Origin of the sequence: Saccharococcus sp. Marseille-Q5394, assembly GCF_946901335.1 — a bacterium.
In the GTDB taxonomy this organism is placed as follows: Bacteria; Bacillota; Bacilli; order Bacillales_A; family Planococcaceae; genus Sporosarcina; species Sporosarcina luteola_C.
Genome location: NZ_CAMPPQ010000001.1, coordinates 1,498,814 through 1,556,484, shown reverse-complemented (window position 1 = coordinate 1,556,484; position 57,671 = coordinate 1,498,814). Strand labels below are relative to the sequence as shown.

The following is a 57,671-nucleotide window of genomic DNA, read 5'->3' as shown; positions in this document are numbered from 1 at the left end:
TTTCCATTCTTTAACGTTCTTGCGATACAGTTGTTCAGAAAGCCGATAGATGTCGGCATCCATTTTTAAGGCTTCCTCATATGTCGCAGCAATTTGCTCTTTCACAATTTCTTTCAATAACTTCTCAATTTCTGCCGGTTTAATCGTTTCGGTAATGATGTCGATTATCCCGTCGGCGTATATATCAATGTCGAACTTTGCTTCTCCTTTTATCATGACAGGATTGATTTTCACTTTGATATTTTCCAAGACGACGGAGATGAAATTGCCATTTTCCGTTCGGACTGTTAGATTGGACCTCTTCGTGTCGTTCGTCATCCATCGGATTCCCCTTGCTTTCTCTCCAGTGATGAACCCTTTGAAATCATCCGGGGAAACGATGGCTGCACCGGAAATGACGGGGGCTTTGATCGTTTCTTTTATTGATTTCCAGTTTTCCGCAATTGTTATGAACGGGATCAGCGTTTCATGATTCGGTTCATTCATATTGATCACTACTTCACGAATGCTTGCCGGTTTAATAAATGATTCTTGTTCGTAGGAGTTGCGTGGATCCCCTAGCTTTGACAAGATAATGGCTTTATTAACAACGGGTCTTATTAAGAGCACTTCCTCCACTGGGTCTTTTGTGGCGTATAACCAGATTTGATAACGCGTTTCCCTGTAACGTATGAAAATATCGAGGACCGGGCTCAACTTCACCTGTTGCAGTGCTTCTTCTGAGAAGACCAAGTAGGATAAATGGCCCCAATTCACTTTTTGATCGACGGAATGGTATAACTCGAAGACAGCTTCATCTAGCGACATCCCCGAGGCATGACCGACTTCTGCTTGTGAAGTTTCATCGCTTGTAGGCTGTTCGGATTTTGCGGTGTTGGCGAAATTGATGATTTGGGCGTACAGTTCATACCGGCCATCCTTGTAGTCGATGCCGATTCCATTGAGATATAACATCCTCTCAGGTTCATTATTATCCCAGCAGCCTGATAAGGGGAGCATCGCAAGCAATAGCAGCAGGAGGGCGACGATCTTTTTATTCATCCTGATCTCTCTCCTTCGTGCGTGTTGGGTCTGTCGGATTCAACATATTCGGCCGCTCTTTGTATGATTTATGAGGAAGCCGGAAGAGCGATTGCATGACTGTCTTAAAACTTAAGTCAGCTGCAATGTTCATGTAAGGAACGCCGAACGTCCGGATGCTGGATAAGTAAACAAGTGTAATGAAGACGGACATGAGAAGACCGAACAAACCTAAAATTGCTGTGAGGAGGATGAAACAAACACGCAATACACTAATTGCGTTCACTACCGATTGGTTGACCAATGTGAATGTCGCGATTGTTGAAATGGCGATGACGACAATCATTGCGGGACTTGTAATCCCTGCCCGAATGGCGGCATCTCCGATGATCAATCCGCCAACAACGCCGATTGTCCCGCCTAAAGCAGTCGGCAGTCGCAAGCCGGCTTCGCGAAACAGTTCAAACATGAGCAGCATAAGCAGCATCTCAATGACTGAAGGGAATGGAAGCCCTGTATTCGCTTGGACAACGGTCGCTAATAAATGGACCGGCAGCTGATCTTGGTGATAGGTCGTCAATGCAAGCCAAAATGCGGGCAGCGTCAAGCCGATGGACAATCCGAAGACGCGCAGCAAACGCTCGATTGAGCCGTAAATGACGGGTGTATCATTATCCTCCCCCGTCTTTACGAGCAGAAACAAGTTGACTGGCAAGATGACGCAATACGCCGCTCCATCAACAAAAATGAGGAAACGGCCTCTTACAAGCGACTGGATGGCGGTATCAGGTCGTCCCGTGTAATCGACCCTCGGAAAGAGCTTTGAGCTTTTATTCGCACTTTCCATCAGAAGGGTAGGGTTGAAAACGATATCGGTATCTGTTTCATTCAGTTGTCTTCTAATGCCGTCCAGTATCTCTTTGCTCGCAATGTCATCGAAATACAAAAGAGCTACAGTCGTTTTGGAGCGTTTCCCTAATTCGAATTTCTCGACGCATAATGAGTTTGTCGGCAGCCTTTTGCGAATCAATGCGATATTAACGGACACGTCTTCGATGAAGTTGTCACGAGGTCCTTTCACAGGCACCTCTAACCGTGTTTCCTCGGGGTTTCGGTTCGGTTTTTTAGTGATATTGCTCGTGTAAATAAATCCGGATTCCTCAAAAAACAATAAGACATGCCCGGAATAGACGAGGTGAATGACTGTTTCCAAATCATTTCCCGCTTTCAAATCGGGGATGTGCAACTGCGATTCAATCGCCGTTTCCAGTGGCTCGTTCTCCAAAGTGCCGACGAAGTGACGAATACGGGGCACGATGACTTCATTCAACAGTTGTTGGTCAATCATTGCATCGCATGTGACAAACGTGACGGCATGACCATTGAACATATAACTTTGAAACTGAACGTCTGCAGACTTCTGAAATAACGCCCGTAAAGATGTGATGTCCATCTCGTGATCAGACGATTGCATTGCACTTCACCATCTTCTGTGTAAGTTTTACATTTCTTTTGCCGCACTTCTTTTGATTAATGCAGAGATTGTTAGAAATAACGTCAGCAAGAGCAGGAAGATGAACGTAGCAATTAAGAAATAGTCCCCTTTAAGTTTCAGGAAAATATGATCTTCCATTAGAAATAACGACAAGGACATGAAGAAGAACGCTGGTCCGATGATTTTCCAAATACGTTTGCGGTCGCCTCTCAGCTGCAATAAATCCGAGACGACATACAAAATGAAGGACACACGTACGAAGGTGCCAGTAAGCCATTGGTATATGGAGAAAAAGTCTAGATGCTCAATGAAACGTCCTATGGAAACGAGCCCCCACTCCTCATAAGCGGGGTACCTTTGCTTTGCCGCTTCGTCAGGACCGAACTCTGTAATGGCACCAATGAGCGGACCCATCGTCAAACTGTGCAGTATAAAGAGCATGATTGCAAAATGATACCAGCGAAATCGACCTTTCACATTTTGTTGGATGAACAGGAACAACAGAAGTTCAATATAACCGGATGCCGGGTAGACCAATGTTGAAATGACAGGTTCAAATCCGTGCTCAATGAACGGTCTCAGTAACGAATAATTTTTCACTTGTATATTCGTGAAAGCGACAAAAAAGCCGAGGATAACGACCCAAAATAGAACAACCACGTTGACCATGACAATCGTCTGCAAATTTGTAGACGCAAGGAAGATGCATAGGATTGAGTAGATGAGAATCATGAGGACTAACGGCGACTCGGGTAAAAACGTCGATTTGATCCACTGCAAAGTCTCTGCCATCGTAAAGACGGCCATTAACAGAAGAAAAAATGCTGTGACATACCGAAAAATGGCGGTCGGGACTTTGCCGATCTTCGGAAGCAGCCAATCGCCGAGGGAAGCCTGCTGCGAACTGCGATGAATGTAGACGAGCAGAAATAGCCAAGGCACCATTGCAACTGCGGCAATGAACACGGAAATCCATCCATCACGTCCCGCATGGATCAATAACGGCGGCAAAATGGTCACATGATTCTTCAGTCCAATGACCGTCATTGACAATAAAATTACATGCAAAATACTAATCGACCCGACCCTCTCCATACCCAAAACTCCCACCCTCATAATATTGCCCAGTCTTGACACGAATGAAGACGATTATAAGCAAGTGACCCTCAAATCCGGTGCCATATGCGGTGCCTAAATACGGTACCTGTGCACGAAACAATTCAGTTTATTCACTACAATTGCATATATCTAGAAGAGGAAGCTTGTTGCATCAATGTTTACCTGACTACCTTTCGTATTTACATAACTTTTGTTGAATTGTCATAAATGTACCACGCACAGGCACCGACACAATTTTGTCTATTCACTACAATTGCATATTGAGTTATCGGGAAGTCTGTAGCTAACGAGTTTGGTTGACGCTCCATTGTATATTTATTGCTTCTATTGAGTTGTCATAATTGCACCATACACAGGCACCGCAAAAGGCACCGCAAAAAGGTGGACACAATTCATTCGTTTCTCTGTGAACAATGTGTGAATATTGTTGGAGGGGCTTTCAAACTAGTGGATGATGGCCTATGATAGTAGTGGAATAATTGATAACAGTTCTCACTAGTGGGAGAGGAATTTGCATGAGAAGACGGGTGGCGCCTTTGTTTGGTGCTGTTTTGCTGTTATGGGCGATTGCGTCTGCATCTGTAGTTGCGGAATCGTTGTCTGACGGCGTATATGCAGTGGAGTACGAGCTGCTGCAAGGTGATTCTGACTCGGTGTCGATTGCGAATGATTATTTTGAAAAGCCAGGGCTACTGAAGGTGGATGGCGGCAAGCAAGTTTTGCAGTTGACGTTGAATCATAGCAATTGGGTTAAAGAGTTACAGATACCTAGCGACGGTGGTTTTGCGGATGCGCAGGTCGTTGCGGAGGATGAAGAGGCGGATACGCGTGTCATTGAACTGAATGTGGACGGCAAGCTAGCCGAGCCGTTTCCAGTGAAGATGCATGTGGTGATCGACGAGTTGGAGATTCCGTATGATCATGCGTACACCGTGCGTGTTGCGGTAGATGCAGACTCCTTGGAGGAGACGGACCAGGAGTGGATCGATTCTGTCAGCACAGGAAGTACAATTTGGTTTTGGATGGCGACTGTATTCGTTACTGCAGCGGGAATCTTTGCTGCTATGCGGATGTTCCGATCGAACCGGTCGAAAAAGTAGAAGAGGAGAATACTAGAATGAAGAAGAGTTTACTGGTTTTATTCACAGCAATGTTGCTGATCTTTACGGCAATGCCATCACTTCCAGCAGCAGCTGCTGAAGTGACTGCAACGCAAGAGGTATCTTATGAGCTTCCGTTCAACGTGTTGCAAGAAGATAAAGACGAAGTTTCTACGGCGGGCGATTTTGTGAAAAGCCCTGCGGAAGTTAAAGTGGAAGACGGCAAGGCGTTCGTTTACATGACGCTCTTGGAAAGCCAGTATTGGCAGTCATTGAAAATTCAAGATGGCGACAAATTTGTCGACGCTCAAGTTGTGAGCGAAAACGCTGAAAAAAGGACACGTCTTGTGAAGTTTGAATTAAAAGATGTTGCAAAAATAATGAATGCAAAAGCTCATATTATCGTTACAGGCATTCCTGGACTTGGTGAATATGATCAAACACACCAAATTCGTTTCCAATTTGATGGAAGCAAAGCTCCAGCGGTAGAAGAGAAACCAACAACGCCGACAACTCCTGAAGCACCAAAGGCAATTAAAGACGGCGAATACGCAATCGGCTTCAAAGTGTTGCATGCGACAGAGGAAAAGGAATCCCCTGGCATGGCGCGCTTTATCGAAACGCCAGCAGCTTTGTCCGTGAAAGACGCTAAGCAAGTCGTGACACTCACATTGACGAACAACGAGCAAATCACCGAGTTCCAAGTTGAGCAAAACGGTAAATTCGTTGATGCAACAGTTGTACGTGTAGATGAAGAAGCAAACCACCGCGTCGTTTCATTCGAAGTGGCGGATCTCTCGAAAATCATGAACGCAAAAGTGACGGTTTTCGTTGCAGCAATGAACCATACTGGAAATCACACGATTCGGCTAGCGTTCGATCAAGATAGCATTAAACCTTTGGCAGAAGAAGTGAAAGTCCTATTCAAAGATATCGCCAATTCGTTTGCAAAACCTTACATCGAAGCACTGGCTGCTAAGCAAATTGTAAAAGGTAAAACGTCTGAAACATTCGCACCGAACGATAAAATGACAAGAGCGGAATTTGCGCTGCTAATTTCTCGTGCATTGAATCTTGAAAAACAGGAATACAAAGGAACATTTTCAGACTTGACGAAGGAAATGGAAGTCTTCGTGTACGAAGTAGAAGCAGCAAACCGCGCCGGAATCATTCTAGGTGATGCGGGGAAATTCAAACCGAATGCAGCGATCACTCGTCAGGAAATGGTAGCGATGATTGTTCGTTCAATTGAATATAAAGACGCTACACTATTAAAAGACGTTGAGACAACTGTTGTGTTTGCAGATGCGGCTAACATTAGCAGCTACGCGAAAGACGCTGTTCAGTTGGCAGTCGGCCTTGGCATCATTGACGGCGATGTTGTGAAAGGCCAAAAAGTGTTTGCCCCTAAAGCGAACGCAACTCGTGCACATGCAGCGAAAATGGTTTACAACATGCTTGAAACTATCAAATAAATAATCTTCGCACGGATGCCGGCGTCACGCTTTATGTGACAGCCGGCGTTGTGTGTGGAGCGAAGGAGTCTAACATGAAAAGAATTTTTACTGTTGCTATGGCGGTTGCATTGGTCACGGCGCTATTCATTCCAATCATGCCGATGAAAGCGGAGGCTTCAACGTTTGCTGATGGGGAATATTCCGTGCCGTTCACAGTATTGAAGGATTCAAGCAACGAGCAGTCGACGACGGCGGATTATATGGTCAGCCCAGCGAAGGTGCAGTTGGTGAACGATAAAGCGACGGTGACGGTCACATTGAAAAACAGCTCGTGGTGGCAATATTTCAAAGTCCAAAATGGCGGAAGCTACTCAGACGTTCAAGTGGTGAGTCAATCAGGCGATCAGCGTGTTGTGCGGTTCACCGTTACTGATCTGAAGCAGCTCGTCAATGCCAAAATCCATATCATCGTGACGGGCATCCCAGGCTTTGATTACGACAATAAATATGATATCCGCTTTAATTTCAACACATCTTCCATCCCGGCCCCTCCTGTGGCAAAGCCGGTAGCGACACCGCCTCCTGCGAAAGAAACGAAACCTGCAGCGCCGAAGAAGACAGAAGTCACGCCGGTTCAAAAGACTGAACAAAAACCTGCTCAACATCCTGTCGTGAATAAAACCGAGACGGCCAAAACGACTGAGAGTGTAACGAAAAAAGAAGAGAAGTTGACTGTGAATGAAACAGGAAAAGATGAAGCGGAGAAATCCCATACGGAATCTGATAATGGGAATGAAGTGAGCAAGGAAGATGAAGATGTTGAAGAGGATGCTGCATCTGAGGAAACCGGTGCTGTAAATGAAGAACATGACGAAGAAGAAGACGCTGTCGAAGAGGTTGCAGTCGCAGAGGTCAAGGATGAAAAAGAAAAGTCCTCGAATACATTTTTGATTGTCATCATTGTGATTGGTGCAGTCATTGGCGCTGCAGTCGTATTTGCGATTGCAAGGAAACGAGCTCGAAAATAAGGGAGTTGTGCTTGAATGAAAAAAGCGATCGGCCTTTTCGGTTTATTGGCTAGTGTCATGCTTGCCGGCTGTTCAGCGATTGCCGGGGATAATGCGAATGAACAAATCGGTGAGCAGGACGGCGATCGGGTAGTTGCAACGACTGTCGCGCTGACGGAAATCATGGACGCACTTGATATCGATTTGGTCGGCGTTCCTTCAAGTTATAAGGAGTTGCCGGAACGCTACGCGGATGCGAAAGAAGTCGGCAACCCGATGAGTCCCGACATGGAGATGCTGCTGTCGTTGAAGCCGACGGAAGTTTTTTCGGTGACAACGTTGAAATATGACTTGCAAGAAATGTTTGATGACCGCGGGATCGATATGACGTATGCAAACCTCGAAAGCATTGACGCGATGCACGAAGAAATCTTGAAGATCGGTGAAAAATACGATTCTGTGGAGCAGGCGGAAGCGATTGTAGCGCGGTTCGAGGAGAAGGCGGCTGCAATCGAGAAGGCGATTGAAGGGAAAGAGAAGCCTTCCGTGCTCATTCTTATGGGGATTCCGGGGAGCTATTTGGTGGCGACGGAGCATTCGTACATCGGGGATCTTGTAAAGCGGGCTGGCGGCGTCAATGTCATTACGGGCGAGGATGTCGAGTTCATTTCATCCAATACGGAATACTTGCAGCAGACGAATCCTGACGTCATTTTGCGGGCGGCACACGGTATGCCTGAGCAGGTAATTCAGATGTTCGATGAGGAATTCCGTTCGAATGATGTGTGGAAGCATTTTGATGCGGTGAAGAACGGGCGCGTCTATGATTTGGAAGAGACGCTGTTCGGCACGACGGGCAATTTGGCCGCGGCGGAAGCGCTGGATGAGTTATTGAAGATGTTGCATGAAGTGAAATGAAGGCAGGTAAAATCATGTCGGGAATCAATCGGAAGACCATCAGTTTCATAGTCGTAGCGCTATTGTTGGCAATCGTTTTTGTCCAATCTGCATTGACGGGCAGCATTTCGGTGACGCCTTTCGAGTTGATTCATGGACTGTTGACAGGAACGAACGACGATGTCGCCATCATTAAAGACTTGCGGCTGCCGCGGGTTTTAATTGCGGTATTCGCGGGAGCTGCTTTGTCGGTGGCGGGCGTTTTGCTGCAGGCGGTTATGCGTAACCCGTTGGCGGATCCCGGAATTATCGGGGTTTCGGCGGGTGCGAGTTTCATGTCTGTTTTGGTGATTGCGATGTTCCCGACGTTGTTCTTTTTCGTGCCGCTGTTTGCGTTTATCGGCGGTGCACTGGCGTTTTTCCTGGTTTATTCATTATCGTGGAAGTCGGGCTTGGATCCGTTGCGGATGATTCTTATCGGGATTGCGGTCAACGCGCTATTCACTGGACTCGGGCAGGCGATCGGGTTCAGCGGAGGCGGTTTGACGCAGTCGATGAGCCAAGTGACGACTTCGACGCTGACGATGAAAAAATGGAGCGAAGTGGAAGTGGTCGGGCTTTACGGATCGATCGGATTGGTGCTGTCGTTTTTCGTAACTAGATGGTGCAATTATTTATCGCTAGAAGACCGTACGGCGAAAAGCCTTGGCGTCAATGTCAACTTGGCGAGGTTTGTCATTTCGATCATTGCGGTATTGTTAGCTTCTATTGCGACGACAGTGGCGGGCATGTTCGCGTTCGTCGGGCTGTTAGTGCCACATATCGGAAGGACGCTTGTCGGCAATGATCATAAAGTGTTGATCCCGTTTTCCGCGTTGGCAGGTGCGCTGTTGATTTTAGTGGCGGATACGCTTGGAAGGACTTTGATCGCGCCGAATGAAATTCCTGCTTCTATCATCATGGCAGTGATCGGCGGGCCGTTCCTCATATTCTTGCTGAGAAAGAGTGATCGAATTTATGGACATTAAGGAAGTCGCATTTTCATATGACAAGAAGAGGGATACGCTGCGAGGAATCGATAGCACGATTGACATCGGCAAGGTAACGACGATAATCGGGCCGAATGGATGCGGGAAATCAACGTTGCTCGGCGTCATGTCAAATCATTATCAGCCGCAAAATGGGGATGTGTTGCTGGATGGGAAATCTTTGGCGGAGTTTAAGCCGAAGGAACTTGCACGGAAACTTGCCGTCGTCCATCAGCAAAACAATGCGCCTTCTGATATGACGGTCGAGAAGTTGACAGCGTATGGCCGGATTCCGTATAAAAGTCTATTTGCTTCGAGTACGAAGGAAGATGAAGAAGCGATTGAATGGGCGCTGTCAAGCACGAATCTGCTCGACAGGCGGCATATGCCGATCGACAGCCTATCCGGCGGCCAAATGCAGCGCGTCTGGATCGCCATGGCACTAACACAGAAGACGCCGTATCTGTTTCTGGACGAACCGACAACGTACTTGGATATCTTCTATCAATATGAGTTGCTGGAGCTCATTCGCAGTTTGAATAAAGAGCACGGTATCTCCATCGTCATGGTGCTCCACGACATCAACCAAGCTATCAAATACAGCGACGTCATCATCGTCATGAAAGACGGCCGGATCGCCGCCAAAGGCAAACCGGAAGACATCATCACAGCCGAACTGATCCGCGACATCTACGGCGTCAATGTCGTCGTGAAACACGACAAGGATGCGGGGACGTACATTGTACCGGTGGGGATTTGAATCCCCAAACCGGTGCCTGTGCAGCACACGATTCTGGTTATTCACTACAATTGCATAATGAAAACCAGGAAGCCAACCATATCAACATCTGGTTGGTTTCCTTTAGTATTTATACACGTAAAGATGAATAGTCATAAATGTTTCTTACACAGGCACCGAAACAATTCAGTTAATACACTACAATTGTATAATTACAAAAGAGAAAGCTGGCCATTCCAATTAGTGGTCAGCTTTCTCATGAATTTATATACCTACTATTGAATTGTCATAAATGTGCCATGCACAGGCACCACTCAATCCCTGCACACAACTTCAGCGACTGCTTTTGCGGCGACGAGCAATGCGTCTTCGTCGATGTCCCATTTTGGGTGATGGTTGAAATACGCTTTTTCCACGCCCTTTGGTTTGCAACCGATGTAGAAGAAGCAGGACGGGAACTTCGCTGCATAGTAGGCGAAGTCTTCCGAACCGGAGAACATAGGGAATTCCGCCACTGACTTGATTTCCGGCTCCGTGGAGCTTTGAAGGGCGGCGACAACCTCTGCCGTTATTTCCGGGTCGTTAAATAGCGGCGGATAATCCGGCACATATTCAAGTTCGCACTTCACCCCAAATTCCTCTTCAATCCCTTTGGTGATTCGGTGGACTTCCTTACTGATCAACTCTTGGACCTCCGTTGTCATATACCGCACATCACCCTCCAATTCGACACTATCCTTAATGACGTTGAATTGCCCTTTACCGTCAAACGAACCGATCGTAATAACACCCATCTCAAAAGGATTCAACCGGCGGCTAACGACTGTTTGAATCGCCGTAACAAAATGGGCTCCTGCGACAATGGCATCGTTAGCTAGGTGCGGAGATGATCCGTGCCCACCGACACCTTGAATTTTCAATTTGAAGTACGTCCGACCAGCCATGGAATAGCCGCTATGGTACCCGACAACTCCCGCTGGATCTGTTGGGAATAAATGAATACCATAGACGGCATCCACGTCATCGAGCAAACCTGATTCCACAATGCTCTTCGCTCCGCCCGGAGGAACTTCCTCCGCATGTTGGTGAATGATTTTAATCGTCCCTGTAAGCTCATCCTTCAGTTGAATCAAACAGTCCGCGAGCACGAGCAAATAGGCAGTATGCGCATCATGGCCACAAGCGTGCATGACTCCCTCGTTTTTCGATTTGAACGGCACATCAGTCTCTTCTTGGATAGGCAATGCATCAAAATCCGCACGAAGCCCAATCGTCTTTCCTGGTTTACCGCCTTTAATCGTCACAATGATGCCGTATCCATTTCCGATATTTGTTTGAATTTCGACATCTTTTCCTTTATAAAAATCGGCAATGTACTGGGCAGTCTTTTCCTCTTGGAACGATAGCTCGGGATTTTCATGCAAATGACGCCTTATCTGAATCATTTCATCTTTGCGTTGTTCCAACATTTTCATCAGTTGCTGCTTCATCGGGCGACCATTCCTTTCTCTTCATCATATCTTTAACTATTCCGCTGAGTTTATCACATCAAACATCGAAAAAGGTACCGAAACATCTTCAACTGGCATCTTCTCGTACACGGTCTCGAGGTCCTGCTTGTACGCTAAACAATATAGATAGTATGCTTTATTTGTCGTGTCGAATGGCTTTGGCAGAAATGTCCGCACAAGATCCGTATGTAAGAAACGGGGCGGTTCTTTTTTATCATCGGCATAGTATGAGAACGAGCTATGTGGATAATCCTCCAACAAATTCACCATCTCGACGGTCGTTTCAATCGGATTCCGATGGATGTAACTGCTAATATCCAGTATGGCTCTTGGCCCATTTGCAAGTTTTGAAAAATACCTCTTTTCGTAAATACGTCCGACATGATCATAGCGTTTGGCATAATAGTCACTGTATCTCCGGTTAATACAAGCCATAATCTTACTTAATTCCACCTCGGATTGGATCAGCAAGTGATAGTGATTGGACATGATGCAATAGGCAACCACGTTATATGAATATTTGTCGTACGCATATTCAAAGGCCCGCATCAGATTCCACTTATCTTCATCGGTTTGAAAGATTGCTTGCCGATTATTGCCTCGCATCGTCACATGGAAATAGCCATATGGATTCCAATATCGTGTCCGTCTTGCCATGTCATTCTCCCACCAATATAGGTGAATTATATGCCGCCGATTTCCATTTGATTGATTCCTCTAATGCACTCTCAGAAATCCGTTCCGAACCTTCCAAATCCGCGATTGTCCTTGCGATTCGCATCAATTTAGTTTGTGTCCGATTGCTCCATTTCCTTTCAAAACAGACTTCCTGGATGAAATCTTTTTGCGCCTTTGACAGTCCGCATGTTTTATCCAATAATTGAAACGGTACAAAACCGTTCAACCAGTCTTTACCGAATCGCGAACGTTGCATTTCACGGGCACGGGTTGTCCTTCCGCGTATTGTTTTAGATACTTCGACCACGCCATCCTCCTGCAACCCGACACTCATAATTACCGATGCGATTGCACGTCACCTCTTTCATTTTCTCCAACCATATCGCTAGTCAAGTAGACTGACAACTGTCCGAATTCAACAGAAAACGAAAAAATGAATTTTAACTGCAGAAAAGCAGGGAAAACTCATTTTCAAACTGGCATATCCCAGGAAAATAATATTTTCAGTGTATTTTCAGTGCCTGTGCACCAAACAATTCTGATTATGCACTACAATTGTATAATGAAAAATTACAAGACTTTCATCTCAACATCCTATACTCATTTGAGCGTATTTATATACCCAAGCCTGAATAGTCATAAATGCACCTTACACAGGCACCGACACAATTCCGATAATACACTTCAATTGCATAATGAAAAACAGGAAGCCTGCCATATCGATATTTAGTCGAATTCTTTCTGCATTTATATACTTATAAGCGAATAGTCATAAATGTTCCGTGCACAGGCACCTCTGAAGGCACCTCTGAGAAGATTCCCTAGGTTTCAAGACCTGAATCCTTCTGCGCATTTTTGGATTTACTTCAAGTTTCGAAGTAAATCGCTATCTAACTGTCTGTTGCTTTGATATAGTCGGACTATTGTAGCCTATTAATCTACAATACAAAGCGTAGAGGGGATGAGATGTTGAAACGGTTTTTAGTTGGGTTTTTAGCGTTGTTCATGGTGTTTGCGACAGCGGTGCCATTATCTGCGCAAGCTGTTCAATCGGTTGAGACTATCCAAGTTGCCGATACGGTCGAACTGGATGTCAGCCGGTCGGTATTGTCGCTGACAGAAATCAGGGATGTGACAATTGAAGCGGACTTTGGTCGGCAGGTTGATTTGGAGAAACTAGAACTGTATTTCGGCGGGAAAGCGCTCGATGAATGGAAGCAATGGAATGCGGCAGCGAAATCCTATTCCGGGAAGCCATTCATCCTCGTGAAAAAAGAGCCCCATTATGTAGACGGCACGACGAAAATCGCAGCGGAGCTTGAATTCGGGTTACCGTTCGGTACGGCTGATCTATCGCCGCGCTCAATCCGCGTCATCTACAAGGAATTGCTAGGGGATTATGAGCTTGCGTTAGTTGATTCGGAGAATGAAGCGAAAGCCGCGACAACGGTCGAGCTGAATGTGTATGACGAATTCCTTGAATGGGATGAAATCAAGCCTGAGATCGACCAAATTTTCAAAGAGGCTAATGAATTGAATGATCGTTATTTGCATTATGAAAGTCCAGGGAAGAGCGTGGAAGGAAGAGATTTGCACCTTGTCGTTCTAGCGAAAAATGAGGGCGCGGTGAACAACTATTTAGAGAACACTTTGCCGGCTGCGCTTGAAACGCCTGAAGATTTATTAGCGAAGCTGAGAGATGGAACTATGGGTGATTACCAGATTCCGATCTGGTTCAATAATATCCACCCAGACGAAGTAGAAGGGATTGATTTCCAGACGGGGTTATTAAAGCAATTCGCATTGGAATCGGAAGTCTCCTTCACGACTACGAATGAAAACGGAGAAGATGAAGAGGTTGTGTTGAACGTCGACGAAGTGCTTGACCATCTCATTTTCATTTTCAACTTCTCACATAACCCGGACGGCCGTGTCCATAACACGCGGGCGAACGTGAACGGGTTTGACTTGAACCGGGATAATGCTTATCAGACACAAGTCGAAACGATCCAGTTGAATCAAGTCATTGCCAAGTGGACGCCGCTTGCGATGATGGAAGGGCACGGGTATGTGAAAGGGTTCCTGATCGAGCCGGCGACACCGCCGCATAATCCGAATTTCGAATATGATTTATTAATGGAAGGAATGATTCCGCAGGCGCATGCGATGGGACAGGCCGGGATCGGCAGCTCCGGGCTGACGTCGTATTTCTTGGCGTCCGAAGAATATGAAGACGGCTGGGATGATATGGGCCCTTCCTATACACCGATTTTCTCGATGCTGCATGGCACGCTTGGTCATACTGTCGAAGTGCCGACGCTCAGCCAAGATGCCTATGATGCGATGGTTGGCGCAGGCTTCGGGATGATCAATTATGTGTTTGAGAATAAAGATGATCTGTATGCACGGCAGGTTGAAATCTTCGACCGGGGCGTCAAAGGGGAAGATAATCGCGCTGTCGATCCGCTGTTGACGAATGCGGCGGGTGAATCAATCGGGCGCGTCCGTGGAGAGCATGAAAACTTCTTCCCGGATTATTATGTGCTCCCGACTGACTCATTGAATCAGAAAAACGTGTCGGAAGTATACAATATGGTAGACTATTTGATCCGCAACGGCGTGAAAGTCGAGCGGACGACTGAAACTGTCAAAATTGGACCGACGACGTACCCGAAAGGGGCTTATGTCGTTCCGATGAAGCAGGCGAAACGTGGTTTGGCAAACGCGATGCTGTATAAAGGTGATGACGTCTCCGACTGGAAGGCGATGTATGATCCGGTCGTAGCCAACTTCCCGGCGCTCAGAGGATTCAATGTCGTCGATGTGCGCATGGGAGAAGAGGACGTGCTAGAAGGGTTGACTGAGCAAGTGAAGGAAATGACGGTACCTGCTAGCGAATTGGATGAAAGAAAAGCGATGCAAGTATTGAAAAATGTTAATAACGATACAATTAGATTGGTGAATGAACTGCTTAAGGACGGCAAGCATGTCGGACTTGTCCAAGAAGAAAAATTCGGATTCAAGGTTGGCGATTTCGTCGTCAGAACGGAAGACATTGCTTCGTTTAAGGACAAGTACGTGTTCGAAGCGGACGTATTGCCTGCCTATCAAGCTATTGATTTGAAATGGATTGCCGAGCCGAAAGTGGCGAGCAATGGATCCGGCCAATTGATTTTTTCATTGAAGGAATTAGGATTCAACTTGATGGACGAGGAACAGGCTGATGTCGTTATTTCCGATTCGAATTTGCCGAAGGAGCTTGCCGGTAAAACATTTGTCGGCATTGGCAACAGCGTGTTGAAGGCGGTCCATGATGCTGGATTGCTGGAAGGTTTTGAGTATAAAACGACTAGAGGCGGACACGAAGGATTAATCAAAGGGACGGTCAACGTGAAGCACCCATTAATGGCTGGTTATCGTCTAGATGAACTTTTCTATACGACGCGAGGTTCATGGATTACAGCAGTTCCTGAAGGAGCGGAAGTGTTGGCGACAGTGAAAGGGACTGACGATTTCTACGTCGCGGGTTGGTGGCCTGGCCATGAAGGTGCGAAAGCGCAAACGCTTGCCTTCACACAGCAATTGGACGATGCAACCATCACTCTATTCGCTAACGATCTCGCATTCCGAGCACATACGAAACACTACTACCGCATGCTAGCGAACAGCATCTACGCTGCAGCGGAAGAAGTACCCGCACCTAAGCCAGGAGCGAGTAAAAACTGAAACACAAACGGCCCTGTAGAAAAAACTGCAGGGCTTTTTATTCTGGAGTTTTGTGGTGCCTGTGCAGCACATTATTCAGATTATGAACTACAATTGCATAACGAAAAATAGAAATCCACTACTATCAATGAAGGTTAGCGCCAATAGTGGATTTTTACTCTTATAGTTGAATAGTCATAAATGCGTCTTGCACAGGTACCGGAACAATTCAGACAATACACTACAATTGTATAATTAAAAAACAGGAAGTCGACCGAGTTCATACTTGGTTGGCTTCTTGTTGCATTAATATACCTATCATTGAATAGTCATAAATGCACCTTGCACAGGCACCAACAAAGTGGCACTACTACAAAAGTTGCACACAAAAAAGGATGCCGCCCATAAGGCAGCATCCTCATTTCCATTATCACTCTTCTACGAACTGAACGTCTTTCAACTTATAGATTCCGTCCGTGCCGATGGAGAAGCCTCTGATTTTATTGCTAACGCCCGTAAGGTATTCCGTATGGATCAAGTATGCCATCGGAGCGTCTTCGATTAAGTGCTCTTGTACTTTGTTGTAGATTTTAATGCGCTCATCGGGATTGGATTCACGGCGGCCTTGTTCGAGAAGCTTGTCGACTTCCGGATTTTCATAGAACGAACGGTTTCCTGGGTCACCCTTTTGGGATGAATGGAACAATGCGTATAATCCGTAGTCGGCGTCGCCTGTAGGGTTGGACCAGCCAAGTATGAACATGTCATGCTCGCCGTTTGCCGTTTTGTCGAGGTACGCGCCGAATTCCATGACTTCAATGCTTACTTCGACATTGACTTTCTTCAATTCATCTTGCAAAAGGACTGCAATTTGTTGACGTTGTGGGTTGTCGTTCGTCCAGATGGAAGATTTGAAGCCGTTCTCATAGCCGGCTTCCTTCAGAAGCTTCTTCGCTTCTTCCACATTGTATTCAATCGGTTTTGCATCTTCGTTATAACCGAAGATTCCTGGGGCAAGTGGTCCTTTTGCAGCCACTCCAAAACCGTCGTACACACCTTGGCTAATGTCATCTTTATTCACAAGCATGGATATTGCTCTACGAACTTTTGGATCATTGAATGGTTCTTTCTCGGTATTGAAACCTAAATATGCAAGGCTGGACGATGCTTTTTGGTTGATTTTCGCGAAACTGCCGTCATTGATGCCTGCAACTTCATTCGGTTGGACTGGATCCGCGATATGAACGTAGCCTGTTTCAAGGTCTGCGTTCCGGACCGCACTTTCAGGAACAACTTTGAACGTCACAGTGTCTACATGAGCTTTGTCGCCCCAGTAGTCTTCGTTTTTGGAGAGTTTGATTTCAGCTCCAGGCGTCCAGCTTTCGAATTTAAAAAAACCTGTTCCAACAGGGTTTGTCGCAATGACGGAACCTGCTGCTTCACCAGCTTTCATAGCCGCATAATCCTCTTCGATCGACTTCGGACTAACCATGCTGCCGCCGTTATGTGAAAGGTGGGCGAGCAAAGGAGCAAATGGATATTCCGTTTTGATTTGTACGGTATGCTCGTCTTTTACAGTAATGTCAGTGATCATTTCATATAGGAAATAACGTGGTGATGCAACGTCTGGATCGAGGACCCGCTCAAGGTTCATTTTCACGACTTCCGCGTTGAAAGGCTCGCCATCATGGAATGTAACGCCTTTACGGAGTGTGAATTCATACGTTGTATCATCGATGGCTTCCCATTTTTCTGCAAGACCTTCGATAATTTTATTGGTGTCATCCCGTTTCACAAGCGTTTCATAAATGTTCGCTTGTATTACGGAAGACGGTACATCATTGGAACCAGCCGGATCCAATGAAGATGCATCTGATAGAACCGCGAGCACCAAGTCGCCGCCTTCAATCCCTTTCCCTTTGCCTTCGTCAATATCAGTCCCAGATCCACTTTCTGAAGAAGGTGAACCACCCCCAGAACATGCAGCAAGAATCATTGACAAAGCGAAAGCTAGAACAAACAGCCATTTAACATTGCCATTTCTCTTCATGTGCGTTCCCCCCGTTTGTTTTTAACAGATTACAATTCAGGCAGATAACTAGGAATTGTAATAGTCAGATGCAATATAGCACACAATAATAGAATAGACAATATAATTTCAGAATAATTGGTATTATTGAATTTTTAAATGAAAAATAGCGGAATTTTACTAAATTAGCTATTTGCGAATTCTATGGATGTCAAACAGTTATCTCGTCGGCCTCTCACTTTAAAATTATACTATTTAAAATAAATTGAAAACAATGATAAAAAGGATTCCTCAAAACGAGTATTCGTGATATGCTACTGTCAATATACTGATTTTTCATAGAAAACAAAATGGGGGAAGGTGTTCAAACATGGTTCAACATACACCTGCTGCACAAATCGGACAGAAACGGTCGAGTCCTAGAGTTGAAGCATACAAAGCTTTTTGGCGCAGGCTCCGTAAAAATAAGGCGGCGGTTGTCGGAGGTGCCCTTGTCTTATTTTTCATTTTGACGGGGATATTCGGTCCATTCCTGACATCGTTTGATCCAAATACGACGCAAATCGCGAATAAACTGAAACCGCCTTCCGGGGAGCATTGGTTCGGCACGGACAATTACGGGCGTGACATTTTTACGCGGATCATTCATGGTATGGGAATTACGATGAAGGTCGGCTTCTTTTCGGTTGCACTCGGCGGAGTAATCGGAGTTTTTCTCGGCATCATTTCAGGCTATTATGGCGGGAAGCTGGATACGGTCATTATGCGGATCATGGACATCCTTCTTGCATTTCCAGGCATCCTTCTGGCACTTGCCATCGTTTCGGTACTTGGCGGCAGTTTGCAGAACGTCATCATAGCAGTCGGGATTTTCTCCGTTCCGGCATTCGCAAGAATCGTGCGCGGGTCTACATTATCGGTAAGGAAGCTGGAATACATCGACGCGATTAAAGCGCTGGGGGCGAACGACGGACGAATCATTTTCAAGCATATTTTGCCGAATGTCCTGTCGCCGATCATTGTTCAATTGACGCTGCGTATTGCGACTGCTGTCCTGACGGCGAGCGGACTAGCATTTCTCGGGCTTGGTGCAAAGCCGCCCACTCCGGAATGGGGGGCGATGCTCAGTGAAGGACGGACTTTTTTGAGAGAGGCGCCGCATCTTGTTTTATTTCCGGGAATCATGATCGTCATCGTCGTGTTGGCATTCAATATCTTTGGGGATGGGCTGCGCGATGCGCTTGATCCGAAGATGAATAAATGATGGAGGGGGCACATTCATGTCGAAATTCATTATAAGGCGCCTGCTCCAGACGGTTCCGGTTTTGCTTGGCGTTACGATTCTCGTTTTTTCAATGATGTATTTGATCCCGGGGGACCCGGCGCAGATTATGGCGGGGGAGGGAGCATCTCCGAAAACGGTGGAACAGATCCGGGAGAAGCTCGGGTTGAATGAACCTGCACCCGTGCAATATCTCAGTTACATGAAGAATGTCCTCAAAGGAGATCTTGGAAACTCGGTGCGCAGCGGGCGTGCGGTCACGGATGAAATTAAGGCTCGGTTTTGGACGACGGTGGAGTTATCCTTTTATGCAACGCTCCTCGCCGTGTTCCTTGGGCTGATCGCTGGCATCATCTCGGCTGTCCGCCACTACACATGGTCCGATATTTCAATAATGATTGTCGCGCTTTTCGGCTTATCCATGCCGAATTTCTGGTTCGGGCTCATGCTTATTCAATGGTTCGCGATTGGTCCGGACTGGATGCCGGAATTCATGAAAATGCGGGCGTCCGGCTGGGGGGACGATTGGAGGCAAATGCTTCTGCCCGTCATCACGCTTGGTACAGGGGGAGCGGCGATTATTGCGCGCATGACACGTTCATCGATGCTTGAAGTGATCGGGCAAGATTACATCCGGACGGCAAGGGCGAAAGGGATGGGCGAGCGCGTCGTTATTTATCGCCATGCCCTTAAGAACGCCTTGATTCCCGTCATTACGGTTGTCGGTCTTGAGTTCGGAGGATTTCTGGGAGGAGCTGTGCTGACGGAAACAATTTTTGCAATTAACGGCATGGGACGCTTGACAATCGACGCAATCCGGACGCGGGACTTCCCGATTGTACAAGGGACTGTTCTCGTCATTTCATTCCTGTTCGTATTTGTGAATTTGCTCGTGGACATATCGTACCGCGTCTTGAATAAACGGATCGATTTGAACTGATACATGTCTGATAGGGGGTGCGGTGAATGGAAATGAATTTATTGGAAGTACGGGATCTCCGTACGTCCTTTTATACGGATGATGGGGAAATAAAGGCGGTCGATGGCGTCAGTTTCACGCTTCCGCAGGGGAAAACGTTAGGGATTGTCGGTGAGTCGGGGTCGGGAAAGAGCATTACGGCGCTTTCGATATTGAGACTTCTTGCAAACAACGGCAAGATTATCGGTGGAGAAGTCAATTTTAAAGGGAAGGATCTTCTCTCCTTCTCCGACAAGCAAATGCGGGATATCCGAGGGAATGCGATTTCGATGATATTTCAGGAGCCGATGACGTCGTTGAACCCAGTCTTCACTGTCGGCCAGCAGATCGGCGAGTCGCTAATGAAACACCAGGATTTGTCGAAGAAGGCGGCCCATTTGAAATCAGTTGAGCTGCTGAAACTCGTCGGGATTCCTTCGCCGGAAAAACGAGTAAAACAATATCCATACGAATTATCAGGAGGCATGCGGCAGCGGGTCATGATTGCGATGGCACTTGCTTGTAATCCGGAAATTTTAATAGCCGATGAACCGACAACTGCGCTCGACGTGACAATCCAAGCACAGATTCTCATGCTCATCCGCGATTTGCAGAAGCGGCTTGGCATGTCGGTCATCATGATTACGCATGATCTAGGGGTTGTCGCGGAAACATGCGAATATGTCGCCGTCATGTATGCGGGGCAAGTTGTGGAATATTCGGATGTCGTGACGCTGTTCCAGAAGCCGAAGCATCCATATACGATTGGTTTGATCAATTCATTGCCAAGGCACGATGTAGAGCTTGAAAGGTTGGAGTCAATCAGTGGAAATGTGCCGAATCCGAAAGAGATGCCTACTGGTTGTAGATTTGCTCCAAGATGCCCGGCCGCGATCGATCTATGCAGGAACGTCATGCCGGATCTATTGAAAGATAATGAAGGAAATGATGTGAGATGCTGGATTTATTCAGAAACATGGGAAGGCGAAGCGGAGGTGATCGTCTATGGCGAAAAAAGAATTGCTCAAAGTCGAGGGGCTGAAACAATACTTTCCGATTAAAGGTGGAATGATGGGCCGCACGGTCAACCATGTGAAAGCGGTTGATGATATCAGTTTTACGATCTACGAAGGTGAGACGGTCAGCATAGTCGGGGAGTCGGGCTGTGGAAAATCCACCACGGGCCGCGCCATTCTCCGGTTGGAAGAACCAACGGAAGGCGTCGTCACATTCAATGGGCTTGAACTGACATCATTGTCGAAACGGGAGATGAGGAAGCAACGAAAGGATTTGCAGATCATTTTCCAAGATCCATACGCATCCATCAACCCGCGTCAAACTGTTTCGGATGTTCTAGATGAAGCTATGACGATTCAAAAAGTACTGCCTGCGAAGGAGCGGAGGGCGCGGATCATCGAGTTGCTGGAAACTGTCGGTTTGAATGAATACCAGGCTGACCGGTATCCGCATGAATTTTCTGGCGGGCAGCGTCAGCGGATTGGCATTGCCCGGGCATTATCGGTCAATCCAAAACTCATCATATGCGATGAGGCCGTATCCGCATTGGATGTCTCCATTCAAGCGCAAGTGCTGAACTTATTGAAGGATTTGCAAAGGGAATTCAAATTGACGTATTTATTCATATCACATGACTTAGGTGTCGTCCGTCATATTTCGGACAGAGTCATTGTCATGTATTTAGGGAAGATCGTCGAAATCGGTGATAAGTATTCGATATTTGAAAATCCGAAGCACCCATACACGCGAGCCTTGCTATCCGCTATTCCGGTCCCGGATCCAACATATGAGAAAAAGCATATCGTCCTGACGGGAGACGTCCCTTCGCCGATCGATCCGCCGGAAGGGTGCCGTTTCCATACTCGTTGTCCATTCGCGCAAGAAAAATGCAAAGTAGACATGCCAGTATTGCGCACGCATGCGTCAATGATCAACGGCCATAAAGCCGCATGCCATTTTGTGGAGCATATTGCAAATGGCGAGTTGCAAGTGAAAGGATTTGAGGAAGCGGTGTTTTAGGAGGGGGAAACTGGCGAGGAGGAAACATCGGGAGGAACTTGTTGGTTTCATTAAATCAAAAGAAAAAACACCGCTCATCAATTGATAGGCGGTGTTGCTTTATTAAATAGATTGTTCTTCCTTTACCGATTCTTCTTCACTTAGAATTTCACGTTCCTCTTCTATCTGGGTTTCCTCGATTAGCACTTCTTCATCCACTTTGAATTTACTAATTTCCGTTTTCAATTCATTCGCGAGGTCGTGCAATGTATCTGTTGTTGCGACCATCTCTTCCATCGAGGCAAGCTGTTCTTCCATGGATGCAGCGATGTTTTGCGTATGGTCGGATGATACACCTAATGACTGTACGGTATCATGGGTCGATGCCAGAATCTGTTCGGAGCCTGCGGAAATTTCCTGGACTGTAGCCGAAACGGACTGGACATTATCTGAGATGTTCGCGATTTTCTTCATTATGCTGCCGAATGTTTTGCCGGCATCGTTGACGATGACTGTTTCGCGTTCAACATCTGAATAGACTTGTGCCATTGCTTCGACAGATTGACGGGAACCGTTTTGCATTTCAGTGATAAGTCCACGGATCTGCTTCGCCGAAGCAGCAGATTGCTCCGCCAAGTTGCGCACTTCACTCGCTACAACACTGAAACCTTTTCCTGCGTCACCCGCACGAGCCGCTTCGATGGCTGCGTTCAACGCAAGGAGGTTGATTTGACCGGAAATGTCGGTAATCATACCGATGATCTTCTCGATTTCAGATGAACGGATATGCATCGTTTCCGTAATCTTCATCGATGCTTGTACAGATTGATTGATCGTATGAATGCCTTCGATTGAATCGTTGATGAGCTGGCTGCCTTGCTCCGCCGCTTCCGAAACTTCCGACGTCTCTTCCGCCACTTTCGAAGTGGAGTCCGCAATGTCTTGGATGCCCGCCGTAATCTGCTCGAGTGCCGTCAGATTTTGATTGGCAGCTACGGAAAGCGATTCGCTTGCTGTGGATACTTCCTGCGTCGCAACTGTCGACTGGTTCACGACTTCACTCATCTGCTCCGCGCTGTATGCCAATTCACTGGACGAATTTACGACATTGTCAGCCGCCAAATTCACATGTTTGATCATGCCGCTTAGTTCATTTTTCATATGATTGAAGCTGTGCGCAAGCCGGCCGATTTCATCCTGGCTTTTCAATTGGACCGTTTGCGTCAAGTCGCCTTGCGCAATGACATCGGTGAAACGGACCAATTCCTGAAGCGGTTTCGTAATCTTTCTAGATATAATCGAAGGAATTGCGACACCCAGGATGCTGCCGAGTACAATAAGGGCAATGCTCACAATGATAATTGTCCGTTGCAGATCAGTGATTGACGAAGCGTCCTGGCTCACAACGAGAACCGTATCCGACTCGGGAATCGGGTAATATAGAGACTTATGAACCCCGTAGTCATCTTTATATACGCCGCTGAACAACGGCTTGGCCTTATCCAGTGCCCGGTTGTGATCAGCATTGAATGTCTGCTGTACTAAATAATCCGTGGAATCGGAGAAGGCAAGCAGCATGTCCTGTCCGTCCACTTTGCTATGTATCGAAATGTTCTCAACGCCGTTCTTTTTCTTCACGCCATTGATGATATGCATAAGCTGGTTATGTGCATTCTTATCTTTCAACGCGCGATTGACGAGCCGCCCCGTAACTTTCTCCTTTACGTCATCCATCGTTGAGTTCAGCGATTTCTCAAACTCCGGCATGACATTCACTTCCACAATGCGCATCGACGTGTAATAAAATACAAAGCCGAACAGCATCGTAAGAAGATAAATAGGAATCAATGTCCCTAGAATAATTTTCTTCCGAACGCTTCCCTTTTGCCTTAACAAAGATTTTTCCCCCTGACTGAATCCAAAGTAGTGAAAATAAAAAGAATATTACCGTCTCATTATACCTATAAAAATATGAAAATACTACCACTAAATAGACTTTTGTAATTTATTTGGTGCCTGTGCAACAAACAATTCAGATTATGAACTACAATTGCATAAGGGATATAAAAAAAGCCAATCAATTCAACAATCGATTGGCTTCTTACTGGTTATTTATTCACATGGGTGAATTGTCATAAATGTGCCGTGCACAGGCACCCGCTCAATTTCGGTTCAATTCTCTTCGTCGGTGTAGTCGCCGCGAAGTTGTCTTCTGTTTTTCTCCAGAAGCTGTTCAAAATATGACGTAGGTTTTTCGTTGTCCTGTTCATGCTGGGGATCGGCTTTGTTGATTTCCAAGTTCTCCTCCGCATTATCCTCCGAGTGATTATGCGGTGACAATGTGTATCGGTCCATGTCGACTTCCATCGTTATTCGCGTTTTTTCTTGTGTTACATCCGGTTCCAAAGTTCCCGTAAGAATAGGAGATTCGATCGTTTCAATTGGCCTATCAACTTCCTGTGCAACGACGTTAGGTTGTTCGATAATGGTTTTTAGCCTAGTAAACCATTCTTGGCGCTCTTTTACGTATGCTGCATATTCAAGTGTGTCTTTTCGTAACGGGGTGTAAGGAGCATGATAAAAACGAATGAGATGTTTCGGGTTCGTGCTGTCGTCAACGATGATTTCAAGATCCATTGAAGTGATTTTATCTACAGGTTGACTGGTAGGGGACCCTGTTGCTGCCTCTTCCTCTTTTAATTTATTCATTAGGAAGTTGGTGTAATGCGTATCTCTTTGAACCGATGCAGTCTCATAATTGTCTTCTTTGAGATTCACCGCCAAAATATCGGAATAGCTATAGGTTTTAATTATGTAAGGCATATTGATATAGGCTTTTGTAACTTTTACATCCTTTTTCAATTCTGGCATCCATAAATAGATTTTCTCTCGCTGTTTATCAAGTGCGATTTTAGATAATAAATCGTAAGAGGTAAAAGATTTATGTCTATTTGCATCGAATTGGTCTGGTTGGAAGGTTTGAAGGAATTCTAACTGTGATTTTTTACGTTTATCTTCAACTTGGTGCACGATGCCAAATAAGAGTATGCCTATCAAGAAAAATACGACCAATGAGACGATGCCGAGCAAGAACGATTGATTATAGAAAAAATAACCAAGCAAAACGCAGCCGAAAATCGGCGTCATGCACCCGATACCGACGAATAAATTTGTTATTCTAGATGGCATGATTAAATCCCCCCATTAACAACTATTGTATATGCTTACGAGCAATAGTGAAATAGGTTTCATTTTTTGCTGTGCATGTGCAACACACTATTCTGATAATGCACTACAATTGTATAAAAGTAAATGATAAGCCAATCGAATCAATATTCGATTGGCCTGTTTTTAAGTTTTTATACAGAAAGGTGAATTGTCATAATTGCACCGTGCACAGGTACCTTAGAATACATCGTAGAAATATAGGTATATATGCATATATTGTTTCAAAAATATGATATAATAATATTTAGAAAAAACTATGTATTGGGGGTTGGGACCAATTGCTTTCAAATTTTAATAATAGAAGAAAGTTAACGGCTTATTTGGAACAGGAATCGGATTCCTATCCGGAAATCTTTGAGAATTCGCCTGATATCTTGCTTTTGATAATGGATTTGAAAGGTGTCATTGTAAATGTTCGAGGAGGAACAAACCAATTAGTAGGTTTGGATCAAAAAGAAATTACCGGTAAAAATTTTAGGGATTTTATTCATAAAGAAGATTTGCAGAAAGTGGAAGACTATTTTGCCAGAGTATTGAAAGGGGAAAAGTTATATGTAAGCTATCGCGTGCTGGATATGGAAGGCGATATTATCCCAATTGACGTAACACTTACCCCGATTCAAACGGCAGATGGCGAAGTGATCGGTTCTTATGGGTTGACGCATATTATTTCCAGTGAGTATCAGCTGCAAGAAAGAATTCAGGAATTGCAGGGGCGGCTTCAGACTTTGATTCATCATTCCCATGAAGTCATCGGAATTTTGGATGCGGAAGGGACTCTCGTTTTTGAGAGCCCGTCCATTGAGTCCGTTCTCGGTTATACGGTGGAAGAGATCACGGGGCAGAAAGGCTTTGATTATATGCATCCTGATGATCGGCCAAGACTGAAGAAGAAATTCGAAAGAATCATTAATCGGCCGAATACTCCATTTACCATTGAGCTTCGTTTGCGTCATAAAAATGGGAATTGGCGATATTTTACGGTAGTTTGTACAAACTTGCTTGATAATCCAACTGTGAAAGGCATTGTATGTAATTTCCATGATATTACTGAAGTGAAAAGGCAAGAGATGGAGATTAACTATTTGGCTTACCATGATTATTTGACGACCTTACCAAATCGGCGCACTTTTGAAGAAAGGCTGAATCTCGAATTCAGGTTGGCCAAAGTGGATGAACGGAAGTTTGCTGTCCTCATATTTAATATCGATGGATTTAAGTATTTAAACGACACCTTTGGCCATGATATCGGAGATCTTCTATTAAAGGAAGTTGCAAGTAAAGTAAAACACACACTTTATAAGGATATCGAAATAATGGCGAGAATTGGCGGGGATGAGTTCGCCATTTTAACGACGAGCCTTCATTCGGAGGAAGCTGTTGAGAGAATCGCAAAAACAATACTGCACATCTTTGAACAATCGTTTGAAGTGAAAAACTATCAGCTTTATTTAACTGCGAGTATCGGCATCAGCATGTATCCCGAATCCGGAGACGACTCGGGCGCACTTATGAAGAACGCGGGACTGGCAGTCTATCTTGCGGAAAAAGGCGGACGTAATACTTATCGAATCTACTCGCCGACCGCTAATATCGAGACTTACAAACTATTTAATTTGAGAAATGAACTGCAGTATGCTTTGCATAATGATCAATTCCTCGTCTATTATCAACCAATCGTACAGGCGGGGACGGACGAAATTGTCAAGGTGGAGGCGCTCATCCGGTGGAATCACCCAATTTGGGGAATCGTCAGGCCAGACGAATTTATCCCGCTAGCTGAGGAATCGGGGATGATCATCAAAATCGGCGAGTGGGTTTTGAAAACGGTATGCCGGAAATTGCGTGCGTGGCATGACGCCGGTTATATGGTGAAAGGGTCCGTCAATCTGTCTTTGACCCAATTCTTACAGGCAGACTTGATCGAAATGATTGAAAGGACTTTACACGAAAATGAGTTGGATCCGAAATGGCTGATCCTCGAAATTACAGAAACTACGATGTGGGTGCAAAAAGATAAAGCGTTGGAGAAGATTGCTCGATTACGTGCACTCGGAATAAAAATTTCACTAGATGATTTTGGGTCAGGATATGCTTCTTTTCAAAATCTGTTGGCAATCAAACCGGATACATTGAAAATCGACCGCTCTTTAGTGAAAAACATACCTTCCGACAAGGATAGTACTGAAATCGTGACGTCGATCATTCAACTTGCCCACCGGCTTTCCATACAAGTAGTCGTAGAAGGTGTCGAAACGGAAGAGCAGAAGGAATTTGTATTGGAGCTTGAAGGCGAAAGGATGCAAGGGTATTTATTCAGTAAACCGGTTACGGAAGAAAATATGGAGAAGTTATTAGAGAGAACGATAAAACCTGAAATCGAATCGGCTCCTGAGAAAGAGCGCAGGAGATATTTCAGAATTGATTTTCCATATCCACTCGAAGCAATGATGACGATAGCGGAATTGAACGGGAAAAAGGTGCAGTTAGGGAACACGAAAGTCTTGTTGGAAAACCTGGGACCTGGTGGATTGCGCTTCCTATCGACAATCAAACTTCCGGTAAGTCCGGATATGATCTTGAAGTTTCAAATGACAATTGCTGATGAAGAAATTACGTTATACGGATCAATTATCCACGAATCCGAATTCAATGATTTGAATCGATATGGCGTCGAATTTATAGTGGACGAACAAGGAAGGGAAGAACTGATCAAAAGCTTCAATTATCTGCAAGTCCAGTTACGAAAAAATCCACTCCCGCCCGGCTACTCATTTATTACGGAAAATGCGTCCGTCTATTTTAAATAGTATTCATTTTTTTTGGTGCCTGTGTGGAAAGCAATTCTGACTATGCACTACAATTGTATAAGAGAAAATGAAAAGCCAATCGAATCAACATTCGATTGGTTTGTTTTTCGATTTTTTATTCAGAAGGGTGTATTGTCATAATTGCACCATGCACAGGCACCGAAACAATTCTGAAACAATTTCCAGTTATTTTTTATGGGAATCGGGGTATAGCAAGCTTTATTGAGGAAGAACAGGAGTGTCTGGATTGGAAAAAGGAAATGTTCTATTGGTAGTATCTTTACTTTTAAACGTTCTGTTAATCGGAACGGGAAGCTATGTCGTTCACAAGATTGGCGGCATCGAATTCGTGAAAACGAAAATGCAAATCACACCATCTCCTAAAAGGGATTCTGCATATTATTATACGAAGAAAAGCGTCTTTGAATATTCAGCAGCGAGTGATGCGGATAAAGTGTTCATCGGGGACAGCATTACCGATTATGGGGAGTTCCAGGAATATTTCCCTGACGAAGTCGTGTTGAATCGTGGAATTCGCAATGATTCGGCTAAGGGGGTATTGAAACGGATTCAGGAAGTGGTGGACAGGAATCCGAAAGAGGCTTATTTGATGATCGGGGTCAACGATATCCGTTATAAAACGGATGCCAACGATTTCGAAAGCCGTGTCAATGAGATTATCGATTCTTTTGAGGGTAAAGAAACCCGGCTTTTCATTCAATCAATCCTGCCGGTGAATAACGGGCTTTTCGGGAATGAAGTAACGAATGAAAAAGTGAAGAAGTTCAATGAAATTTTACGGCGGATTGCGGATGAAAATGGGATTGAGTATATCGACCTGCATCCGAGTTTCACAGATAAGAGCGGGCAGTTGGATAAGAAGTTCACGGTCGATGGGCTACACTTGAATGGGAAAGGATATGAAGTTTGGGTGGACAGGCTCCGTTCGAGATGACGATAGGTATAAAAATAGCTGAACCTCGAGGAGGTCCAGCTATTTTTACGTCGTTATTGGTGTCGACTTCTTCTTCGGTGAAAATCCGCCAAGCAGAAGTTTTCCATGCGGCAGCAACTTATTAATTAAAATTGAGACGACGATGGGAATGAACACTCCGATGGCCGTGAATCCGATAAGGCCATACTTGAAATAATCATTCAAAATGATGTCTGCAAAAATATGCAAGTACATAATGGATAGCGAGTGCTGCTCGATTTTTCGCAGCCAGCTGAGTGACAGTCGGGCCGTGATGAACTGGAATACTCCTACCAAAAGAATCGTGAAGGATAGGGGAATGACCAGATCCAATACGAAATGGTCGTACCGTAAAAACTTCATGCTAAGCCGGTAGTCAATGACTTGGAAACTGTCGAGCAGGACAGCCGTCACACTGACAACTAATGCCGCGACCATTCCTCGCTTCGAAATATCCATCCAAAAATCCTTCAAATAATAGCCGATGGCAAAATAGACGATGGCCATTAGCGCGACATCGATATTCCAAATCATCGGGATTGATTGAGCCGCCTCGGATGGTTTGCCGCCGATGACATGCATTGCGATAATGCTTTCGAGATGGGCGATGGTGTAGAAAACGCCGAGAATGATGAACTGTTTCGTCCGATTGAAATATTTCGTAAGCAGTAAGAAAAATATATAAGTGAAAAACAATGTCGTCACAAACCAGAAGACCCCGTACGCTCCGCGAATAAAGCGACCGCCGACGGCAAGCGTCCATAGATCATTGAGGTACCAGGACAACTCCCGATTGCCTGAACCAATTTCCATCCCGTAACGGATCAACGTGATGCTGACAAGGAAAAACAGATAGGGGACAATCAACTGCATAAAACGCTTGTGAATTGTCGGTTTCATAAGCCCTTTTTCCAAAACTGGCTTGAAAAACAACCCACTCAAAATGAAAAATGCAGGCATGTGGAACCAGTAAATATATTTCGCGAGCGGAAAATCAAGCTCTCCAGGATAATGCCCGATGACTACGAGAATCATCAAAAACCCTTTTGTCACATCCACCCACGTTAACCGTTTCTTCTTCATAAACAAACACCTCTAACTAAATATGCTGCTATTATATACCCCCTTATCCCATTTTCAACGCATTGTAACAGCATTGATATGTAATTGTTAAATCCTTGGCAAAAAACGGTGCCTGTGTAAGACACTATTCTGACTATGCACTACAATTGCATGAGGAAAAATGTAAACGCAGTTAAATAAGGGGTTGAATTTGACTAAAATGAATTTTTATCCAAAGAATCGAATTATCATAATTGCACCTAACACAGGTACCGAAACAATTCAGACTATGCACTGCAATTGCATAAAATAAAAGAAGAAGCCAACCATGTCAATCGATGGTTGGCTTCTAGCTGCATTTATATACCTATTGTTGAATTGTCATAAATGTGTGGTGCACAGGCACCTCATAGGCACCGCCTTAATGGCACCGCCTCCAATCCCCTTCACCTTACTATAAAGTCGTATGGGGAGAGGCGCTTTTTCTTTTGTTGTGCATAGTGGTACATGTCATCGAGACCTTTGATTGGGAGTTCGTTTAGCAAATTACCTGTCGTTACGTCATATGTGTCGATGGAATGAGTGTTGGATGATTCGTGATAGCGGAAGAAGTAGAGCTTACCGTCTCGGAAGTATATTTGTTCGGACATTTTCATATTTCCTTGACTTGCGCCTTGAAGGGTAAATGCAATATGGGTTTCACCTGTTTCGGGGTTGAGCGCATGCACGTCCCCGATTCCATCTACATAGTACAGCATGCCGTCATGGATGGTGGCGGCGTTCCGGAGATTATAGGGAAGGCGGATGATGTACTCGTTGATGTCCTTATAAGAAGTAAGTGGAAACGTCTCGAAGTTCTTCGTCTTTTCATGTATGCGGTACACATCGCTAGTCAGCTTTTCCGTGTCAGCCATTATGAGATAATAGTAGTCGCCTTCTTTGAGAATCGATGCGAGTCCGACCCGTTCGCCAATCGGACCGAGTGATACGATTTCTTCCAACTGGACATTTTGTTGAAGGGGCATCTTTTGCAATGAAATGCGGTCATCTTCACCAATCACCATCAGCAGATTCCCGTCTGCCTTGCCGGACATTTGCAAATAATGGGGGATGTGTATTGTATCGAATCCATGCTCATTTCCGTACCGAATATTGGATGCATAGCCGCCATCGTCGGTGAAGCCAGAGTTATAGATGCTGTAAAAGAGATTGTCCTTTTCATTGAAAGCCGTCAACTCACCGGTATGTTCTTCCGGCAGTATGGTGAACGTTTTGGTTCCATTCGAATCAGCCAAATAGACATGACCGCGGTCTGCCAAAAAGAATGAATCCTTTGTTGCAAAAACCGTCCCAAGCTCAAGGCCTTGCATTTTCCACAGTTTCGAATTTCCATCCTGATCGACAAAGACTGCAAAGCTAAGGCCATCAAGATCCGTGTCCTGATTCGCAGTCGTCGAGAAATATAGAATAGCCGCAGTATCTTTCAGCAAAGCAGGATTTGAAAGGTCAGTCCCTGAAAGGAATTCTATTGAATGTTGACGGCTAAAAGCATAATAGGCAGTGGCCAAGGCGACGACAAGCAATGCGGTGATGCCGGCAATTATCAACTTCTTTTTCATGTTCCGAAACCTCCTTAGAGGAATGAAGGAGCGGGCCTCAAACGGACAGCCCCTTCGTATGAATCAGTTGTGTCCCGGTATCATTAGATTTGGCGGATGAATCTTGTCTGTTTCGCGTCGCGGATATCTCGTGGATAGACGCCAAAGCCTTTATTTACATCCAGATCCAGTCCGCCATACAATAAGTAAGCTGACCAGATGAGTTTAGAGCAGTTTTTCGCACCCATATGACCTGTGTTGCGGTTGTTCATGAAGTTCAATGAGTATGGCTGTCCAATTTGGGTATACACCCAGTTTGCCGCATTTTGCTTGACCGCGTCTGTAGTGGAAACGGATTTCACGACTGCCCCTTTTTCTACCATCTTGACGTTGGCGGAAATACTGCGGACGCCGGTTGGGAAGATCGATTCCACAATCGTGTTGCTAGAATAGTATAATCCGACATGACCGTGGTTTACGAAGGCTGTCGAGGCCGGTGTGTAGAAGAAATCACCGCTTTCGCTCGGACCAATGATATAGTTTGCAGATCCCCCGCCTTGAACCTTGCCATTTTTGCCGAAATGCTCGGCCAACAGCTTCGCAATTATAATGGATAATTGGTTTTGTTTTTCCGTTTTTTTGTCCAATAGCAAGTTGAAATTCTTCTCGAGCAATCTAGTTGATAAGACGAGCTCCTCACCGGGAACAGTAGATTGAATCATTACCATCTCATTTTTTTGTTGCTGGACTGCTGAAGCGCGGATAGGGGACTGAACACCGATAACGAGAATTCCTGCCAATGCAAATGCAATGAATCTTTTCACGTTAATCGCTCCTTTGGAAAAGGCAACTGGCCAGTTTGCCTTCAAATTATATGTTGTCCAACATACTTAAACTATAGCATGTATAATAGAATAGTTAAAATTTTGGGATAATAAGTAATCTGCACCGAAATCTTGTATTTTATTGAATGAAAAGCCGGGAACCTTTTGTGTATATACAAAGATTAACGCAGCTTGCTAGGTAAATAGACGCTTAAAATGATGAAATGATAAAAAACTTAATAGAACAAATTGAGGAGTGTATTTTCCCTATAGTGAAGGAAGAATCATTTGCCTGTCCACAAAACAAGTACCAAAGAATGAAAATTAGGAATACATAAACTTATTGTTGTATATAACAAATACATTACGTACAATGGTGGAAAGGAAGAAAAGAGGTGCCCAGCATGCACATCGGCAGTCGGATTCGGAGGCTGCGGGAGAGCAGAGGCCTTACTCAAAAGGAGGCGAGCTCCGGAATCATATCAACTTCCCACTATAGCAATATTGAAAGTGGCCGTTATGAACCCTCGATTGATGTTCTTGTACTGCTAGCTGATCGGCTCGATGTGCCAATTAGCTATTTCCAAAGAATACACGAAGATGATGCACTTCTCCAAAATTTATTGACGGAATATGAGGAACTGCTATCTTCGAATATGAAGGCAATTCCACAGTTTATTAACAAGCATCAAAAGCATTTCGCCTATATCTCCTCCATCCATCAGGAAATCATGTTTCACTTACTGAAATACACCGAACTGGTTAAAGTAGAGCGCATCCCGGAAGCACAAGCCCTTTACTCCTCAGAAGTCGCCCACATACCACAAACATTCTTTGAAAATGCCAGCAGAGCGCTCCTTGAAAAATATACGTATACATCAGGTGTGTATTACTATTTTAAAAAGGACTATATGGCGAGTATTTCCCATTTTGAAGACGCCCTCCATTTGACGAGAGAGGAATCCCTTTCAGCGAAAATCAATTACAATATTTCATTAGTCCTTTACAAGCTTTATGATTATGGCACCGCTCACGTCTATGCAAAACGAGCAAAGCAGCAGTATTTGCATATGCATAATTGGGCAAGGGCCGGTGATTGCTACAATTTGATTGCAGCACTCTACCTCGAACAGCATAAGACAGTTGAAGCGAGACGATACATTGACAGGGGATTCAGTGTTTTGGGGAGCCCTATGACGGAGACCCAAGGACGGCTTTATCATAATCTGGCTACTGTTTTAATGAAAGAAAACGACTATACCCTTGCATTGAAAACGGTCAATCAATGTATTGACTTGAAAAAACTGTTGAAATGTACAACTCTCTTTGACTCGCAACTGCTGAAATTGAGGATTTTATTCCGTCTCGGTGATCTGTTGGCGCTGCGAGATAATATGAATCGTCTGCAAGGTTTCATTCAGAATGAAATGGAGCAAGCGAATCTCGACTATTTTGAGGCGAAATTATACCACGCCCTTGGCGAATTTGAATTATATGAACAGAAGATGAAGAATTGCATCGATCATCTGCATAAAAATGAAGACTGGAAAGCATTGAAGGACGCCACCCGCCATCTCTCCCTCTACTATGAATCGAACAAGAAATATAAAAACGCATTCAAATTCCAGGAGCTTTGCATTGAAGCCTATAAGCGATTAACGATGGAACTGAAGGGAGGTGAAGAATTGTGAAGAAGAAAGTCCTGATGTTGTGCCTCATTCTCAGTTTAGCGGTATTTGCGCCATCGATGAATCATGCATACGCTAGCGATTACAGCACGCACGGACTAGGTGGAACAGATGTTGGACCACCACATACCAGGGGGTAAATGAGAGAGTAATTTTATATTTTTACATGCACGTAACTTTACGTGCTCTTTTTTATTGTCTAGAAGAACTAAAAATCAGTCGTAACAAATGGATTATCGTAATACAGTTACTATAGAAGGCCAATACCCTGGATTGGCTGCCGTCGTCTTGGATGAAGAATTTAAAAAACAGGAGGAGAAAAATTGACATGCACGAATTGTGGAAACGAGCAGGCGAACGGACGGTTTTGCGGAAGTTGCGGCATCAGAATGGGAGAGGTAATGGAAGGTTTCCAAAATGGACAGACGGTCATCGAGGCGACTGATATCACCGCTGAATCAAACGTGCATCTAGAAAACGTGAGTAACTTGACGAAGGAGTACTGGTCCTATTTCGTACAACATTTGAAACACCCGTCGATCAGTCTGACAAAACAGGATGATGAGTTCAGGAACAGCTTCATTTCATTGCTTCTTTATGCAATTATTGTTGGTCTCTCAGTTTTCACGACACTTAAAGAAGTAGCGCTTGAAACAGTTGGCAGTTCTTCCTTTTCATCAGTTTTTCTGAATGTAGCGGGGTTTGTGGCAGTTTGCATCGCAATTATATCGTTCGGTCTTTTCATCATCGGGAAAAATTTCGGACCTGCTTACCCATTTAAACAGACGATAGTGCTATACGGTGCACACTCCTTACCGGCAATCGTCATTGGTGTCGTAGCCCTTTTTATGTTGGCAATGAAATCTTACTGGTATGGACTATTTCTGCTCGCTGTCAGTTTCATCTATATACTCATGCTCGCACCGGGTTATGTGATCAGCGTCCTCCTATCCAAAAAACCAAAAGGAATCGATCCGCTCCACGGCTACGCAGCATACACAGTCCTCGTCATCATCCTATTCGGACTCCTATTCAAACTACTCAGCGACTCCACCGTCGTCTCGTACTTACCAGGACTAAGAGGAATGCTATAAATTGTTCGGGAATTGTTTGGGTGCCTGTGTAAGGTGCAATTATGACAATTCAACTTTAGTAATAATAATACAGTGAGAGGTCATCCTAAGATTGATATGGATGACTTCTCCATGTTTTTTTATGCAATTGTAGTTCATAATCAGAATAGTTTGCTGCACAGGCACCGGAAAAATGCAATTGTAGTTCATAATCAGAATAGTTTGCTTCACAGGCACCAGTCTGTGACTTATGCACCTGTAAATTAAAAAGGAATGCATCCATTATGGAGCATTCCTTTTTTCATCATTTTTGAATTGTGTAAGAGAATGTTTTGAAAACTTTAGGCATTTGGTCAGAGTTACTTGCTGAAACTGTGCTGCTTTGAACTGACATACCTAATACGATAGCTAGTAAAAGAATCGATGCAATTTTCTTCATTACAAATCCTCCCATTTTTCTTTTTTACTATAAATATAGCCATATCTAATACCTTCTCGGTAAAAAATAGATGCTAGCTTATATTTCCTATTATTATAGTACCACTCCGCCAGTGCAATGCAATATTTATGAATGAATCTGAAATCTTCCATTTCCTTAAAATGCTGAATGGCGGCTTCTGCTATTTCTACAGACAATCCATGTTCACTATGCAATGATTGATAGAAGCTGAAATGATGAAAATAAGAAATTTGGTTTTCATCATCTACTTGATGATACAATGCACTCCCTTTTTCAGCCCAATCTTTAACAAGGTTCTTTTCATTCATTTTTGAATATTCCTCGATTAGAGAGAGAACTGTAATCAGCTTTTCAGAGGGATCTATTTTATTGTCAATACTCTTATTATAGTATTCGATAGCTTGCTTACTATTCCCCATAGCGCTATTCAGAGTACCTATATTATGATAAATAATCCCTTTTTCGCTATGTAAATTAAATTCTTCGCTAATTTGCATAGCTTTTGAATATGCTTCCAATGCGTCTTGGAATTTATCGCTTCTTTTATAAGAAATCCCGATAAGAATATAGCAGTCTAACACTCTGCTCATCATTATATTTTCCCGGAAAAAATTAAGTGCACGTCTAGCATGATCAATCGAATTGAATGTATGCCCATCGGCCATATAAAAAACAGCAATTATAAAATTAAATTCAGCTTTTTCCCAATCGCCAAGAGGTAATGACTCCAGTTTATGAAGTATTAACTCAAAATAATGTATGGCCATTTTTCGATTGCCAGTATTATAATAAAATAACCCTTTATTTAGTTGGAACAAATAAAGTTGATATGCATCAAAATTATCACTAGACTCTTCAAGTAATTCAATTTCTTGTTTGAGTTTTTCTGAATCAAATCTTACTGTCAAATTAAATCGGAAAATAATAAGCGAATAAGTAAAGTGTAGTGAATCGTTTTCAAATAGGGGGCAGTTTTGCTCAAGATACTCTAACTTTTCTTTCGTAAAATTGAAATCCCTCGCTGTAATTACTTCGCGATAAGCCTCCATCAACATCTTTTCAAACTCGCGTTCCGTCTCTTCATCCGTTTCCTGCAGCTTCCCCGGATCCATTCCAAGCCGCTCCATCAGCATTTCTGTAATGTCCTCACTCGGTTCGATCTGGTTCCGTTCGATTTTTGATAAATAAGATGGCGTACAAATCCCTTTGGCTAGGACTATCTGCTTCATATCTTGCCGGACACGTTCCGCACGTATCAAATGACCTATTTTCATTTGCCGATCCCTCTCTTTATCTATCTAATCCTAATTTACAGTATAAAGCATATTCATGCAAAGTAAGAAACTTTTCTTGGAAAAGCGAAAATAAATGATATTTTTGAAAAAAATGTCCCAACCGGTTATACTTCTTTAGAAGGACATGGCGTGATATATTATAGTTAATAGTCCCACGCCATGGATATTCATCTAAATTAAACAGGACAAAAGGAGTGTGAAGGGGATGACGATAGCAAGCAAAGAGGTAAACTGCGACAAGGAATTCCTGGACATCGAGATCATGAAGATGAAGATGGAACTCTTACAATTTGTGAAGAAGATGCAGTCCAATGGTTTATTGAAATCGGTTGATTACGATGAATTAAACAATACGCTTACATCAAAATGAATAATTGCTGGAGAGGAAGGTGACTGACATTCAATGGAATGTTATGGTCACCTTTTTGCATACAAGGGATAGTTTTTTCACTGGAAGATAAAAAAGCCGTTTCGAAGTTTATGTTGACTTCGAAACGGCTTATTATGAACCTCTTGTTCTCTTTACGCCAATAATCATGAGACCCACAGCGCTTGTGATATTTAGGAGGACACCTATAATGAGCAACACCCATTCAACGGTGTTTGGAAGTGAAAGAGTCAAGGATAAAACGAGCGATACAGTGCCGATGACGAGCAAGAGCATCAATATCGGTATTTTATTTTGCATCCGGATGCCTCCTTTTGATATGTGCAAGTGTATGTAAGGGTATTATAACTGTTTTATGAATGCAGTGGGGACGCGTTTGTTACGTTTATGCGTCTTTGTAGCGTTTTATGAGCTTTTGCAGGTATTTATGCGTATCTGCAACGGTTTATGCGTATCTGCAACGGTTTATGCGTCGATTATGACATTTATGCGCGAAGTAAGCGTTTTATGCGTAGTTTCGGCAATTTATGCTTCATTAGTGGAATTCATATGTCTGTTAATCAAAAAAAGGTGGTCCCTCTACACGAAGGGGCCGCCTTTTTGCTTATGCTTCTATTATTCCCCGTTACCTTCCTTCAAAGGGACAAGGTCGAAGATGTTGTGGTCTTCGAAGGCGTCGATGAGGCGGTCCAGCCATTCGAAGTAGTCTCGGGCATATTGAAGTTTGTTGATATCCGTTTCAACGATCTTCTTTAGTTCCTCGCTGATGTCGGGATTGTTTTTCAACTGTTCCAGTTCGCGCAGCGATTTCTTGACGGCGACGGAATGGAGTGAAATGGATCTGCGCCATTTAATTGAAAATAGATTGATAAAGCTCTGGTACCAATCGTCTTTCACTTGATATAAGTCTTTGCGTACGCCGCGGACCCATGCCCGTTCGACTAATTTCAGTTCGGCCAGCGCCCGTACGGATGTGCTCATGCTTGTTTTGCTCATGCCGAGTTCTTCGGTCATGTCGTCCAAGGTCATCGGCTCATCGTGGAAGAACATTGTGCCGTACTGTCTGCCGGCTGAAGCTGTGAGGCCGTATAAATGTATGTTTTGTGCGATTGTCTCAATAATCCTCTCGCGTGCCTTGTCGAGTGTTTCTTTACCTTCCATAGTGCATTCCCTCCGCTGTCTGGGAATTAAATTCCCAATCAATAACCTAAGCGTATTATACCTGCAATTCAAGTGTAACGATAAGTTTAAACTTTGTACAGTTTTTACTGTACAAACAATTTAAATGGAAATAACGGTTGTAAAGAAAAATCTTTATGCATATACTAGTAGACGATGAGTTTCATATTTAGGGAGTGTACACATGACAGAACTAGTAAAGAAAATCGAAGTGGTCAATACGACGAAGATCTTCGGTAAAAACAGCAGGCGCGCGGCGCAGCTGTTGAATGAGGGGAAGTCAAAAAGTGAAATCCTCAAGTCTACAGGCGCGACGGTAGGCGTGAAAAACGCCACATTTGACGTCTATGATGGTGAAATATTTGTCATCATGGGTCTATCAGGAAGCGGGAAATCCACATTAGTGCGGATGCTGAACCGCTTGATTGACCCGACGATGGGATCGATCCGTATTGACGGGGAAGACATTGTCAGCATGAATAAAGAGCAGCTTCGTCAAGTGCGACGGAAGAAAATCGGGATGGTGTTCCAGAATTTCGCTCTATTCCCGCATAAGACGATACTTCAAAATACAGAATACGGTCTTGAAATCCAAGGCATCGCAAAAGCGGAGCGTAAGGCGAAAGCGGTCGAGTCGCTACGGCTTGTCGGGCTTGCAGGGTACGAAGAGCAATATCCGAGCCAGCTGAGCGGTGGAATGCAGCAGCGGGTCGGCTTGGCACGAGCGCTTGCCAATGATCCCGATGTGCTGTTGATGGATGAAGCGTTCAGTGCGCTTGATCCATTGATTCGGAAAGATATGCAGGATGAACTCCTCCAGCTTCACCATGACATGGGGAAAACAATTATTTTCATTACCCATGATTTGGACGAGGCGCTTCGAATCGGTGACCGCATTGCGTTAATGAAAGACGGCGATATCGTTCAAATCGGAACGCCTGAAGAGATTTTGATGAGTCCTTCGAATAAATACGTGGAGCGGTTTGTGGAAGATGTCGATCTATCGAAAGTGTTGACTGCGGGCCATATTATGAAAAAAGCGGATATGGTGCAAATCGACAGGGGAGCGCGCGTTGCCTTGCGCCTCATGAAGAGGCAAGGGATTTCCTCCATATATGTTGTGGATAAAGGAAATCGACTTTTGGGAGCCGTCACTGCTCAAGATGCGAGTGAAGCAACGACATCCGGAAAAACATTGGCAGATGTCCTGGTCACGGACATTCCGACAACTTCACCGGATACCGTACTAACCGACCTATTCGACACAGTTTCGACGACAGCGATTCCAGTAGCGGTCGTGAATGAAGATCATCATCTGGAAGGCATTATTATCCGCGGCGCATTAATTGGCGCGTTGGCGGGGGACGGACAGTTCATTAATAGTGACCGTACGGTGGACGCTACCGTGGACACAACCGTAGAAACGGAACAGTTGATGGAAGTGGAGGTGAATAACCATGGATAATCTTTTACCTCGCTTGCCATTTGCAAGTTGGATCGACAACGGTGTTGATTGGCTTGTAACCAATTTCGGTTCGGTCTTTGATGGCATTTCCGCCTTTTTGAAAGGCATTGTCGAAGGAGCGGTCGATTTGATGGACGTGGTGCCATCTATAGTACTAGCGATCCTGTTCGCTTTGCTCGCCTGGTTCGTTTCCACGCGAAGGATTGCACTGTTCACATTGGTCGGGCTGTTGTTCATTGACTATCTCGGCTATTGGTATTCGATGTTGCAAATGCTTTCGCTTGTCATCACATCCGTCGTCATTGCGCTCGTCATCGGTATTCCGCTAGGCATATGGGCTTCGCAGAAATCGACGGCGAAGAAGATCATCAGCCCTATTTTGGACTTGATGCAGACGATGCCGGCATTCGTATATTTATTGCCAGCAATCTTTTTCTTCAATATTGGCGTCGTGCCTGGCGTCGTCGCATCGGTCATTTTCTCGATGCCGCCGACGATCCGGCTGACAATGCTTGGAATTGAACAAGTGCCGAAAGATTTAATTGAAGCGACCGAAGCGTTCGGCTCGACGACGTGGCAGCGGCTGTTGAAAGTGCAAATACCGCTCGCCCAACCGACCATCATGGCAGGGGTCAACCAAAGCATCATGCTTTCCCTCTCCATGGTCGTCATCGCGTCAATGGTCGGCGCACCGGGACTAGGCGAGGAAGTGTACAGGGCGGTGACCCAATTGAAGACAGGTGTAGGATTTGAAACGGGTCTATCGATTGTCATCGTCGCGATCATCCTCGACCGGATTACACAGCACGCAGGCAAGAAAAAACAAGGGGGAACTATTTAATGAATTTGACTAAGAAAATGTTCGGATTAGGTGCAGCAGCATTACTTGCAGTAGGATTGGCAGCTTGTGGAAGTGACGATAAAGCCGGAGATTCAACTTCAGGCGGAGGCGGTACGGCATCAGTCGGCGAATCCGTTGATTATAAAATCACGGGAATCGACCCGGGCGCAGGCATTATGGAAGCGACTGACAGAGCGCTGAAAGATTATGATCTCAAGAAGTGGGACGTCACTACGGGATCAGGCGCAGCGATGACTGCGGCATTAAAAAAGGCGTATGATGCAGAAAAGCCGATCATTATCACGGGTTGGACGCCTCACTGGAAATTTGCGAAATATGATTTGAAATATCTGGAGGATCCAAAAGAGTCATACGGCGGGGAAGAGCAAATTCGTACAATTGGAAGAACGGGACTTGCGGAAGACCTTCCGGAAGCCCACCAAATCCTTTCAAATTTCCACTGGACTGAAGAAGATATGGGTGAAGTGATGGTTGCAATCCAGGAAGGCGAAAAAGAGGATGTTGCTGCACAGAACTGGATTGACGCCAATGCCGACAAAGTCGCAGAATGGACAGACGGCGTGGAAAAAGTGGACGGCGATGCCATCAAGCTTGCATATGTGGCTTGGGACAGCGAAATTGCGAGCCATAACGTTGTCAAACTTGTACTCGAAGAAATGGGATATAAAGTTACGTTGACACAAGTCGAAGCAGGTCCACTTTGGACAGCTATTGCTGACGGAAGTGCAGATGCATCACTTGCAGCATGGTTGCCTGTGACGCATGAAACGTATGCTAAGAAATTCGATGGGAAATTCGAAGAGCTTGGCACCAATATGGAAGGCGTGAAAATCGGTCTCGTCGTTCCAGCATATATGGACATCGATTCGATTGAAGATTTGAAGGAGTAATTAAACCAGGCAGTCCGCTACTATAGCGGGCTGCCTGTTTTACGCTTTTCATTACTATCTTCTATATTCAATGGAGTAATATTGTTGGTTGAATTCTTTGATGCTAGGGAATATGTAGTTCAGTTGTCCTTCATGGTACGTGAAGGTATGTAAACGCTTACTTGTCTCATCAATAAAATTTTTACGGACAGGAATTAGAAGACTTGTACCATCAGCGAAAATGACATCTGTGAGATACTCTTCCACTTCGAACGTTTCAAAAGAACGAGTGAAAATCCAAACACAATCGATATGGTCCGACGGTTCTGTTTGTAATATGACCTGATTCGCCTCGGGAAGTTGCTTGAGTAATTCCATAGGCGTTAGATCAGAAAGATAGAGACCATGTGTCGTGATGATCTCCGACATGCCACCGGTCGTTTTAGCCCAACATAAGGCGTGAACAGTCTGATGGTCATGTGAAAAACGGTTACGTGACATTAGATATCCTCCTTTTATCATATAATGTATTTAGTATAGCATGATAAATTGTATAATAATAGTCAAAATGTAACAAATAATTGAAATTCTTGTAAAATACATAAAAACGTACATATTTCATGAAACTCATACAGGCGGAACTATTATCCACTGTAATTAATCCGCAATTCAAAACTGTCTATTGACCTTTACGTTAACGTCAATGGTATATTCATAGCAAAGGCTCAAGGGGTGGTGAAGCTGAAGACAATTACGGAAGTGGCGGAATCATTCGGCGTGTCGACGCGTACAATCCGGTATTATGAGGAACTCGGACTGTTGGCACCGGTTCGGTCAGAGGGGAATCAGCGGCTCTATTCCAATGCTGAACTCGCGAAGCTTAAACTCATTTTTCGCGGCAAGCGGTACGGATTTACACTGGACGACATCAAAGAGATGGTGCTGCTGTTCGACAAGGATCGGACAGGACAAAAACAGCTTGAAGTGACGATCGAATATGGTAAATGCAGAATCGGGGAAATCGATCGGAAAATCCGGGAGTTGCAGGAAATGAAAGCTGAAATGGTAGAGTTGCTCGAAGAATTCACTGAAAAATTGGATAGTTCGAAAGGGGAATGAAGGGATGAACAGTTCACAGCTGTTGGAGAGGAATGCAAGGAAGTACCCAAAAACGGAGGCCGTAGTCTGCATGGGGAAGCGGACTACGTACGAAGAACTGGACAACCGTGTCAACCGGTTCGGGCATGCGCTTCTAAATGAAGGCATTCAAATAGGGTCGAAAGTGGCGTTGTTCTTGCCGAATGTCGAGGAATTCATCGTCGCCTATTTTGCAACACAACGAATCGGGGCTGTCGTAGTTCCAATCAACGTCAAGCTGGCAACGGAAGAATTGACGTATGTACTCAACCATTCGGACGCAGAAGCGATCGTTGCGCATGAATTGCTGTTTGAAACAGTGAAGACACTTAAAACACCTTCTTTATTAATCAAAACAGGCGAGGCGTCCGGAAACTGGAAAGCCTTTGAAACGCTTATCCAAAACGCCGACGATTTACCGATTCCGTGTAATCTGACAGAAGACGATGAATCGACGATCCTGTACACGTCCGGAACAACCGGTAAGCCGAAAGGGGTGCTGTTCAGCTATCGCAACATCTTGACCGTCGCATCGATGATCGCCGTCGAAATGGAGTTCAAGCCGGAAAGCCGCGTCCTTCTCATGATGCCGCTCAGCCATTCAGCGCCACTTCATTTATTCATGATGGCAGGAATGTATGTAGGTGCAACACTCGTCCTGACGCCGACATTCACGCCTGACCTTCTAATCGACACGGTGGAAAAGGAGAGGACGACCCATTTCTTCGGCGCGCCTGTCGCGTACTTGCTCACGGCTGGGCAGCCACGATTGAAAGATGCTGATCTGTCTTCGATGAAATGGTGGATTTACGGAGGAGCGCCGCTATCCGGGAATGAAGTGAATATGGTGAAGACCGCTTTCCGGACGGACAATCTCGTGTGCGTTTATGGCCTGACGGAAGCGGGCCCGAGCGGCTCATTGCTGTTGGCGGATGAGCATGCAACGAAGTCCGGAAGCATCGGACGCCGAGCACCGCTTCATACGGAGCTTCGGATTGTGAATGAAGACGGCATAGACGTGCCTTCGGGTGAAATCGGTGAAATTGTCCTTCTCGGCGAAGGGAATATGCTCGGCTATTATAAAAATACGGAAGCGACGAAAGAAGCGTTCATCGGGGAGTGGCTTAAGACCGGGGACTTGGCGAAGTTCGATGAGGACGGCTATATATGGATTGTCGATCGCAAGAAGGACTTGATCATTTCGGGCGGAGTCAATATTTATCCGAAGGAAATCGAGGAGACGATACTCGGCTATCCAGGCATCCGTGAAGTTGCAGTCGTAGGCGTGCCACATCCCGAATGGGGAGAAACAGTTAAGGCGGTGTTCGCTGCAACAAATCCGGTAGACAGCGGGGAATTAAAAGCACACCTCCTCGAGCATCTTGCCAAATATAAAGTGCCTCGTCTGTACGAACAAGTAGAAGCATTGCCACGGAACGCTTCCGGAAAAATCTTGAAGCAGCCATTGAGGGAAGCGGTGACCGTCCAATGAAAGTCGTGCAGGAAGCGGAATCCATCAAGACTGAAAACTTCTACGAAGGCGATGACACGCTCCGCTTAATTCTCGAAGAGCATTTGCTAGGGCCATTCCTAGAGTACGCGAAACGGGAGCTTTCCCTTTTCGGCGAGCTTTGCGCAAATGAAATCGATGAGCGTGCAAAGCATACCGACCGTGAAGGGGAGCCTCGCCTTATAAGATATGACAAGTTTGGCGAGGAAGTTTCCGAAGTTTGGGTGAATGAAGGGTACAAGAAAACCGTCCAGGAAACGTATGACACCGGGATTGTCGGATATGTCCACAAGGAAATTCCGGAGCTTGGCCATAAGGGGAACTACACGTACAGCTTCGCACAAGGCTATTTATTGTCGCATGCCGAGCCCGGGTTTTATTGCCCCGTTACACTGTCGATGGCGACCGCCTATTTGCTTGACCATTACGCGGATGAACAAGTGAAAAACTTGTTCCTCGGCAATGTGTGCTCGACAGGAGAAGTACCGTTATACGAAGGAGCGACTTTTCTAACGGAGCGTCAAGGCGGATCTGATGTCGGAGCGAACGTTGTGAAAGCTGTAAAAGACGGCGATCAATATCGCTTATACGGTGAGAAATACTTCGCTTCGAATGCAGGCATGGCGGGCGTTGCCATGGTGCTGGCAAGAATTGAAGGCGCGCAGGAAGGGTCACGCGGATTGACGTTATTCGCCGTTCCATGGCGCAAAGAAGACGGTAAACCGAACGGGCTCCGCATCCGCCGTTTGAAAGATAAATTAGGCGTCCGCGCCGTCCCTTCCGGAGAAGTCGAGTTCGACGGTGCACTCGCCTATACGATCGGGGAGCCGTCGAAAGGGCTCTATTATATGATGGAAGCCCTCAACCTGTCGCGCATTTGCAACGCGGTCGCCTCCATCGGCATCATGCGGCGCGCCTTGCTGGAATCAAAAGCGTACGCAACCCGCCGGAATGCATTCGGCAAGCCTCTCACTGACTATCCGATGGTGCAGGACACGCTCGGAAAAATGGCGGCGAGGCTTCATGTTGAAGTGGCAACCGTCTTTGATTTCATCAAACTGTATGAACGTGTCACAGATGGCGCAGCATCCGAAAGCGAAACGGTCCTGAACCGACTTTTCATTGCGCTCATCAAGAAGGAGACCGCCGAGCAGGCAATCCACTTTGCTCATGAAGCGATTGAAATGCATGGGGGCAACGGCTATATCGAGGATTTCGTCACACCGCGCCTATTGCGGGACGCCCAAGTGCTCACCGTATGGGAAGGCACCGCCAATATTCTAGGGCTAGAACTTATTCGTCTCGTCAATAAATTCGAAGCGCATAAGCTGTTCATCGACGAAATGCGCAACCGCCTCGTCATTGTAAATGACTGTGAGATGAAAAAAGCTTTAACGGGCGAACTAAATAAGCTATCCACTGACCTTCAAGCATTTGCAAGCTGCGACAATGCCCTCCAAACATTTGAAGCGAAAGATCTCATGAAGCGTATGGCCCATCTATACGAAAGCGTCATAGCGCTTAAATGGGCGACGAAACATGGAGGCAAATTTGAAAAGCTGGCGGAGATTTATATTGAAGATACATGGTCCTTGCGAAAAGTCGGAGATGACATGAAGACAGTCGCATATTTTACGGAAATCATTTGAAATGAAGGGAGTCGGCTTTGGAAGCCGGCTTCCTTTTTCAAATTATGCATGTTGCGAAAAATGAATGTTTCCCCAAGTTCCCTCAGCATTTGACAATATAATCTGTCGATGCACATGGGTTCTTTTTATTTACTGGCGATATTGACGAATAGATAGCGTATTTTATCAATAAAATTGAATTTTCTATTCTCCCAGGAAGCCGTATAGTTAAAGACAAGAACATCACTTGGGGGAGTGAGAGCGATTAAAAAGGTAGCTGCAATACTTATGGCAATTGCCGTCGTGGCAAGCAGTGCGGCCATATTTGTGGGAATTGATCCGGCAGTGGATCTCCTTGCTTCATTCGAAAAAGAGTACGAAAAGAATTTATTCGAAGCGGAGTACAACTTACTAGATGTAGCTGAAACGGAGAAGGGATTTATTGCTAATGCATTGAATAGGAAGTAGGGGGACATGTCATATAAAATGAGCTGTTTTATACAGACAGCTCCATACATATTTATCTGCTAAATAAGTTCCACAATAATCCAGTAGGTGTTACTATAGTAGTGAGTGTTTTTTTGAGTCGTGCGGTTCTATTGAACTAAGAGAAGAGAATGGGAGTTGTGGGCATGGAGAAGGAAGATTTAGTTTCATTGCAGCGAAATGTCCTAAAGCTGCGAGTGGAAGGTAAATATGAAGAGACAATTGAAGCATGCTTTCAATTGTTAGAGGCAGGTTTAGCAGCGAATGACCCGAAATCCATTTTGACTGCCCATATAAACAATGCCGCGTCTTTTTATTGCATCGGCGCGATTGAAGAGGCGTTTTACAGCATCGATGCGTATCTTGAATATTGCACGGACAATGGCGATGAAGCCGACCGGTTAAATGGATGCAACGTCCTCTTCCTGCTTCACGAATATAATAAAGATTATCAAAAAGCAAAGGCCACATTGGAACGTGCCATTGAATTGGGTGAAAAGCTCGGGCGATACAATATCGTCAGCAATGCATACAGCAATTATAGTTCGATTCTCGCAACCGAATTGGACTTTAAAAGCGCTCTTACGATGGCGCAAAAAGGGTTGGAAGCAGCGGAGCTTCATGAACCGAGGACTCCGATATTGGAATTCCGGGTGAAGCTCAACATCGCAAACGCGTTAATTGGCTTAGAAGAACTTAAAGACGCAGAACAACTCGTAAAAGAGATGGTAAATGACCCGATTCTTGCTTCCTTCATTCGAGAAAAAACGCAAGTGCATGATTTGTACGGACGTTATTTAATGCAGAAAAAGATGTACCGGGAAGCATTGCAAGCATACGACACAGCGAAAGAGCTTGCGGAAAGCTATAATGACAGGAATTTGCTCAAAGGCATTTTGGAAAAGAGATGCAAGCTTTGTGATCTAATGGACGATGTGCAACGTGGTTACAAAGCCCAGCAAGAATATATCAATCTGTTAAGCGATCTGCGTCAGCATGAAGTTTCAATGGCGGCAGTCAAAATAGGCGTGAAGCATCGGATTTCGACTATCGAGCGCCGGGCCAACACTGATTTCCTCACCGGACTGTACAACCGGAGCTACATGGAAACGACGACGGACAAATGGCTTGCCGAAGCTGCTTGTTCTGGCGAAAGCATCGTCTGTATCGCATTCGATCTCGACAATCTTAAAAGCTTGAACGATACGTATGGCCACATATTCGGCGACGAAATCATTAAGAAAATCGGACAAGAATGCGCCAGGCATATCAGAAGCGGTGACTTGATAGGCCGGTTCGGCGGCGACGAATTCGCCATCATCCTGCGGAATCTTTCCCTGGAAGAAGCCCAACAGAAAGCGGAAAACCTGCTCGAAGCCGTCCGTTCAATCAAAATCGAGAAAGACGGCATCTACATTTCATTAACCGCTAGCGTCGGCATCGCCGATAACGCGGGTGGTACAATCGGGACTTTCACCGAACTGTTCCACCAAGCAGACGTAGCGCTTTATCAAGCGAAAGAAAACGGGAAAAACCGAATTTGTATAATGAGTTAAGAGAAGAGGCTGTATATGGCCTTTTTTTGTTGGAATAAATCGTTCGATAAATTCTTTATTCTGTTTGTAGGAATTTAAAAAAGCACCGCTTGGAGCGGTGCTACATCTCACTTCATTGACTATTATCCTCACGTTGCTCCGAAGGCTCTTCCGACGGATCCGGTTCATCTTCATCAACGCCGTTGCAGCCGAATAGAAAACCCGCCGACAAAAGAACTGACATAAACGAAAGAAGATATTTTTTGTACTTCATGCTCATCCCTCCTCAAATTAGACTTTATGTATTTTGTGCCATCTCTTATTAATTATTCATGTGATTTTTACAAGGGCGCCTTGTTTGTTTCACTCATAGCGGTCATTAGCGGTGAGGCTTTTTCGTCAAATTAGAATCCTGGCAGGAAAAATAGAATGATCATCACGACCAGAACGGTAATATTTGCTGAAAGTGTTAATTGTCCTTGTGTCTTGTTGCATCTTTCCATAACGAACGACAAACAAAGGATATTTTGCTAGTGGAAGGTGAAAGAGTTTCAAAATACGAGCAAAAAAGCTTCCCGGGAAATAATTCGGCATAGATTTTATCTTTTGTCGAAATTTCCCGATATTGACTTTCATTATTTTGACAAGAGCCCATTCTTTCGCGTTCAAGGTCCATTCATTCTCGCAAGGGCCCATTCTTTCATGTTCAAGGTCTATTCTTTCACAAAACCCTCGCGCTGTTAACGGGACGCCCCCTTCTCTTTATCCTCCCTGAAATACTCCGAAACTTGCACGACCCGCACTTTGCCGGTATGAAGCTCATGGTAGATTCCACGGCTGTCGCGGAAGGAGATGTATTGGTCACGTTCCGATTCGACGAGCTGTTCGGCGCTCTCCAACGAGTCGGTGTGAATAAACCTCCGTATGTAATGTTCTTCATCAAAAAAATAGGTGATTTTGAATTCCTTCAAATCGCGTCACGCTCCTTTCCGTCACTGATATCGTACCCGCATTCATCCGAATTGATTCCACCTATTCCCCCATAATTGGCAATAGTGTAACATAGAGAGAGATAGATTTCCCGCTGAAGCACGCAACCGACTAGCAACTACACTTCAAGATAGAGAGATGATTCGCATGAAATCGAGATCTTTGCAATCACGCATATTTTCATACGGCGCCTTGTTCGTTTCGCTCGTGGCAATCATAATCGGTGTTTCATTTTACTTCACGATGTCACAAGGAATAGAAAAGCAGATCGGCATCCGGGCACTGAGCATTGCGAAAACGACGGCGGCACGGCCAGATGTCCGTGCTGCTTTTGAACACGATGACCCGTCCAGGCTGCTGCAGCCGATCGCTGAAGCGGTCCGCCAACAAACCGGTGCCGAGTATGTCGTCATCGGGAATAGCGAAGGCATCCGATATGCCCATCCCGTCACAGAGCGGATCGGACAAAAGATGGTCGGGGATGACAATGAACGTGCGCTTCATTTAGGAGAGTCTTATGTTTCAAAGGCGACCGGCACACTCGGCCCTGCACTGCGCGGTAAAACGCCTGTCTTCAACGATGAAGGCGAGATTATCGGGGTCATTTCGGTCGGTTATTTGAATGAAGATATATCCTCCATATTTTTTCAGTACATCGATAATATTTCGTACATCGTACTGATCGCCATTGCTCTCGGCATTATCGGCTCGAGTTTCCTTTCGCGGAACATTAAGAAGGAATTGTTCAATCTAGAGCCTGCGGAAATCGCTAATTTATTCACCGAACGAAATGCGCTTATCGAGTCAGTTCGCGAAGGCATCATCATGGTCGATGCGAAAGGGGTCATCACAACGGTGAATGCAGCGGCTTATGACACACTTTCCATTCCCGGCCAGACGGAACTGATCGGCAGGACAATTCAGGAAGTGCTGCCAAACACCCTGCTGCTGAAAGTGTTGGAAACGGGGGAACGGCACCTCGATCGACCGATGGAAATCCACGGACGTAAAGTCATCGTCAACCGCATCCCGATTCGGGCGGATGACCAAATCATTGGCGCTGTATCCACGTTCCGTCTTCAATCGGAAATCGATCAGCTTGCGATGGAATTATCACAAGTGAAGCGGTATACAGAAGCGCTTCGGGCCCAGACGCATGAATACAATAACTTTCTTTATACGATTTCAGGACTTATCCAGCTTCATTCATACGACGAGGCGCTAAGCCTGATTCATGACGAAACGGCTGAGCACCAATCACTCATCCAGTTTGTGACGAAGCGTTTACAGGATCCTTTCCTCGGCGGAATCGTCATCGGCTTTTTCAATCGGGCAAGGGAACTGAATGTCCGTTTCCTTCTTGACGAGGACAGCTTTCTGAAAGAGTTGCCGGCTCAATTGGAGAAGACCCATTTCGTCTTCATCATCGGAAATTTAATGACAAATGCATTCGAAGCGGTTGATATGAATCCCGAAGCGAAACGGCTTGTCCGCCTATTCATTTTCGATAACGGGGAAGAGATTTTATTCGAAGTGGAGGATTCGGGCAAGGGCATTGCAAATGAAGTATTGGATGCTTTATTCCTTGAAAAAGTTTCAACAAAAGATATGGAAGACAGAGGTTATGGGCTCTTGAAAGTGGCGGAGAACGTCGAAGACTTGGGCGGCTCCATTACAGTGGAAAAAGGGGATTTAGGTGGTGCACTGTTCATCATTTCCATCCCGAAAAGGGGGTACCAACATGCAAAATCCAATTGAAATTTTGATCATTGAAGATGATAAACGAATTGCCGATATCCATAGGCGATTCATTGAAAAAATGGAAGGCTTCACGGTCGTCGGTTCCGCACATACAGGCGAGGAGGCGAAAGATTGGGTGCAGGCGCTGTCGCCGGATCTTGTGCTGCTCGATGTCTATCTGCCCGATGCGCTCGGTACGGAAATCATGGGTTTCATCCACGAAAACAGCCCTGACACTGACATTATCTTCATAACCGCAGCCGCCGAAGTCGACATCGTGAAAAAGGCGTACCGCCGCGGTGTTGCTGATTATATACTTAAGCCTCTTACATTCGATCGGTTCAAAGAAAGCCTCCTTTCCTACAGGGCGAAAAGGGAGAAGCTAGCTGGCGATGGAATCATGAAAGAGGATTCCATCCAATTCTTGTGGAATAAAACAAATGCCACATCAGAAAATGTAGATCACCTCCCTCCGAAAGGAATTGACCCCATTACGAAAGAGAAAGTCATCAACCATATGAAGCAGGTCGAAGGAGGAATCACAGCTGAAACGCTTGGCATGGACATTGGTGTCAGCCGCTCGACAGCAAGGCGTTATTTGGAGTATCTCGTTTCGGAAAAACAGGCGTACACCGAGCTGATATACGGTTCTGTCGGTCGTCCTGAACGCAGATATTTCATCCAATACCGATGAACAATATGAACAAAATGACGTTTACGCCCATTATTGAACTTATGGCCGGAAACATTGAAAATAACCAACCTTCTGATAAATTGATGATAGCGTATGAAAGCGCTACCATCATTTTTTTTATTCCAAAGGGGGATGCAAGATGAAGTGGAAGAAGTTTAAGATTGTTGCTTTGGCAAGTGTTATGGCATTAAGCCTAGCAGCGTGTGCTAAGAATGACGGAGCAGAGGGGAGCTCCTCGAAATATCCGGAGAAAAACTTGACGATTGTCGCACCATCCGGGGCAGGCGGCGGATGGGATTTAACCGCTCGTGCAATTGCAAAAACGATGAATGATACGAAGCTCATTGAAAAACCGATCACGGTTGAAAATAAACCAGGAGGCGGCGGCGCTGTTTATATGGCGGAGTTTGCAACGAAAGAAGTGAAGAATGACTACGCGTTGCTTGTGAAATCTCCACCTCTGTTAATTAATAACAATAAGGCTGAAGGGAACAGCCCGTACGGCTACAAAGATACAACGCCATTGGCACAGCTGACACGCGATTACGGCGCAATTGTCGTTAAAGCGGATTCAGAATTCAAAACGCTGAAGGATGTTTTGGAAGCAATTAAGAAAGATGCAAAATCAGTCACACTTGCCGGCGGATCGGCACCCGGCTCGATGGACCATTTAGTTGGCGTCCTGCCAGCTTTCGAATATGGAATTGACCCGAAAACAGTGAAATACGTTTCGTATGATGGCGGGGGAGAAGCAGTTGCGGCGTTGCTCGGCGGTAATGCTGACGTTATTGCAACGGATGCATCGACAATCGGACAATATGTGAAATCAGGAGATGTCCGTGTCCTTGCTGTCAGCTCGTCAGAACGTCTTGGCGGTGAATTGACTGAAGTGCCTACATTTAAAGAGGAAGGCATTGATGCAGAGTTCACAATTTGGCGCGGCCTTTTCGGACCGAAGGAAATGTCCGAGGGAGCTGTCAAATATTGGACTGAAAAGCTAAAAGCAATGACCGAGACGGACGAGTGGAAAGCTGAACTCGAAAGAAACGGCTGGGAGAGCGAATACCGAGGCTCTGAAGATTTCACGAAGTACTTGGAAGACCAAGATAAAGTCATCGTCGAACTTTTGACAGCACTTGGCATGCAAAAATAACAATTTTTTTGGCGGCTTAAGCGGCCGCCTTTTCAATCCAGCTACTGGCGCCAGAAGCTCGGGGTCATAAGTCAAAGCTGTTCTGTGGCAAAAAGCGCCACGCCACATCTTTGTCTTATGCCTTTCGCCTCTATGCAGGCGCCATCCGCTTTTTTTAATAGGGAGGTGTCAAAGACTATGAGTAAAACATTCGATCGATATGCAAGCATCGCTTTTTTACTGATCGGTCTTTTATTTGTCATCGAAAGTACAAAGATTGCTAGTAGCGCATACGGATCAGCGGTAGGACCTAAAATCTTTCCGTTATGGCTCGGCGTCATATTAATTCTCTTGAGTTTGCGACTGCTGTACGAAACATTTACATACAAATCAGAGTCGGCATCTACGGAAAAACTGCAATATAAAAAGTTCATCATCATCCTAGGGAGTGCGGCGCTGTATGCATTCTTACTGGAGAAGCTCGGGTACGTCATCTCAACATTCCTCTTTTTGATCGTCACATTTCAGACGATGGAGCGTGGAAGGATTGTTCCTACGATCATTATCGCAGCGGTTTTCTCGTTAGGAGTCTATTATTTGTTTGCAGAATTTCTTGGCGGCTCATTGCCAGGATTCCCGAGGTTTTAAGAAGAAAGGAGTCACAATATGAGCACATTACAATTTCTGGGTGACGGCTTCGCTATAGCCTTCCAATGGCATAATCTATTATTTGCATTCATCGGTGTCGTCATCGGAACAGCTGTCGGCGTGCTTCCGGGCATCGGCCCGATGAGCGGGGTTGCACTCCTTATTCCGGTCACGGCAACAATCACGTCCGGCATGCCGACAAGTGCGGCGGCAGCCAGCTCTATCATTTTACTTGCAGGCGTCTACTACGGCGCGATGTACGGTGGATCCACAACATCCATTTTATTGAACACCCCAGGAGAATCATCTTCCGTCGTCACGACGCTTGACGGTTATCAAATGGCAAGGCAAGGCCGGGCAGGGGCTGCATTGGCGATATCCGCCATCGGATCGTTCTGTGCGGGCATCGTCTCCTTGATTGGCCTCGTTTTGCTGGCAGAACCATTGTCCAATGTCGCCATCAAATTCGGTCCGGCGGAGTACTTCTCATTGATGCTGTTAGGCTTGGCGGCGGTCAGCGGTCTGGCTGGAAAATCGATGACGAAAGCTTTGATGATGACCGTTTTCGGACTGATGCTCGGAACGATCGGCATCGACGCCGTCTCGGGAATTGCTCGTTTTACATACAACCAACCGATTCTATTCTCTGGCCTTGAATTCTTAACGATTGCAGTCGGGCTATTCGCGCTCGGTGAAGTGTTCAAGACTGTTCTTGAACGGGACAATGAAGAAGGGACGATTGCAAAAATCAACCGTATTCTCCCGACGAAGCAGGATATGAAAGATAGCACCGTGCCAATCGTCCGTGGTTCATTGCTCGGATTTTTCATCGGAGTGCTTCCAGGCGCAGGTGCGACGCTTGCTTCCTTCTTCTCATATATGACAGAGAAGAAATTCAGCAAACGACCTGAAACATTCGGTCATGGAAATATCGCAGGCGTTGCCGGTCCGGAATCTGCGAACAACGCGGCTTCCGGAGGCGCCATGATCCCTTTGCTGACACTCGGCATCCCCGGTTCCGGAACGACTGCCATCTTGATGGGTGCGTTAATAATGTACAATATCCAGCCAGGCCCACTGCTCTTCGACGAGCATCCCGAAGTGGCATGGGGGCTTATCGCAAGTATGTTCATCGGCAACTTGATGTTATTGGTGCTGAATATGCCGCTCGTTCGTGTATTCGCAAAGGTCATTCAAACGCCAAAGAAATATTTATTGCCGATCATCGTGGCGATTTCATTTTTCGGTGTGTATGCCGTGCAATATACGACATTCGATTTGTACTTATTGCTCGGGTGTGGTGTGCTCGGGTATTTATTGTCGAAGAACGATTACCCGGTCGCTCCTCTCGTCCTTGCACTCGTGCTAGGACCGATGATCGAGAACAATATGCGTCGTGCCTTAACGATTTCAAACGGCGACTTCGGCATTTTCTTCTCGAAGCCTTTATCACTTGTTTTCATCATTGCGGCAGCAGCATGGCTGTTGATTCCGTTATTGTTGAAAATGAAAGGCAAAGCAGTAATTGTGGAAGATGAAGGGTGAATAGGAAAGCGGATTGCCTAATGGGAAAGGCAATCCGCTTTATATATATTGATTTTAAACCGTTTTTTCAGAATCGCGTCCAAAGCAAGCCGCTGCGCGTCCAAAGTAGGCCACTGCACGTCCAAAGCGAGCCGTCCCACGTCCAAAGTATTCAAAAAAACCGGAAGTGGGGATCCCTCTTCCGGTTCAAACGATTATCTTTCACACGCATAACCGTCTTTGTCACGGTCCATTTTAGACTGGTAGGCAGCATGGCCTTGAGGAACACCGTTCGGATATTTCTTACGAAGCTCCGTGCAGTTTTGGAACCATTCCTGGCCGCTGGAAACGCTCGGGCTAGGCGTTGTTGCCGGTTTTGTTGCAGCAACACTAGGTGCTTTCGGCTTCGCAGCTGAACTGCCGGCACTTTTCGCAGGTACTGCATCGCTGTTAAATCCGGAATCTGTCGTGTAATTCTCGATCGACCAGATGCCGAGCCCTTGTTTCTTCGCTGACGCCTGCGCTTCTTCGAAAGGTGTCAAATGACGCGTGTTTGGCGGATATACGTATGCAACGCGAGCCAAGCCTTCCGCTATCAACGTCTTTTGGACGCTTTTTCCGTCGACATAGACGTAGGCGAGCAATCGATCGTATTTATCGTAGCGCTCCCCGATATCGAACTCGAGCGTGAGGGCGCCACTATTGACCAATTGACGGTTTCGCTCCTTCGCCTTATCGCCGAACGGCTGCTTCCCAAGGCGGGGATGATTCGTTTCTGGCGTATCTACCAATAAATAGCGGACGTTGATCTCTTGCCCGTTATACAATACTTTGATTGTGTCTCCGTCGATCGTCTTCACTAGTTTGACAGGGACTTGCGCCGTCGTTCCGGACGTCTCAGTCTTTTTCACCGGAGCCGGTTTAGCGGTGGAAGCAGGTTTCTTTTCGATTGGTGGAGCGACGATAGCCGTGCTAGTTTTCGTTTCTTCCGTTTTGTTCTCTTGCTTAACGGCTTTTTCTTTTTCCACTTCTTCTTTTTCAACAGTTGAAGTTTCTTTCTCTGGTGCTTTCTCTTCCGATGTATCTTTCTCGACATTCTCAACTTGTTCTGTCGGGGATTTTTCAGTAGATTCTTCCTTATCGAGTGAACCGACGCATCCACCAAGCGCGAGCACTAGCCCGATGATCAGTAAAGCAGGTGCCATTTTCGACTTCTGATTCATTTCTTTTTGCTTCTTTATTTTTTTAATTCCCCAAAGTGCAATGGCAATGCCAGCAAAGAAAACAGGGAATTTGAATAACAATCCAATGAACACCAAACCAACAATAACTGTTACTAAAATCTTCAAATCTACAATTCTCCTCAGCTAGGAATATGTTGTATCCAACATTCTCCGTCTACTATTTTTCGTGTTTCAGCTAGGGGAAGCCCCTTTGCAAAAGCACTCTATTATTATAGCAGGAAAACTTGTAGGAGACGAGCGAATGAAGAAAATGGAATTAAATGAAACGTTTATAAGTATAAAGTATGAGTGATGATCACTTCTCCGGATTTATGATCACTTGCCGTGATTTATGATCACTTCTCCGGTTTTATGATCACTTGCCGTGACTTATGATCACTCGCCCGGGTTTATGATCACTTGCCATGACTTATGATCACTTCTTCCGATTTATGATCACTTAACCGGATTTATGATCACTCCTCCGGATGTACGAGCTTATCTCCATAAAAAGACCACACACCCGATAGGTGCATGGTCGCATTCGTCATTTATCCTTTTTTCGTTTCTTCGGCAGCAGCCAAGACTCGGCATTTTCATCTACTTCAACATTCCGCAAGTCGATGACAATCGGCTTTATCGGCTTGACGACATCTTCTGATTGGGTAGCCATCATCGAATCGCGGCCTTCTAACAAATCGGCAAAATCCCTCGCTTTAGCCAATGCATCCTGTCGATCCATTTGGCTTTCTGAGAAGTTTTGTGGATCGGGGATGACGTTTTGGCTTTCTTGATCAACACCGCCCCAATCTACGTTCCTCCGGGATGCCCGATGCAAATGACTGCGTTCCCCGGACGGCGTGCCGCGTATTTGGGAAGGAGGGGAAAGGTTTGGCGGGTTCGGCTCATATTCAGACCTGTCTAATAAAGCTTCCGCACCTGCCCTGCCGAACAGCAGATCTTCGCGCGAAACTGCACTACTGCCCTCATAGGCGTCCGTTGCAACGCTATCCCGGTAATCATTTTTCGGCAATCCATCCTCCCCGATACCGACTGGTGACTCCTCACCTTGCCTGTTCAAACGTTCAGCTTCCGAAACCGGCCGGTCAAACGGGTTCGTTTCCGCCCTATGTCGCTCTGCATTCAGTTCGTATGCTGTCTTCGCGGGTTCTCCGTCAACATAAAGCAGCCACTTTCCTTGCTTGATTTCCGCTTCATACCGCCTTAAATCCGCCTCATCAAAACCGACTTCCACAAGCATGCTGCGCACATGATTCTCCCCGGAAATATAACCGATAAAACGGTCCAGCCAATTAGAGGGCGCCGACTGGATCTCTTCCGCCGTCCTGTGCCGTAGCATATCGACTTCCTCTTCATTCCTCGCAACGACATACATGTTCTCCGGGGCGATCCCTTTTTCATCCAACTCTGCAATGGCGGCAAGCAAAGCTGTTTCTGTATCGTATAACCCGACAAAGGTTTTTTGGTTCATTCCATTCACTCCTTATATTTTTCGACAACAGTCACAATCTATCCATGCAATACCCAGATTTCTGAAGCGGGAAACGATTGCAACAAATTCTATTTCCGGATTTCTAATGAATCAGGA

50 protein-coding genes (1 of these 50 cut by a window edge) are annotated in these 57,671 nt (G+C 45.4%); 29 read left to right on the top strand and 21 right to left on the bottom strand.

Annotation, left to right across the window (positions count from 1 at the left end):
• The 3 genes in view from OC538_RS07645 to OC538_RS07635 are tightly spaced (at most 27 nt apart) and all read right to left on the bottom strand, a layout consistent with a single transcriptional unit that may run on beyond the window.
• On the bottom strand, positions 1 to 1,041 hold the 5' portion of the coding sequence (locus OC538_RS07645; RefSeq protein ID WP_262174096.1) for a Ger(x)C family spore germination protein. 114 nt of this gene lie to the left of the window's left edge; the window shows 1,041 of its 1,155 coding nt (coding positions 1–1,041); it begins with the start codon at positions 1,039 to 1,041; its stop codon lies beyond the left edge, outside the window.
• A complete protein-coding gene (locus OC538_RS07640) occupies positions 1,034 to 2,494 on the bottom strand; it encodes a spore germination protein (protein ID WP_262174095.1) in 1,461 nt (486 codons plus the stop codon). Before OC538_RS07640 ends, OC538_RS07645 begins: the two co-directional genes overlap by 8 nt.
• A 27-nt stretch (positions 2,495 to 2,521) precedes the next feature.
• Entirely contained in the window at positions 2,522 to 3,610 is a 1,089-nt protein-coding gene (locus OC538_RS07635) for an endospore germination permease (protein WP_262174094.1), read from the bottom strand.
• A gap of 539 nt (positions 3,611 to 4,149) precedes the next feature.
• On the opposite strand from OC538_RS07635, the gene OC538_RS07630 reads away from it, so the two are divergent.
• From OC538_RS07630 to OC538_RS07605, 6 genes are all read left to right on the top strand, one after another.
• The gene (locus OC538_RS07630) at positions 4,150 to 4,734 is read left to right on the top strand and encodes an NEAT domain-containing protein (protein WP_262174093.1); all 585 of its coding nucleotides are present in this window, start codon (positions 4,150 to 4,152) and stop codon (positions 4,732 to 4,734) included.
• A gap of 17 nt (positions 4,735 to 4,751) precedes the next feature.
• Positions 4,752 to 6,209: an NEAT domain-containing protein gene (locus OC538_RS07625; RefSeq protein WP_262174092.1), complete on the top strand. Its 1,458-nt coding sequence runs from the start codon at positions 4,752 to 4,754 to the stop codon at positions 6,207 to 6,209.
• Between the two features lie 74 nt (positions 6,210 to 6,283).
• Positions 6,284 to 7,219 (top strand): NEAT domain-containing protein, encoded by a 936-nt coding sequence (locus OC538_RS07620; RefSeq protein ID WP_262174091.1) that lies wholly within the window; start codon positions 6,284 to 6,286, stop codon positions 7,217 to 7,219.
• Between the two features lie 15 nt (positions 7,220 to 7,234).
• Positions 7,235 to 8,116 carry a heme ABC transporter substrate-binding protein IsdE gene (gene isdE / locus OC538_RS07615; protein WP_262174090.1) on the top strand — a complete coding sequence of 294 codons (882 nt, stop codon included), beginning with the start codon at positions 7,235 to 7,237 and terminating at the stop codon, positions 8,114 to 8,116.
• Positions 8,117 to 8,139: 23 nt separating this feature from the next.
• Complete coding sequence (locus tag OC538_RS07610; RefSeq protein ID WP_262175196.1) at positions 8,140 to 9,123, top strand: FecCD family ABC transporter permease; 984 nt, start codon at positions 8,140 to 8,142, stop codon at positions 9,121 to 9,123.
• A complete protein-coding gene (locus OC538_RS07605; RefSeq protein WP_262174089.1) occupies positions 9,113 to 9,883 on the top strand; it encodes an ABC transporter ATP-binding protein in 771 nt (256 codons plus the stop codon). Before OC538_RS07610 ends, OC538_RS07605 begins: the two co-directional genes overlap by 11 nt.
• Before the next feature lie 293 nt (positions 9,884 to 10,176).
• Here the strand turns inward: OC538_RS07605 and OC538_RS07600 are convergent, their stop codons facing one another.
• From OC538_RS07600 to OC538_RS07590, 3 genes are read right to left on the bottom strand one after another with little or no spacing between them, the layout of a single operon-like run.
• On the bottom strand, positions 10,177 to 11,352 hold the full coding sequence (locus OC538_RS07600; protein ID WP_262174087.1) for a M20 family metallopeptidase: 1,176 nt from the start codon (positions 11,350 to 11,352) through the stop codon (positions 10,177 to 10,179).
• 36 nt (positions 11,353 to 11,388) lie between these two features.
• On the bottom strand, positions 11,389 to 12,030 hold the full coding sequence (locus OC538_RS07595; protein WP_262174086.1) for a transposase: 642 nt from the start codon (positions 12,028 to 12,030) through the stop codon (positions 11,389 to 11,391).
• A gap of 1 nt (position 12,031) precedes the next feature.
• Complete coding sequence (locus OC538_RS07590; RefSeq protein WP_262174083.1) at positions 12,032 to 12,358, bottom strand: hypothetical protein; 327 nt, start codon at positions 12,356 to 12,358, stop codon at positions 12,032 to 12,034.
• Between the two features lie 662 nt (positions 12,359 to 13,020).
• Between OC538_RS07590 and OC538_RS07585 the strand changes: the two genes are divergently transcribed.
• Positions 13,021 to 15,777 (top strand): M14 family metallopeptidase, encoded by a 2,757-nt coding sequence (locus OC538_RS07585; protein ID WP_262174081.1) that lies wholly within the window; start codon positions 13,021 to 13,023, stop codon positions 15,775 to 15,777.
• Between the two features lie 409 nt (positions 15,778 to 16,186).
• Here OC538_RS07585 and OC538_RS07580 read toward each other — a convergent pair whose 3' ends face one another.
• Positions 16,187 to 17,806, bottom strand: coding sequence for a glutathione ABC transporter substrate-binding protein (locus OC538_RS07580; protein WP_262174079.1), 1,620 nt, complete (start codon positions 17,804 to 17,806; stop codon positions 16,187 to 16,189).
• Positions 17,807 to 18,155: 349 nt separating this feature from the next.
• Here OC538_RS07580 and nikC point away from each other — a divergent pair, with 349 nt between their 5' ends.
• Genes nikC through OC538_RS07560 form a run of 4 tightly spaced genes read left to right on the top strand, consistent with a single transcriptional unit; the run spans position 18,156 to position 22,062 of the window.
• Complete coding sequence (gene nikC, locus OC538_RS07575; protein WP_251693711.1) at positions 18,156 to 19,049, top strand: nickel transporter permease; 894 nt, start codon at positions 18,156 to 18,158, stop codon at positions 19,047 to 19,049.
• A 16-nt stretch (positions 19,050 to 19,065) separates the two neighbouring features.
• Positions 19,066 to 20,007: an ABC transporter permease gene (locus OC538_RS07570; RefSeq protein ID WP_251693712.1), complete on the top strand. Its 942-nt coding sequence runs from the start codon at positions 19,066 to 19,068 to the stop codon at positions 20,005 to 20,007.
• Between the two features lie 26 nt (positions 20,008 to 20,033).
• On the top strand, positions 20,034 to 21,086 hold the full coding sequence (locus OC538_RS07565; RefSeq protein WP_262174075.1) for an ABC transporter ATP-binding protein: 1,053 nt from the start codon (positions 20,034 to 20,036) through the stop codon (positions 21,084 to 21,086).
• Entirely contained in the window at positions 21,031 to 22,062 is a 1,032-nt protein-coding gene (locus OC538_RS07560; RefSeq protein WP_262174073.1) for an ABC transporter ATP-binding protein, read from the top strand. Before OC538_RS07565 ends, OC538_RS07560 begins: the two co-directional genes overlap by 56 nt.
• Positions 22,063 to 22,164: 102 nt before the next feature.
• Here OC538_RS07560 and OC538_RS07555 read toward each other — a convergent pair whose 3' ends face one another.
• Both OC538_RS07555 and OC538_RS07550 read right to left on the bottom strand, forming a co-directional pair.
• The gene (locus tag OC538_RS07555) at positions 22,165 to 23,937 is read right to left on the bottom strand and encodes a methyl-accepting chemotaxis protein (protein ID WP_262174070.1); all 1,773 of its coding nucleotides are present in this window, start codon (positions 23,935 to 23,937) and stop codon (positions 22,165 to 22,167) included.
• A 276-nt stretch (positions 23,938 to 24,213) separates the two neighbouring features.
• Entirely contained in the window at positions 24,214 to 25,230 is a 1,017-nt protein-coding gene (locus OC538_RS07550; protein WP_262174068.1) for a hypothetical protein, read from the bottom strand.
• 317 nt (positions 25,231 to 25,547) lie between these two features.
• Between OC538_RS07550 and OC538_RS07545 the strand changes: the two genes are divergently transcribed.
• Both OC538_RS07545 and OC538_RS07540 read left to right on the top strand, forming a co-directional pair.
• Positions 25,548 to 28,079 (top strand): EAL domain-containing protein, encoded by a 2,532-nt coding sequence (locus OC538_RS07545; RefSeq protein WP_262174065.1) that lies wholly within the window; start codon positions 25,548 to 25,550, stop codon positions 28,077 to 28,079.
• Positions 28,080 to 28,326: 247 nt separating this feature from the next.
• Entirely contained in the window at positions 28,327 to 29,034 is a 708-nt protein-coding gene (locus OC538_RS07540; RefSeq protein ID WP_262174063.1) for a GDSL-type esterase/lipase family protein, read from the top strand.
• 45 nt (positions 29,035 to 29,079) lie between these two features.
• Here the strand turns inward: OC538_RS07540 and OC538_RS07535 are convergent, their stop codons facing one another.
• From OC538_RS07535 to OC538_RS07525, 3 genes are all read right to left on the bottom strand, one after another.
• Positions 29,080 to 30,135: an acyltransferase family protein gene (locus OC538_RS07535; protein ID WP_262174060.1), complete on the bottom strand. Its 1,056-nt coding sequence runs from the start codon at positions 30,133 to 30,135 to the stop codon at positions 29,080 to 29,082.
• A 425-nt stretch (positions 30,136 to 30,560) separates the two neighbouring features.
• Entirely contained in the window at positions 30,561 to 31,733 is a 1,173-nt protein-coding gene (locus OC538_RS07530) for a hypothetical protein (RefSeq protein ID WP_262174058.1), read from the bottom strand.
• Between the two features lie 83 nt (positions 31,734 to 31,816).
• Positions 31,817 to 32,536 (bottom strand): YiiX/YebB-like N1pC/P60 family cysteine hydrolase, encoded by a 720-nt coding sequence (locus OC538_RS07525; RefSeq protein ID WP_262174057.1) that lies wholly within the window; start codon positions 32,534 to 32,536, stop codon positions 31,817 to 31,819.
• 404 nt (positions 32,537 to 32,940) lie between these two features.
• On the opposite strand from OC538_RS07525, the gene OC538_RS07520 reads away from it, so the two are divergent.
• Together OC538_RS07520 and OC538_RS07515 are read left to right on the top strand one after the other, a co-directional pair.
• Positions 32,941 to 34,227: a helix-turn-helix domain-containing protein gene (locus OC538_RS07520; protein ID WP_262174055.1), complete on the top strand. Its 1,287-nt coding sequence runs from the start codon at positions 32,941 to 32,943 to the stop codon at positions 34,225 to 34,227.
• A gap of 320 nt (positions 34,228 to 34,547) precedes the next feature.
• Entirely contained in the window at positions 34,548 to 35,318 is a 771-nt protein-coding gene (locus tag OC538_RS07515) for a hypothetical protein (protein ID WP_262174052.1), read from the top strand.
• A gap of 283 nt (positions 35,319 to 35,601) precedes the next feature.
• On the opposite strand, the gene OC538_RS07510 is transcribed toward OC538_RS07515, so the two are convergent.
• Both OC538_RS07510 and OC538_RS07505 read right to left on the bottom strand, forming a co-directional pair.
• Positions 35,602 to 35,736, bottom strand: a complete 135-nt coding sequence (locus tag OC538_RS07510) for a hypothetical protein (protein WP_262174050.1) — start codon at positions 35,734 to 35,736, stop codon at positions 35,602 to 35,604.
• Positions 35,736 to 37,031, bottom strand: coding sequence for a tetratricopeptide repeat protein (locus OC538_RS07505; protein ID WP_251693724.1), 1,296 nt, complete (start codon positions 37,029 to 37,031; stop codon positions 35,736 to 35,738). Before OC538_RS07505 ends, OC538_RS07510 begins: the two co-directional genes overlap by 1 nt.
• A 226-nt stretch (positions 37,032 to 37,257) precedes the next feature.
• On the opposite strand from OC538_RS07505, the gene OC538_RS07500 reads away from it, so the two are divergent.
• Complete coding sequence (locus OC538_RS07500) at positions 37,258 to 37,422, top strand: hypothetical protein (RefSeq protein WP_251693725.1); 165 nt, start codon at positions 37,258 to 37,260, stop codon at positions 37,420 to 37,422.
• 132 nt (positions 37,423 to 37,554) lie between these two features.
• Here the strand turns inward: OC538_RS07500 and OC538_RS07495 are convergent, their stop codons facing one another.
• Together OC538_RS07495 and OC538_RS07490 are read right to left on the bottom strand one after the other, a co-directional pair.
• Positions 37,555 to 37,740: a hypothetical protein gene (locus OC538_RS07495; RefSeq protein WP_262174046.1), complete on the bottom strand. Its 186-nt coding sequence runs from the start codon at positions 37,738 to 37,740 to the stop codon at positions 37,555 to 37,557.
• A gap of 315 nt (positions 37,741 to 38,055) precedes the next feature.
• Complete coding sequence (locus OC538_RS07490) at positions 38,056 to 38,601, bottom strand: GbsR/MarR family transcriptional regulator (RefSeq protein ID WP_251693727.1); 546 nt, start codon at positions 38,599 to 38,601, stop codon at positions 38,056 to 38,058.
• 202 nt (positions 38,602 to 38,803) lie between these two features.
• On the opposite strand from OC538_RS07490, the gene OC538_RS07485 reads away from it, so the two are divergent.
• Genes OC538_RS07485 through OC538_RS07475 form a run of 3 tightly spaced genes read left to right on the top strand, consistent with a single transcriptional unit; the run spans position 38,804 to position 41,836 of the window.
• Positions 38,804 to 40,084 (top strand): glycine betaine/L-proline ABC transporter ATP-binding protein, encoded by a 1,281-nt coding sequence (locus OC538_RS07485; RefSeq protein WP_262174042.1) that lies wholly within the window; start codon positions 38,804 to 38,806, stop codon positions 40,082 to 40,084.
• A complete protein-coding gene (locus tag OC538_RS07480) occupies positions 40,077 to 40,925 on the top strand; it encodes an ABC transporter permease (protein ID WP_251693729.1) in 849 nt (282 codons plus the stop codon). Before OC538_RS07485 ends, OC538_RS07480 begins: the two co-directional genes overlap by 8 nt.
• Positions 40,926 to 40,930: 5 nt before the next feature.
• A complete protein-coding gene (locus OC538_RS07475) occupies positions 40,931 to 41,836 on the top strand; it encodes a glycine betaine ABC transporter substrate-binding protein (protein ID WP_262175193.1) in 906 nt (301 codons plus the stop codon).
• 54 nt (positions 41,837 to 41,890) lie between these two features.
• On the opposite strand, the gene OC538_RS07470 is transcribed toward OC538_RS07475, so the two are convergent.
• Complete coding sequence (locus tag OC538_RS07470) at positions 41,891 to 42,316, bottom strand: hypothetical protein (protein WP_262174039.1); 426 nt, start codon at positions 42,314 to 42,316, stop codon at positions 41,891 to 41,893.
• A gap of 240 nt (positions 42,317 to 42,556) precedes the next feature.
• Here OC538_RS07470 and OC538_RS07465 point away from each other — a divergent pair, with 240 nt between their 5' ends.
• From OC538_RS07465 to OC538_RS07445, 5 genes are all read left to right on the top strand, one after another.
• Positions 42,557 to 42,934 (top strand): MerR family transcriptional regulator, encoded by a 378-nt coding sequence (locus OC538_RS07465; RefSeq protein ID WP_262175190.1) that lies wholly within the window; start codon positions 42,557 to 42,559, stop codon positions 42,932 to 42,934.
• A gap of 4 nt (positions 42,935 to 42,938) precedes the next feature.
• On the top strand, positions 42,939 to 44,444 hold the full coding sequence (locus tag OC538_RS07460; protein WP_262174037.1) for a class I adenylate-forming enzyme family protein: 1,506 nt from the start codon (positions 42,939 to 42,941) through the stop codon (positions 44,442 to 44,444).
• Positions 44,441 to 46,111 (top strand): acyl-CoA dehydrogenase family protein, encoded by a 1,671-nt coding sequence (locus OC538_RS07455; RefSeq protein WP_262174034.1) that lies wholly within the window; start codon positions 44,441 to 44,443, stop codon positions 46,109 to 46,111. The genes OC538_RS07460 and OC538_RS07455 overlap by 4 nt, the downstream gene beginning before the upstream one ends.
• Positions 46,112 to 46,345: 234 nt before the next feature.
• A complete protein-coding gene (locus tag OC538_RS07450; RefSeq protein WP_262174031.1) occupies positions 46,346 to 46,558 on the top strand; it encodes a hypothetical protein in 213 nt (70 codons plus the stop codon).
• 164 nt (positions 46,559 to 46,722) lie between these two features.
• A complete protein-coding gene (locus OC538_RS07445) occupies positions 46,723 to 48,132 on the top strand; it encodes a GGDEF domain-containing protein (RefSeq protein ID WP_262174029.1) in 1,410 nt (469 codons plus the stop codon).
• Between the two features lie 112 nt (positions 48,133 to 48,244).
• Here the strand turns inward: OC538_RS07445 and OC538_RS07440 are convergent, their stop codons facing one another.
• The gene (locus tag OC538_RS07440; protein ID WP_251693735.1) at positions 48,245 to 48,385 is read right to left on the bottom strand and encodes a hypothetical protein; all 141 of its coding nucleotides are present in this window, start codon (positions 48,383 to 48,385) and stop codon (positions 48,245 to 48,247) included.
• Positions 48,386 to 48,851: 466 nt separating this feature from the next.
• The gene (locus OC538_RS07435) at positions 48,852 to 49,082 is read right to left on the bottom strand and encodes a hypothetical protein (RefSeq protein WP_262174027.1); all 231 of its coding nucleotides are present in this window, start codon (positions 49,080 to 49,082) and stop codon (positions 48,852 to 48,854) included.
• Positions 49,083 to 49,242: 160 nt separating this feature from the next.
• Here OC538_RS07435 and OC538_RS07430 point away from each other — a divergent pair, with 160 nt between their 5' ends.
• From OC538_RS07430 to OC538_RS07410, 5 genes are all read left to right on the top strand, one after another.
• Positions 49,243 to 50,859 (top strand): ATP-binding protein, encoded by a 1,617-nt coding sequence (locus tag OC538_RS07430; RefSeq protein WP_410055867.1) that lies wholly within the window; start codon positions 49,243 to 49,245, stop codon positions 50,857 to 50,859.
• Complete coding sequence (locus OC538_RS07425; RefSeq protein ID WP_262174024.1) at positions 50,843 to 51,535, top strand: response regulator; 693 nt, start codon at positions 50,843 to 50,845, stop codon at positions 51,533 to 51,535. Before OC538_RS07430 ends, OC538_RS07425 begins: the two co-directional genes overlap by 17 nt.
• Before the next feature lie 139 nt (positions 51,536 to 51,674).
• A complete protein-coding gene (locus OC538_RS07420; protein WP_251693739.1) occupies positions 51,675 to 52,688 on the top strand; it encodes a Bug family tripartite tricarboxylate transporter substrate binding protein in 1,014 nt (337 codons plus the stop codon).
• Between the two features lie 177 nt (positions 52,689 to 52,865).
• The gene (locus OC538_RS07415) at positions 52,866 to 53,315 is read left to right on the top strand and encodes a tripartite tricarboxylate transporter TctB family protein (protein WP_262174021.1); all 450 of its coding nucleotides are present in this window, start codon (positions 52,866 to 52,868) and stop codon (positions 53,313 to 53,315) included.
• Between the two features lie 18 nt (positions 53,316 to 53,333).
• A complete protein-coding gene (locus tag OC538_RS07410) occupies positions 53,334 to 54,860 on the top strand; it encodes a tripartite tricarboxylate transporter permease (protein WP_262174019.1) in 1,527 nt (508 codons plus the stop codon).
• Positions 54,861 to 55,054: 194 nt separating this feature from the next.
• Here the strand turns inward: OC538_RS07410 and OC538_RS17910 are convergent, their stop codons facing one another.
• The gene (locus OC538_RS17910; protein ID WP_410055866.1) at positions 55,055 to 56,044 is read right to left on the bottom strand and encodes a thermonuclease family protein; all 990 of its coding nucleotides are present in this window, start codon (positions 56,042 to 56,044) and stop codon (positions 55,055 to 55,057) included.
• 565 nt (positions 56,045 to 56,609) lie between these two features.
• Positions 56,610 to 57,554: a general stress protein gene (locus OC538_RS07395; protein ID WP_262174018.1), complete on the bottom strand. Its 945-nt coding sequence runs from the start codon at positions 57,552 to 57,554 to the stop codon at positions 56,610 to 56,612.
• Between the last annotated feature and the right edge of the window lie 117 nt (positions 57,555 to 57,671).

Excerpts from the sequence above, each read along its gene's own strand:
- OC538_RS07640 (WP_262174095.1), bottom strand. The coding sequence starts at position 2,494 with ATGCAATCGTCTGATCACGAGATGGACATCACATCTTTACGGGCGTTA.
- OC538_RS07635 (WP_262174094.1), bottom strand. The coding sequence starts at position 3,610 with ATGGAGAGGGTCGGGTCGATTAGTATTTTGCATGTAATTTTATTGTCA.
- OC538_RS07630 (WP_262174093.1), top strand. The coding sequence starts at position 4,150 with ATGAGAAGACGGGTGGCGCCTTTGTTTGGTGCTGTTTTGCTGTTATGG.
- OC538_RS07625 (WP_262174092.1), top strand. The coding sequence starts at position 4,752 with ATGAAGAAGAGTTTACTGGTTTTATTCACAGCAATGTTGCTGATCTTT.
- OC538_RS07620 (WP_262174091.1), top strand. The coding sequence starts at position 6,284 with ATGAAAAGAATTTTTACTGTTGCTATGGCGGTTGCATTGGTCACGGCG.
- isdE (WP_262174090.1), top strand. The coding sequence starts at position 7,235 with ATGAAAAAAGCGATCGGCCTTTTCGGTTTATTGGCTAGTGTCATGCTT.
- OC538_RS07605 (WP_262174089.1), top strand. The coding sequence starts at position 9,113 with ATGGACATTAAGGAAGTCGCATTTTCATATGACAAGAAGAGGGATACG.
- OC538_RS07600 (WP_262174087.1), bottom strand. The coding sequence starts at position 11,352 with ATGAAGCAGCAACTGATGAAAATGTTGGAACAACGCAAAGATGAAATG.
- OC538_RS07595 (WP_262174086.1), bottom strand. The coding sequence starts at position 12,030 with ATGGCAAGACGGACACGATATTGGAATCCATATGGCTATTTCCATGTG.
- OC538_RS07580 (WP_262174079.1), bottom strand. The coding sequence starts at position 17,806 with ATGAAGAGAAATGGCAATGTTAAATGGCTGTTTGTTCTAGCTTTCGCT.
- nikC (WP_251693711.1), top strand. The coding sequence starts at position 18,156 with ATGGTTCAACATACACCTGCTGCACAAATCGGACAGAAACGGTCGAGT.
- OC538_RS07570 (WP_251693712.1), top strand. The coding sequence starts at position 19,066 with ATGTCGAAATTCATTATAAGGCGCCTGCTCCAGACGGTTCCGGTTTTG.
- OC538_RS07565 (WP_262174075.1), top strand. The coding sequence starts at position 20,034 with ATGGAAATGAATTTATTGGAAGTACGGGATCTCCGTACGTCCTTTTAT.
- OC538_RS07560 (WP_262174073.1), top strand. The coding sequence starts at position 21,031 with ATGGCGAAAAAAGAATTGCTCAAAGTCGAGGGGCTGAAACAATACTTT.
- OC538_RS07550 (WP_262174068.1), bottom strand. The coding sequence starts at position 25,230 with ATGCCATCTAGAATAACAAATTTATTCGTCGGTATCGGGTGCATGACG.
- OC538_RS07535 (WP_262174060.1), bottom strand. The coding sequence starts at position 30,135 with ATGAAGAAGAAACGGTTAACGTGGGTGGATGTGACAAAAGGGTTTTTG.
- OC538_RS07530 (WP_262174058.1), bottom strand. The coding sequence starts at position 31,733 with ATGAAAAAGAAGTTGATAATTGCCGGCATCACCGCATTGCTTGTCGTC.
- OC538_RS07520 (WP_262174055.1), top strand. The coding sequence starts at position 32,941 with ATGCACATCGGCAGTCGGATTCGGAGGCTGCGGGAGAGCAGAGGCCTT.
- OC538_RS07510 (WP_262174050.1), bottom strand. The coding sequence starts at position 35,736 with ATGAAGAAAATTGCATCGATTCTTTTACTAGCTATCGTATTAGGTATG.
- OC538_RS07505 (WP_251693724.1), bottom strand. The coding sequence starts at position 37,031 with ATGAAAATAGGTCATTTGATACGTGCGGAACGTGTCCGGCAAGATATG.
- OC538_RS07500 (WP_251693725.1), top strand. The coding sequence starts at position 37,258 with ATGACGATAGCAAGCAAAGAGGTAAACTGCGACAAGGAATTCCTGGAC.
- OC538_RS07495 (WP_262174046.1), bottom strand. The coding sequence starts at position 37,740 with ATGCAAAATAAAATACCGATATTGATGCTCTTGCTCGTCATCGGCACT.
- OC538_RS07490 (WP_251693727.1), bottom strand. The coding sequence starts at position 38,601 with ATGGAAGGTAAAGAAACACTCGACAAGGCACGCGAGAGGATTATTGAG.
- OC538_RS07485 (WP_262174042.1), top strand. The coding sequence starts at position 38,804 with ATGACAGAACTAGTAAAGAAAATCGAAGTGGTCAATACGACGAAGATC.
- OC538_RS07480 (WP_251693729.1), top strand. The coding sequence starts at position 40,077 with ATGGATAATCTTTTACCTCGCTTGCCATTTGCAAGTTGGATCGACAAC.
- OC538_RS07470 (WP_262174039.1), bottom strand. The coding sequence starts at position 42,316 with ATGTCACGTAACCGTTTTTCACATGACCATCAGACTGTTCACGCCTTA.
- OC538_RS07460 (WP_262174037.1), top strand. The coding sequence starts at position 42,939 with ATGAACAGTTCACAGCTGTTGGAGAGGAATGCAAGGAAGTACCCAAAA.
- OC538_RS07455 (WP_262174034.1), top strand. The coding sequence starts at position 44,441 with ATGAAAGTCGTGCAGGAAGCGGAATCCATCAAGACTGAAAACTTCTAC.
- OC538_RS07445 (WP_262174029.1), top strand. The coding sequence starts at position 46,723 with ATGGAGAAGGAAGATTTAGTTTCATTGCAGCGAAATGTCCTAAAGCTG.
- OC538_RS07440 (WP_251693735.1), bottom strand. The coding sequence starts at position 48,385 with ATGAAGTACAAAAAATATCTTCTTTCGTTTATGTCAGTTCTTTTGTCG.
- OC538_RS07425 (WP_262174024.1), top strand. The coding sequence starts at position 50,843 with ATGCAAAATCCAATTGAAATTTTGATCATTGAAGATGATAAACGAATT.
- OC538_RS07420 (WP_251693739.1), top strand. The coding sequence starts at position 51,675 with ATGAAGTGGAAGAAGTTTAAGATTGTTGCTTTGGCAAGTGTTATGGCA.
- OC538_RS07415 (WP_262174021.1), top strand. The coding sequence starts at position 52,866 with ATGAGTAAAACATTCGATCGATATGCAAGCATCGCTTTTTTACTGATC.
- OC538_RS07410 (WP_262174019.1), top strand. The coding sequence starts at position 53,334 with ATGAGCACATTACAATTTCTGGGTGACGGCTTCGCTATAGCCTTCCAA.
- OC538_RS17910 (WP_410055866.1), bottom strand. The coding sequence starts at position 56,044 with ATGGCACCTGCTTTACTGATCATCGGGCTAGTGCTCGCGCTTGGTGGA.
- OC538_RS07395 (WP_262174018.1), bottom strand. The coding sequence starts at position 57,554 with ATGAACCAAAAAACCTTTGTCGGGTTATACGATACAGAAACAGCTTTG.